Annotated in this window: 52 protein-coding genes (2 of these 52 only partly in view); 12 read left to right on the forward strand and 40 right to left on the reverse strand. The window is 45.3% G+C overall.

Translation table 11 applies throughout. The features are described 5' to 3' along the window. The 8 genes from ACFO4O_RS01070 to ACFO4O_RS01105 all read right to left on the reverse strand — a co-directional run. A protein-coding gene (locus tag ACFO4O_RS01070) for a hypothetical protein (RefSeq protein WP_382405395.1) crosses the window boundary here: on the reverse strand, nt 1-2433 show its 5' portion. It extends 15 nt beyond the left edge of the window; 2433 of the gene's 2448 nt are visible here — the first part of the coding sequence; the start codon lies at nt 2431-2433; its stop codon lies off the left edge, out of view. A gap of 20 nt (nt 2434-2453) precedes the next feature. Next, nucleotides 2454-3104, reverse strand: a complete 651-nt coding sequence (locus ACFO4O_RS01075) for a hypothetical protein (RefSeq protein WP_382405397.1) — start codon at nt 3102-3104, stop codon at nt 2454-2456. Nucleotides 3105-3106: 2 nt separating this feature from the next. Further along, nucleotides 3107-4243, reverse strand: a complete 1137-nt coding sequence (locus ACFO4O_RS01080; protein ID WP_382405398.1) for a DUF3570 domain-containing protein — start codon at nt 4241-4243, stop codon at nt 3107-3109. Next, nucleotides 4243-4509 (reverse strand): DUF4266 domain-containing protein, encoded by a 267-nt coding sequence (locus tag ACFO4O_RS01085; protein ID WP_382405399.1) that lies wholly within the window; start codon nt 4507-4509, stop codon nt 4243-4245. The genes ACFO4O_RS01080 and ACFO4O_RS01085 overlap by 1 nt, the downstream gene beginning before the upstream one ends. 3 nt (nt 4510-4512) lie before the next feature. Beyond that, nucleotides 4513-5076 carry a TlpA disulfide reductase family protein gene (locus ACFO4O_RS01090; RefSeq protein WP_382405400.1) on the reverse strand — a complete coding sequence of 188 codons (564 nt, stop codon included), beginning with the start codon at nt 5074-5076 and terminating at the stop codon, nt 4513-4515. Nucleotides 5077-5168: 92 nt separating this feature from the next. Further along, the gene (locus tag ACFO4O_RS01095; RefSeq protein ID WP_382405488.1) at nt 5169-5939 is read right to left on the reverse strand and encodes an outer membrane beta-barrel domain-containing protein; all 771 of its coding nucleotides are present in this window, start codon (nt 5937-5939) and stop codon (nt 5169-5171) included. Between the two features lie 13 nt (nt 5940-5952). Beyond that, complete coding sequence (locus ACFO4O_RS01100) at nt 5953-6726, reverse strand: SH3 domain-containing protein (protein ID WP_382405401.1); 774 nt, start codon at nt 6724-6726, stop codon at nt 5953-5955. Nucleotides 6727-6760: 34 nt separating this feature from the next. Further along, nucleotides 6761-9478, reverse strand: coding sequence for an HzsA-related protein (locus ACFO4O_RS01105; protein WP_382405402.1), 2718 nt, complete (start codon nt 9476-9478; stop codon nt 6761-6763). 910 nt (nt 9479-10388) lie between these two features. On the opposite strand from ACFO4O_RS01105, the gene ACFO4O_RS01110 reads away from it, so the two are divergent. From ACFO4O_RS01110 to ACFO4O_RS01120, 3 genes are read left to right on the forward strand one after another with little or no spacing between them, the layout of a single operon-like run. Then, nucleotides 10389-11561 (forward strand): hypothetical protein, encoded by a 1173-nt coding sequence (locus ACFO4O_RS01110; protein ID WP_465253830.1) that lies wholly within the window; start codon nt 10389-10391, stop codon nt 11559-11561. 2 nt (nt 11562-11563) lie between these two features. Continuing rightward, entirely contained in the window at nt 11564-14032 is a 2469-nt protein-coding gene (locus ACFO4O_RS01115; RefSeq protein ID WP_382405404.1) for a LamG domain-containing protein, read from the forward strand. 10 nt (nt 14033-14042) lie between these two features. Further along, nucleotides 14043-15695: a hypothetical protein gene (locus tag ACFO4O_RS01120; protein ID WP_382405406.1), complete on the forward strand. Its 1653-nt coding sequence runs from the start codon at nt 14043-14045 to the stop codon at nt 15693-15695. A 170-nt stretch (nt 15696-15865) separates the two neighbouring features. Here the strand turns inward: ACFO4O_RS01120 and ACFO4O_RS01125 are convergent, their stop codons facing one another. After that, nucleotides 15866-16288, reverse strand: a complete 423-nt coding sequence (locus ACFO4O_RS01125) for an aldehyde-activating protein (RefSeq protein ID WP_382405408.1) — start codon at nt 16286-16288, stop codon at nt 15866-15868. A gap of 986 nt (nt 16289-17274) precedes the next feature. Between ACFO4O_RS01125 and ACFO4O_RS01130 the strand changes: the two genes are divergently transcribed. Continuing rightward, nucleotides 17275-17445, forward strand: coding sequence for a PLDc N-terminal domain-containing protein (locus ACFO4O_RS01130; RefSeq protein WP_382405489.1), 171 nt, complete (start codon nt 17275-17277; stop codon nt 17443-17445). Between the two features lie 6 nt (nt 17446-17451). Continuing rightward, a complete protein-coding gene (locus ACFO4O_RS01135; RefSeq protein WP_382405409.1) occupies nt 17452-17691 on the forward strand; it encodes a PGPGW domain-containing protein in 240 nt (79 codons plus the stop codon). 1 nt (nt 17692) lies between these two features. Here the strand turns inward: ACFO4O_RS01135 and ACFO4O_RS01140 are convergent, their stop codons facing one another. The 3 genes from ACFO4O_RS01140 to acnA all read right to left on the reverse strand — a co-directional run bounded on the left by ACFO4O_RS01140 (nt 17693) and on the right by acnA (nt 21948). After that, nucleotides 17693-18697, reverse strand: coding sequence for an FAD:protein FMN transferase (locus ACFO4O_RS01140; protein WP_382405410.1), 1005 nt, complete (start codon nt 18695-18697; stop codon nt 17693-17695). Beyond that, a complete protein-coding gene (locus ACFO4O_RS01145) occupies nt 18666-19049 on the reverse strand; it encodes a GFA family protein (protein ID WP_382405411.1) in 384 nt (127 codons plus the stop codon). Before ACFO4O_RS01145 ends, ACFO4O_RS01140 begins: the two co-directional genes overlap by 32 nt. A gap of 166 nt (nt 19050-19215) precedes the next feature. Then, nucleotides 19216-21948, reverse strand: coding sequence for an aconitate hydratase AcnA (gene acnA, locus ACFO4O_RS01150; protein ID WP_382405412.1), 2733 nt, complete (start codon nt 21946-21948; stop codon nt 19216-19218). Nucleotides 21949-22233: 285 nt separating this feature from the next. On the opposite strand from acnA, the gene ACFO4O_RS01155 reads away from it, so the two are divergent. Together ACFO4O_RS01155 and ACFO4O_RS01160 are read left to right on the forward strand one after the other, a co-directional pair. After that, nucleotides 22234-23088: a substrate-binding periplasmic protein gene (locus tag ACFO4O_RS01155; RefSeq protein ID WP_382405414.1), complete on the forward strand. Its 855-nt coding sequence runs from the start codon at nt 22234-22236 to the stop codon at nt 23086-23088. A 102-nt stretch (nt 23089-23190) separates the two neighbouring features. After that, entirely contained in the window at nt 23191-24684 is a 1494-nt protein-coding gene (locus ACFO4O_RS01160) for a methyl-accepting chemotaxis protein (protein WP_382405415.1), read from the forward strand. Between the two features lie 146 nt (nt 24685-24830). Here ACFO4O_RS01160 and ACFO4O_RS01165 read toward each other — a convergent pair whose 3' ends face one another. From ACFO4O_RS01165 to mnmG, 13 genes are all read right to left on the reverse strand, one after another. After that, nucleotides 24831-25244 (reverse strand): F0F1 ATP synthase subunit epsilon, encoded by a 414-nt coding sequence (locus ACFO4O_RS01165; RefSeq protein ID WP_382405416.1) that lies wholly within the window; start codon nt 25242-25244, stop codon nt 24831-24833. Between the two features lie 61 nt (nt 25245-25305). Then, nucleotides 25306-26697 (reverse strand): F0F1 ATP synthase subunit beta, encoded by a 1392-nt coding sequence (gene atpD, locus ACFO4O_RS01170; protein ID WP_382405417.1) that lies wholly within the window; start codon nt 26695-26697, stop codon nt 25306-25308. Nucleotides 26698-26728: 31 nt separating this feature from the next. Further along, nucleotides 26729-27589 (reverse strand): F0F1 ATP synthase subunit gamma, encoded by an 861-nt coding sequence (atpG, locus tag ACFO4O_RS01175; protein ID WP_382405418.1) that lies wholly within the window; start codon nt 27587-27589, stop codon nt 26729-26731. Nucleotides 27590-27645: 56 nt separating this feature from the next. Further along, a complete protein-coding gene (atpA, locus tag ACFO4O_RS01180; RefSeq protein ID WP_382405420.1) occupies nt 27646-29187 on the reverse strand; it encodes a F0F1 ATP synthase subunit alpha in 1542 nt (513 codons plus the stop codon). A 13-nt stretch (nt 29188-29200) separates the two neighbouring features. Then, the gene (atpH, locus tag ACFO4O_RS01185; RefSeq protein WP_382405421.1) at nt 29201-29734 is read right to left on the reverse strand and encodes a F0F1 ATP synthase subunit delta; all 534 of its coding nucleotides are present in this window, start codon (nt 29732-29734) and stop codon (nt 29201-29203) included. An 11-nt stretch (nt 29735-29745) separates the two neighbouring features. Then, nucleotides 29746-30216 (reverse strand): F0F1 ATP synthase subunit B, encoded by a 471-nt coding sequence (gene atpF, locus ACFO4O_RS01190; protein WP_382405422.1) that lies wholly within the window; start codon nt 30214-30216, stop codon nt 29746-29748. 45 nt (nt 30217-30261) lie between these two features. Then, a complete protein-coding gene (gene atpE / locus ACFO4O_RS01195) occupies nt 30262-30501 on the reverse strand; it encodes a F0F1 ATP synthase subunit C (RefSeq protein WP_382405423.1) in 240 nt (79 codons plus the stop codon). Between the two features lie 50 nt (nt 30502-30551). Further along, nucleotides 30552-31385, reverse strand: coding sequence for a F0F1 ATP synthase subunit A (atpB, locus tag ACFO4O_RS01200; protein WP_382405425.1), 834 nt, complete (start codon nt 31383-31385; stop codon nt 30552-30554). 51 nt (nt 31386-31436) lie between these two features. Continuing rightward, nucleotides 31437-31820 carry an ATP synthase subunit I gene (locus tag ACFO4O_RS01205; RefSeq protein ID WP_382405426.1) on the reverse strand — a complete coding sequence of 128 codons (384 nt, stop codon included), beginning with the start codon at nt 31818-31820 and terminating at the stop codon, nt 31437-31439. 228 nt (nt 31821-32048) lie between these two features. After that, nucleotides 32049-32960, reverse strand: coding sequence for a ParB/RepB/Spo0J family partition protein (locus ACFO4O_RS01210; RefSeq protein WP_382405427.1), 912 nt, complete (start codon nt 32958-32960; stop codon nt 32049-32051). A gap of 21 nt (nt 32961-32981) precedes the next feature. Next, the gene (locus tag ACFO4O_RS01215; RefSeq protein WP_382405428.1) at nt 32982-33764 is read right to left on the reverse strand and encodes a ParA family protein; all 783 of its coding nucleotides are present in this window, start codon (nt 33762-33764) and stop codon (nt 32982-32984) included. 11 nt (nt 33765-33775) lie between these two features. After that, nucleotides 33776-34405 carry a 16S rRNA (guanine(527)-N(7))-methyltransferase RsmG gene (gene rsmG, locus ACFO4O_RS01220; protein WP_382405429.1) on the reverse strand — a complete coding sequence of 210 codons (630 nt, stop codon included), beginning with the start codon at nt 34403-34405 and terminating at the stop codon, nt 33776-33778. Continuing rightward, nucleotides 34405-36306 (reverse strand): tRNA uridine-5-carboxymethylaminomethyl(34) synthesis enzyme MnmG, encoded by a 1902-nt coding sequence (gene mnmG / locus ACFO4O_RS01225; RefSeq protein WP_382405430.1) that lies wholly within the window; start codon nt 36304-36306, stop codon nt 34405-34407. Before mnmG ends, rsmG begins: the two co-directional genes overlap by 1 nt. A gap of 631 nt (nt 36307-36937) precedes the next feature. Between mnmG and rhlP the strand changes: the two genes are divergently transcribed. Continuing rightward, on the forward strand, nt 36938-37789 hold the full coding sequence (gene rhlP / locus ACFO4O_RS01230) for a rhombotarget lipoprotein (protein ID WP_382405431.1): 852 nt from the start codon (nt 36938-36940) through the stop codon (nt 37787-37789). Here rhlP and ACFO4O_RS01235 read toward each other — a convergent pair. The 9 genes from ACFO4O_RS01235 to rpmH form a co-directional block, all read right to left on the reverse strand. Beyond that, on the reverse strand, nt 37776-38606 hold the full coding sequence (locus tag ACFO4O_RS01235) for a DnaA ATPase domain-containing protein (protein WP_382405433.1): 831 nt from the start codon (nt 38604-38606) through the stop codon (nt 37776-37778). The two genes, rhlP and ACFO4O_RS01235, sit on opposite strands and share 14 nt — an antisense overlap. Further along, nucleotides 38603-39253, reverse strand: coding sequence for a DnaT-like ssDNA-binding domain-containing protein (locus ACFO4O_RS01240; RefSeq protein WP_382405434.1), 651 nt, complete (start codon nt 39251-39253; stop codon nt 38603-38605). Before ACFO4O_RS01240 ends, ACFO4O_RS01235 begins: the two co-directional genes overlap by 4 nt. A 22-nt stretch (nt 39254-39275) precedes the next feature. After that, nucleotides 39276-39707, reverse strand: a complete 432-nt coding sequence (locus tag ACFO4O_RS01245) for a flavodoxin domain-containing protein (protein ID WP_382405435.1) — start codon at nt 39705-39707, stop codon at nt 39276-39278. Nucleotides 39708-39795: 88 nt separating this feature from the next. Further along, the gene (gene mnmE, locus ACFO4O_RS01250) at nt 39796-41184 is read right to left on the reverse strand and encodes a tRNA uridine-5-carboxymethylaminomethyl(34) synthesis GTPase MnmE (protein WP_382405436.1); all 1389 of its coding nucleotides are present in this window, start codon (nt 41182-41184) and stop codon (nt 39796-39798) included. Nucleotides 41185-41187: 3 nt separating this feature from the next. Next, nucleotides 41188-41670 (reverse strand): YajQ family cyclic di-GMP-binding protein, encoded by a 483-nt coding sequence (locus ACFO4O_RS01255; RefSeq protein WP_382405437.1) that lies wholly within the window; start codon nt 41668-41670, stop codon nt 41188-41190. A 146-nt stretch (nt 41671-41816) separates the two neighbouring features. Then, nucleotides 41817-43538, reverse strand: a complete 1722-nt coding sequence (yidC, locus tag ACFO4O_RS01260) for a membrane protein insertase YidC (RefSeq protein WP_382405439.1) — start codon at nt 43536-43538, stop codon at nt 41817-41819. Between the two features lie 21 nt (nt 43539-43559). Next, nucleotides 43560-43844, reverse strand: coding sequence for a membrane protein insertion efficiency factor YidD (yidD, locus tag ACFO4O_RS01265; protein WP_382405440.1), 285 nt, complete (start codon nt 43842-43844; stop codon nt 43560-43562). Beyond that, nucleotides 43835-44209: a ribonuclease P protein component gene (rnpA, locus tag ACFO4O_RS01270; protein ID WP_382405442.1), complete on the reverse strand. Its 375-nt coding sequence runs from the start codon at nt 44207-44209 to the stop codon at nt 43835-43837. The genes yidD and rnpA overlap by 10 nt, the downstream gene beginning before the upstream one ends. Further along, nucleotides 44210-44344: a 50S ribosomal protein L34 gene (gene rpmH / locus ACFO4O_RS01275; protein ID WP_382405443.1), complete on the reverse strand. Its 135-nt coding sequence runs from the start codon at nt 44342-44344 to the stop codon at nt 44210-44212. 561 nt (nt 44345-44905) lie between these two features. Between rpmH and dnaA the strand changes: the two genes are divergently transcribed. From dnaA to gyrB, 4 genes are read left to right on the forward strand one after another with little or no spacing between them, the layout of a single operon-like run. After that, complete coding sequence (gene dnaA, locus ACFO4O_RS01280) at nt 44906-46363, forward strand: chromosomal replication initiator protein DnaA (protein WP_382405444.1); 1458 nt, start codon at nt 44906-44908, stop codon at nt 46361-46363. Nucleotides 46364-46384: 21 nt separating this feature from the next. Further along, entirely contained in the window at nt 46385-47512 is a 1128-nt protein-coding gene (dnaN, locus tag ACFO4O_RS01285) for a DNA polymerase III subunit beta (RefSeq protein ID WP_382405445.1), read from the forward strand. Between the two features lie 13 nt (nt 47513-47525). Beyond that, nucleotides 47526-48620: a DNA replication/repair protein RecF gene (gene recF / locus ACFO4O_RS01290; RefSeq protein WP_382405446.1), complete on the forward strand. Its 1095-nt coding sequence runs from the start codon at nt 47526-47528 to the stop codon at nt 48618-48620. A 2-nt stretch (nt 48621-48622) separates the two neighbouring features. Then, complete coding sequence (gyrB, locus tag ACFO4O_RS01295) at nt 48623-51037, forward strand: DNA topoisomerase (ATP-hydrolyzing) subunit B (RefSeq protein ID WP_382405447.1); 2415 nt, start codon at nt 48623-48625, stop codon at nt 51035-51037. 125 nt (nt 51038-51162) lie between these two features. On the opposite strand, the gene ACFO4O_RS01300 is transcribed toward gyrB, so the two are convergent. From ACFO4O_RS01300 to yihI, 6 genes are all read right to left on the reverse strand, one after another. Continuing rightward, the gene (locus ACFO4O_RS01300; protein ID WP_382405448.1) at nt 51163-52980 is read right to left on the reverse strand and encodes a cation:proton antiporter; all 1818 of its coding nucleotides are present in this window, start codon (nt 52978-52980) and stop codon (nt 51163-51165) included. Between the two features lie 102 nt (nt 52981-53082). After that, the gene (locus ACFO4O_RS01305) at nt 53083-53529 is read right to left on the reverse strand and encodes an early set domain-containing protein (protein ID WP_382405450.1); all 447 of its coding nucleotides are present in this window, start codon (nt 53527-53529) and stop codon (nt 53083-53085) included. 45 nt (nt 53530-53574) lie between these two features. Then, a complete protein-coding gene (glyS, locus tag ACFO4O_RS01310; protein WP_382405490.1) occupies nt 53575-55662 on the reverse strand; it encodes a glycine--tRNA ligase subunit beta in 2088 nt (695 codons plus the stop codon). Between the two features lie 16 nt (nt 55663-55678). Beyond that, nucleotides 55679-56611, reverse strand: a complete 933-nt coding sequence (gene glyQ / locus ACFO4O_RS01315; protein ID WP_382405451.1) for a glycine--tRNA ligase subunit alpha — start codon at nt 56609-56611, stop codon at nt 55679-55681. Nucleotides 56612-56761: 150 nt separating this feature from the next. Beyond that, on the reverse strand, nt 56762-57205 hold the full coding sequence (locus tag ACFO4O_RS01320) for a DUF2489 domain-containing protein (RefSeq protein WP_382405452.1): 444 nt from the start codon (nt 57203-57205) through the stop codon (nt 56762-56764). Nucleotides 57206-57214: 9 nt separating this feature from the next. Beyond that, nucleotides 57215-57671, reverse strand: partial view of a Der GTPase-activating protein YihI gene (yihI, locus tag ACFO4O_RS01325; protein WP_382405453.1) — the 3' portion only. The gene runs 53 nt beyond the window's last position; 457 of the gene's 510 nt are visible here — the last part of the coding sequence; its start codon lies off the right edge, out of view; the stop codon is at nt 57215-57217.

The raw sequence follows: 57671 nt of genomic DNA on the forward strand, positions 1-57671 counted from the left end.
GGTGAGGTCTTGTAGGCGAATTTTTGCCAGCCTTGTATTAACCTGCTGCGTTTTTAGCTGCTCTATGCGCTGGTTAATAATACTCAATAAGTTTTGCTGGAGCTGGCTATTCGCCTCTGTGTATATGGCCCGCGCTGCGCTCTGCTGTTTAATGATGTTGAGCGCAAGCGCATTTATTTGTCTCTTTTGACGCGCAAACACCTGTGTATCTTGCTGGCGCGATACAAGTCGCTGATACGCCTGTTCAGCAACACTGAGCGCGTTTTTTGCCTCTGCTAAGTGCTCACCATGGGCCCACAGTTGAGTTACGGAGTTGTTCGCAAACTGCCAGTTCAAAATGCCCTGTAAGCGGGCAAAACGAGCTAGATCGCCCTCCTTTAATTCGCCGGCTTGTTGTAATCTAGATATTCTTCCTTGGGCATTTAATAAGCGCCGCAAGTGCCTGCTCTGTTCTTTGGAGGCAAGGTCTTGCATCATTTGCAGATTAAGCGCGTTATCTCCACTATATTCCCTGCTGTATTGCCCACTGTCTTGCACTGAATATTGTGCTGAGTATTGGCTCGCCTTTTCATTTAAATTCCGATAGCCCGACAGCTTTTGCTCAACTTGCGCTATCTGCGCTTTCGCTTGCTCAATTGCTAAAGCCGCACTCTCTAAACTTAAATCTTGCTGGCGTTGGGTGTAGCGCTGCTGACGAATACTTAACATTTGTTCAAGGGTGCGCAGCTGTTTTGCTTTCGCCTGCAAATTTAGCAGCGATTGCCGGGCCTCTTCGCGCACGCTGAGTAAAAAAGCCGCGTCAAAATCACTGCGTGCGCTTAAAAATACACGTTTTATGTCGAGCAAGTTTTCCGGCCATATGGGCGCTGGCATGCTCGCTGGCGAAACCGCATTGCTTGTATCGGTAACATTGTCACTGTCTTCTAAACCCAGCGCAGATGCTAGCTCCGCAATGGAGTTTACGCGGCGTATCTCCTTGTTTTTAAGCGAATCATCAGTATTGGTAACGTTGAGTTGCTCGGTATCCGAGTCGCTTAAACTGGCCCCTAGGGCATCAAAAAATTCGGTGTCGACTATGCGCGCTGAAAACCTATCGAGGTCACTTAAGGTGTTTTGAATTTGTTCGCTGGTGTCGTCTAGGGCAAAAAAGGCCTGATTAAAATCACCCTGCTGCTGATACGCGTAGGCTATGCCGTAGCTTGCTTGTAAACCATATAGGCCTGCTGATTGTTGGCGTAAGTATTGCCATACGCCAATTGCGTTTTGCCAACGGTTTTGCTGAGCCATCGCCCACCCTAGGGTAAGCAAGGCTTGCTCAGATTCGCCGCCCCGCTTGGAGATGGTGTTAATAACGCTAAGCGCATTGTCATCGTCTTGCTGACGCAATAGTGCATACGCTAAGCCTAAATTTATGCGGTCAAACAAAGCATCGACTTCTTTTTGCTCACTATTGAGCTTTTGTTCTTGCACTTTGCCTTGGGCTTGCTGGTTTGGGTCTGCTGAAAACCACGTCATTGGATTTGCCCAGGCAAAATCAAACCACGAATCTAGCGAACCTCTTGCCTGCTTAAGCCAAGAGTTTTGGCCTCTTTGATAGCTCAACAATGCTTGTTTTGCAGCAATAAAAGACGCTTCTGCTTGGGCGTAATCGCCCGCGTTAAAATGGAGTGAGGCATTATTAGCATGAATGTATGCAGGGTAAATGGTACTCATATTCAAACGTTTAAAACGCGACTGCCACGCCTGACCTTGCTGCATACGCGCAAACACCGTCAGATACACCAGCTCTTGAAACTGTTCAGGGCGAATAAACGGCGCTAGTTGAGCTTGCTCAATAACCTCAAATGCCCGTTCGCTTAAATGATACTGACGATTTTCAAAGCCCGCTTTCGCGAGCCAGTACCATGTATTGGCTTGCACATACTCGGAGGTGGTTTTTGACAGAAGGGCCAAAAGTAAACGTTGCGCTCGCTGATACAAACCCAGCTTTAACTGCGATGCCCCCTGCATTAATCGCAACCGGTCTTGATCATCTTGCGCCAACGCGCTAAATCCATGATTTTGGTCACCGGCCTCAATGAGCATCAGGCTAACATCGTAATGCTGCTGAAAATATTCAAATAATATGTGCTCATAATCGGCCTGTTGCTGGCCTAACATGTCCTGATTGGCTGACGTGAGTCTGTCCGGGGCTTGAGCGGACGCTTTTACGCCTTGCGCCTCAAGATATTGCTGTTCTATTGGGTTAATACGCTGCTCAATTGGCTCATCAACGACTTGTGCATTGGCGGGATTTGCTACACACATCAGCCCAAGCCAGCCACACAAAAACGCGCTGGCGAGCTTGTTTTCACGCTGCTTGCTCATGTTTACGGGCATGTTAACGCGCATTTTATCGCTCATCGTAAGGCGCTTGTTGTTGGGCCACTGCATTACACGCATCAAAGGTTCACTTACAGCGTCTTTGCACTAAAGGTAGGCTGCTGTTTGCGGGTGGAGTCAATCACTGAAAGCTCTATGGCAAGAGGCTCGTCAGTTTTTTCAAAACTTAAGGTGAGCCCTCGTTTATATTCACGCCCCTGAGGGCCTATACCAATAAAAAAGGCGGTTAGCTCATGTTCACCTTGACCAACATTGCCCACATACAAACGCTGCACGCCACCTCGATACAAAGCGTTAACTTGCCGTTCGGTATACAAGTATTGGGTGGCAGTATCATCATTAATTTTGACTTCAACCGAATCTAAAGCAAAGTATTCACCCACATCCATCGACAAATACACCGCCACTTGAGTAGACGCTGGAAACAAAAGGTCTTCTTCTAAAATAAATAAATCGCGGTTGAGATTAATCATTGCCTGTTTGAGGGTTTCTATTTCTTCGGCTAGTTGACTCTCAAGCGCTGGCGTGGTTTGAACACTCTCATTTTGCGCTTGGGCGGCCGCGCTATGAATACCTAGAGCCCAAATAAAGCAAAGGGCAGCGCCTGTAATAACCTTGTTATGTATGCGCAGGCGAGGCAAGTCGATGCCGTTTACAGTACATCGCACCTTTGAAAACAAAGAAGCATGTAAGCGGGCGGTAGTGTGTATAGTCGATGTCATAATTAGTACCAAATCGAGCCGTATAGCTTTACGACGCTGGCTGCAAAGCCAAATAAGGGTTCTTCGCCCACAGGGGCCTCGGCGGTCACGTCACGAAAATCTTCGTAGTCAAAATCCATGTAATCGTATTCAAAATTGATGCTGCTTTTTTTAATCAGTGCGCTTTGTGAAAATTGCCATTCGTAACTTAAACCAACACCTAGTGTCACGCCGCTGTAGGTGCTCATTTCTTTGTCTCGGGCCATAAAATTAAATTGATTTTGGCGATCAAATATATCCTGATAAAAATCAGCCGCTTCTTGTGTGTAGTAGCGAACGAATACGTCTAACAAAAAGCCCTTATAAGGATGCAAATAGCCAAACTTATAATTTTGCGCTTCAATGCCCCATGAATCGCTATACACTCGCGCATCTGCGTAAAGCGCGGCCCTGTAAGGTAGGTAGTAATTTGCGTTGATGGAATAGGCGTTAGATGAACGTGTGTTGGGATAAATTTCAGTCGCAAAACTAAAGCCTTGGCTTGAATTTGGGTCTAAAAACCGAATGCTTCGGTAGGGATTATTAAGATATCCCTCATCTGAAATATGCTCGGCGTTCAGACCAACAATTAAGCTTTTGGTGAGAACTTGAGTAAAGCCTAAGCCAAACTTCTGACGGTCTGCTTCTTCTGAAAACTCTTCATCGCCGCGGCGGCCTACTTCATCCCAGCCTTTAGAATATGACAGTGAAATCGTCGACAAATCACCAAAGAAGTCTTGGCTTATTCCGACATACACTGAATTGGCTTCAAAGTCGTTTTCGGAACTGTTGGTATAACTTACGCTTAGTAAGGTTTTTTCATGTAAAAAATCGCTACCTATGGTGGTTTCTTTGCGAGTTTCTTCATAAGGTGAGGCGGTAGCACGCACGTCTATTGATGCCCCCGAGACGGTATCAACATAGTAGTTTGCCGACACCGATACATGATTTCCCACTTTTTTTCGTAGCAGTACCGATGGACCATCTATCGTCACCCCATCGCCTTCGTAGCGATGATACATAATGTCGCTGCGATCTTGTGGCAGCACTGCAGCAGAGGCCTGCCATGCTAAAAAAAGCAGTGTAATTAGGGCAAACGCACGCAGAGCAAAAACGCGCATTAGTTACACCCGCACCCGCCGCCAGCACCACCATCTGCGCCGCGCGCGCCTTCGCGCGATTCATTCACATGCTTGGCGTAAGACATTGCAATGGGATTGCGGCCCATTGCCATAATTGGGTCAGCTAAATTACTTCGCTCATAGGGTTTTACCCACGGTTCAATATTCGCAATGTTCCACGTGGAATCATCGAAGGTCGACGCACAGCCGCCTAAGTTTAACGCAGCAATCAGCATTGCCGCTCGTTTGAGGTGTGTTATGCGCATATTCTATTCCTCTCGCATTAGCATTTTGATAGCTTTTTCATATTTGACCTCGTCGCCCTTGCGGTAACCCATGTGCAGCAAACGCTGCTTACCGTTTCGGTCGATAATAACCGTAGTAGGCATAGCGCTTACTCCGTAGAGCTCGCTGACTTCACCTTGAGTATCAAACAACACCGGAAAACTTACCTCTATGTCGTCTAGCAAAACGTCGGCCTTGCTTGGGTCGTCATCAACATTCACTGCCAAAATTTCAAAACCTAAGTCTTTATAGTTTTGATAAATGCTTTCCATTTCAGGAAGCTCTTCTCGGCATGGGCCACACCAAGAGGCCCAAAAGTTAAGCAACACGATGTTGCCGCGCTGCTCGGCCAGACGGATATTGCCGCTGTCTTTACTTCGCAATGTAAAATCAGGCGCATCATTATTGCCTTGCGCAAAGCTTGGTGCACAAAGGCTCAAAGCCAATATCACTGAGCTGATAATGCCCAAGAAGCATAGGGCCAATGGTTTGGTTTGTGGTGCAGCGCTTTTTTGCCCGCTCATTAATCGTTGTATTAACCCTGTCATTAGCTTCCTCGCTGTGTGCTGATGGTGAGTGCTGATGGTGATTGTTTGCGTTTTAAATCGAGTCATTTCATTTACTTTCATCAATGTTGCGCTTAAAAGAAAAATGAACTCGACAGCGTAAACGTAAGGTTGTGCACGTTCTTTTCTTCGCCAATGATATCGCTGTTAAACACGTGATCTCGCACATCTAAACGGACTGCGAAAAAGTCGGCAAACAGCACGCGATAACCTGCACCCGCCGACACTGTGAAGCGTTCATCGCCGCCAAATTCCGTGCTTCCCGCTCCCAAGGTAAGGTAAAAGTCGGTGTTAAAAACCCACTGCTCAGAGACAAAAAGCTCACCGTTGAAGTTGTAACCTAAAGATGCATCGTAATAGCGGTAGTCTCGCTGTTCGTCCGTTAAAAATGGCGCTCCGCCCGACAAAGACTCAAAGCTAGTTTGGCCACCTGTAGCGAGACCGTAGGTACCTTCAAGGAATAAATTTTCGTTAATGTGATAGGCCACGCGCGCTCCATATACCGCCGAGGATTCGAAGTCTTCAATGGAGATAACGCCCACAAACGCGGTGATTTCTACATTTTCAGAGTCAATATCAAACTCTTTTATGTCTCGACGCTCTACATTGGGGTCAATTTCAGACCCCTGATTATTGCTAGCACTTGGCAACTGGCTCAAGCCGCTTGTTTGCGACATGGCTGTTTGCGCAATTCCTATTTGGGTGAAAGCAAGAGGGCTTATTAACATGCTGACCATCGTCACACCGCACAAAATGGCTGCATGCTGCGTTCTTGGCTTGTCGCTTACTGTGTTGTTTTTTGAGTGACTTTTTGTGTCACTGTTTATAAAGCGCTGTCCTAACATCAACTTCATACTCCTAAAAAAAGACGCTAGCGCCCAACATCCACTGGTCTAGACGTTCTTGTTCGTCACGGTCGGTTAAGGCTAAAAGTGAGCGATATTCAAGCTTTACCAACATACTTTTTGCAAAGTAATAACGCAGACCTGCACCTATTTCATAATGGGACGATTTGCGTACCTCATCCCCACTTTGCACCAAATTCGCCCGCGGTTGGGTGCGGATCTCACCGGTGCCCAAAGCAAAGTAGGGACTCACGCGCCACGCGGGAAACAAAGTGTGTCGCATGCGCAGCGACCAAATCTTATTATCCGAAAAATCGCCTAGCGCTTGTGTATAGCTTGCTTCTACGCTGAGATTGCGAGTCCATACCCATGCGCCTGATACGGTCATGGCTGAGATACTGTCTAACACACCGCCAGCGATGGTTATTTCCCAATCTCGAATTTGATAATCGTCAAAACTACCCGAGGAGGCAAAAATTGCGCTGCCGTCTTCTAGTGCCGTAGACATCAAACTGCTTTGCTCTATCCAACCCTCTAGGGTATTGCCGCCGCTCACATAAGCGCGCACTTTATACCAGTTAGTGCGCGATTTAAGAATATCTATTCTCTCGCCCTTTTCGAGTACATGAAACACCGGATATGCCGATGCAGGGCCGGTATGCACATCTATATAAGGACTCGTCACCACGAGGCTTAGCTCGTCTGCCGCAAGTGCGGTGCTGTATACTAATCCAAAAAATACTGCCCCTAACCATAGGCATCGCTTGTTAAAAGTTACACTTTGCATTGCCCATATAGAACGTAAATACACCGTCACCTTGCTAATCCTCGGGAGCATCAAAAGGATTATTATAGTACTGCGCGCCCACATCTAACCACTCTGCAATGAGTTTTAACTCGGCGCCCGACAAATACCCCTGATGACTGCCGCCTTCAAAGGGAGCAAAAAACGCTTCGCTCGCCAGTGCTCCTTGCGTACGCATACTCGCACTCACGCCTACTGTTTGTGTCAAAATAATAGGGTTGCCGTCTGCATCGAGTATCAGGTCGCCATTCTCGTCTCGTGCAAAAACAGGATTGCCGTCTTGGTCTAAAACGGGCACTAAGCGGTCGAGTAAAGCGCCGTCAATCACCTCTTGTTCGTTATCGTTAAATAATAGCTCGCGATAGCTTGTTAAAAAATCGGCATTCTCAGGAGAAGGACTTGCACTTAAATCGAGCTGAGCTGCAGGTACTTGTGTCATGCCAGCGGCATCAACAGGCGTATGGCAGGCAACGCAGGTGTTATCTTGAAGCACGTTGCCGAGCTCGTCGGTAACCGTTCGAGCCACTGCAAATATTGGCGCTACATGGTCAGGATAATTGATTACCGCTCGGCAAATAGCGGTCCAGTTTTGCGCACACGCCTGTGTTATGGGTAAAGGACTCTCAAGGTCTGCATAGGCATATTCAAAAGAAGGCTCGGGCGCTTGCAGAACTGGATCAACCCACACATCTTCAAACACGATGTCGCTGGTTAAGCGCGCCAGGCCGTTAACGCGGCTAAGGGTTTGCGCCATAGTCTCGCCTAAATCGGCAAACAGCGCTGGATTTGTATCAGGAAAGGGAACCCCGGTATTCGGTGCACCGCTATTAATTGAGGCTGCTTGGGCGTCAATACGCCCATGTGGCTCTGTGCTATCGGATGAATGGCATCCAATGCAGTTTTTTTGCTCAGCGGGCATAAGTTGAAGCCAATTATTATGGCGCTCGCCGATACGCTTGCCTGTGGCGTCTACCACTGAAATGCTAAACGGAACGTTTGCGACAATGGCGACCTCAACCGAGCCGTCGGGCTGAATGGGTGTATAGCCAACTATTTCGCGCATGAGCTGATTGTTTGAACGCCCAAACGCACTGTTGTCGAAGTCTCTTACCTCATCGTCAGGTATCGACACGCTTTTTACCACACGTAGAAAACGTGCGGGGCGCATTGACGCTGGCGTTTGTGAAGGATTGCGCGTTGCCTCAAGACCAAATGGGCTTTCATCGGTGCCGTCAAAGTCGTATACGCTTTGAATGTGCAATACGCCAAACCCTTCGTCTAACAGTGCTTGGCGTGAGCGGTCAACACTCGACTCTGGGTTAGCAGGGAAGGGTCTCGACTCCATTGCCACCACCTCGCTAACGGCAAACATGTCTTGTCCTGTGGTTAGCGGAAGTTGAGTCTCTTCAGAATCTGCCCCCTTCTCAGTGGCAAGATCAGGGTCAAACATCCATAAGCCATAAACTGCAGGGGCTTGCTCAAACGCAGGGTCTAACACGTTTTCTTCAGTACAGGGTGCAATCGTGCGTTCGCTGTCTGGCGCAGCGTCCTCAGGCAAGGGTTGATATAATAAACACTGCGACCAGCTAAACAAAATTCTTCCACTTCCATCCCACAGGGGGTAAAGCGCGTTGATATACCCACCGCGTGAAATTTCGTCGAGCAAACTAATACTGTCAAACAACACAGTCTGCTGCGCGGTCTCAGTCATGCCCTGCATGCTGGCAATGGGTGTTTTGTTATCAACAAAATTATCAATATCGATGCTAACAAAGTTTGTACCAAATAACGGATTGGCAAAGGAGTTAATGCCTAGTAGCACCTGTCCGCTTGGCGTAACGCTGGTATTGGCATATTGCACATCGTCTAAACCTTCCACCGAATCATGGCTATGACGGCCGTACATGAGGGTTAAATCGCTGCCATCAGCGTTTATTTGATAAAGATTAATGCCTTTGTTCGAGGCGACCTGGTCCCATCGGCTAAACAAAATCTTGCCGTTTGGTAAAACAATGGGGTCGAGGTCGTGGCTTTGATTAAACGATATCTGCCTCAAATCGCTGCCGTCGCTGTCCATAATATGCAGCACCGAGGCAAAAACGTCTAAACCTTCTTCTAAACCTGCGTACTGGGGCTTACCTTCATCGAGCAGCCGCGCTTGATTGCCGCGCTGACGGGTAGAGCTAAAAACAATGCGCCCATCCGCCAAGTAAACCGGTCCGGTATCGTCTCCGGCCTCGGCGAGGGTATCTGAGGCTATGATGCGGCGCACTTCGTCGATGCTGCGGTCGTACTCGTAAATATTCCAAGTAGGCAATACGTCCATATCTTCTAATTCAGGAGCGCGGGCAGCAAAAATAATGCGAGTACCGGTATAGTCGTTTTCTAGGTCTTTAATGTCGATTGCAAGCGGGTTGCCGTCTTCATCTTCTAAAAGAGCATCATCGCCAAGCATCAAGGTAAGGATACGCGGGGTTAAATCTATCTCAGGCGCAGAGGCATTGGCGCGCGCTTTAATTTTTAAGCTTGCTCCGGCAATAAACTGAGCAGGCTCTCTTAAATCTCTTAATGGCTCACCTTCAGAAATGGCAATGTTTCGCTCGATAAAAGCAATAGGCACATCTATTACCACCGGATCGGGCTCTTGCTCTTCATTCGACACTACAGAACCGCCGCAAGCAGCGAGTGCGCTTAGCAGACTGAGTAATAATAATGAGCGGTAGAGCTTTCTCATGTTTAACCTATTCTTAAAATGCTAGCCGCTGCTAGGAAAATTGCCTAAGGATAGCACTATTAAGAATAACGCTTGCCCCTAAGACTTGGCTAGTGTCGCTATTCACCGACGAGCTGCACCACTGCCGACTCTTTGAACAAAACCTTTAAGAGATTGCCTGTTTATTCGACAAGTGCGCTAAATCGTAATATCGCGACTGCGAGAACTAGATTGACAGCGCAAGCGCAAATAAACAATTTGTTGACCTATATAAAAGCATGTAAAAAGATACTTGTAACAAAATGCTGTTAGGCGCAAATAAAGTTATAAAAAATCTATTTTTATAATTAAAAAGCCTACAACAATATTTTTATACCTAATTGCACGCAAAACGCAGGATTTTTGTTACTGTACACTAAATCATTTAAGCTATTGAAATTTATTTAATTTTTTTATTTAGATGCAACACTTTATGGCGAGGGAGCCGTGTACTGTCGATCATTTGCGACAAATATTACGCATTTCGCCGCTTTTGCAGTACACACTAGCTGTAAACCGTAGCAAAATCAAAAAGATATCGTATGGGCACGATTCTTGTTACTCTCATCTAATTGTATAAAGTGATTGAAGCGCGACTCATGAAGAGTATGGGTGATGACTAGGTAAATATTGCTTAGTAAGTATCGCTTAGTAAACCTTCTCGTAGAATACCATAACCAAAGGCGCGTTTATCATGCGTATAACAGAGTAAAACAGGAGTTCAGTTATGCAGCATAGCCACATCCACGAAGCGTATGGCAAGGTGTTGAGTCAAAGTACGCTGTGCCACAGCACTTTGCGCCAAGCTACCTTGCATAATAGCACCTTACGCAAGTCATTGTGTCAGCGCGCACTCGGTTTAGCAACATGGGCTAAACGCGCTTGTTTGGCTATGATGCTCGTGCTCCCTTTACAAAGTGCATACGCCGACGCGCTCACCCAAGCCAAACGTATGCACGACAGGATTGCAGGCATACCCGCCTCTCAAAGCACCCTAAATGAGATGGCGGCATTGATTGAACAAGGCAATGCAAAACAAGCAGCGTACATTGCCATGGCCTCCCCGAGCTTCTACAACGTAACTTTGAAAAACTGGATTACACCGTGGACCAATGAAGAGGCTGATGTATTTGCGCCGCTAAACGACTATACCGCCACCGTAATTGGCATAGTACGAGACGACATAGACTTTAGAGAAATTTTAACGGGAGATATCATCTACACCGCAAGCGGCATCTCGGGTATCCCTGCATACAGCACAAACAACAACGCGCATTACGAAAGCCTCGAAAACAACGGCGTGGATTTGTCGAGTGCGTTGACCCGCAGCACTCAATCGGCAGTGACCGGCATTCCAAGCGATGCAAGCGCTGGTGTAATGACTACACGGGCCGCTGCTAAATCATTTTTTAAAGACGGAACGAATCGCGCTATGCTGCGATTTACCCTAATGAATCACTTATGCACCGACCTTGAGCCACTCAAAGACACCAGTTTACCGCCCGACCGAATTCGACAAGACTTAAGCCGAAGCCCCGGCGGCGATAGCCGAATATTTGCCAACTCTTGCACCGGATGCCATAACGGTATGGACCCGCTAGCGCAAGCATTTGCCTATTATGAATATGATTACAATGTAGATGCTGATCCAGAAGGTGAAAACGGGCGCTTGTTGTATAACGCAGAAGGCCAGCTTGACCCAGAAACCAATTCCCGCGTTACGGCAAAACACCTTATTAACAGCAATAATTTTCCATTTGGCTATGTCATAGGCGATGACCGCTGGGATAACTATTGGCGAGAAGGCATTAATCAAACCTTGGGTTGGTCAGATGCGCTCACCGGCAGTGGATATGGTGCAAAAAGCATGGGCGAAGAGCTAGCCAACAGTGAAAAGTTTGCGAGCTGTCAGGTAAGCAAAGTGTTTGAAAATGTTTGCTTACGACGACCGCAAGACGCAAATGACCGCAGCGCAATTGCTAATATCACTTCTAACTTTGTTGCATCAGGCTATCTAATCAAAGAAGCCTTTGCCGACACCGCAACGTATTGCGCAGGAGAATAAGTATGTCCCATCCTCTAAGCAATACCGCAATTCGCTTAAGTTTACTTGCCAGTATTTTGTATTTAAGTGCCTGCGGTGGCGGCAGTGACGCCCAAGTGCAAGAAACGCCGGTACCACCTCCGAGCAACGCGCCCGACAGCGGCTATGATGGACCGCCACCTGCTACCACCGATGTGCAAGATTTTAAACTCAACGTGTGGGACAATTTGGCGACCCAAGACAAATGTGCGGCGTGTCATGTGCAAGGTGAGCAAAGCCCAGCCTTCGCCCGTAACGACGATATTAACGATGCCTATGCCATCACTAACACCTTGGTTGATAAAAACAATGTGGCGAATTCACTGTTAATTACGAAAGTGGCCGGCGGTCACAACTGCTGGCTTAGCAGCAACAGTGCTTGTGCAGATATTATGACAACATGGATAGAAGCATGGTTAGACAAAGACCAGTCGGCGACGGCGATTACGCTAGAGGCACCTGCGCCTCGGGCTGTGGGTGCTAATAAAAACTTCCCCGATTCACCCGCATTATTTGAAAGCACGGTATACCCGCTTTTGGAAACGTACTGCAGTGAATGCCACCAATCGAGCGCTTCCATTCCTATTTCACCCTATATTGGGTCGAGTGATGTGGCCGAAGCCTACTTAGCATCCATATCTAAAATTAATTTAGACCTTCCAAAAGACAGCCGCATGGTAGAACGAGTGCGCGACGAGTTTCACAATTGCTGGGATGATTGCGCCTCAGATGCAATAGCGCTCACCGATGCTATTGAGGCTATGAGCGAGTCCATTGAAGTCACTCAGTTAGACAGCAATTTAGTTGCTTCTAACGCAGTGGGTTTATTTGAAGGCACGCTAGCAAGTGGCGGCGGTAGATTTGAATCTAACCTTATTGCTAAGTGGGAATTTAAAACAGGCTCTGGCAACACCGCTTTTGACACAAGCGGCGTGTCTCCTGCCATCGATTTAACCCTATCGGGCAATTATAACTGGGTAGGCGGCTGGGGTATTCAGCTCAACGAAGGCAAAGCACAGGGCGCCACCAGCACTAGCAAAAAACTGCATGACTTAATTGTGTCGACGGGCGAATTCGCGATTGAGGTTTGGGTTGCGCCTGCTAATGTAACCCAAGAAGGGCCTGCACGCATCATCAGCTATTCAGGGGGCGACGACAGACGCAATTTCATGCTCGGTCAAACCCTATATAACTACAATGCGCTTGTGAGAAACGATAATACAGATAGCAATGGCGAACCGGCATTAAATACCGCAGATGCAGACGAAGACTTACAAGCCGCTTTGCAGCACGTCGTGCTCAATTATAGCGGTAGCGAGGGCCGAACCTTGTTTGTTAACGGCCAAGAGACCGGCGACAGCGATACCATAGAAGCCAGTTTACTGAATACGTGGGACGATACCTTTGCATTTGTGATTGGCAGTGAAGTTAGCGGTCGCTCTCCTTTTGCCGGCACAGTGCGCATGGTTGCGATTCATAACCGTGCACTTAGCAGCGAACAAGTTGCGAGCAATTTTGATGCGGGTATTGGCCAGAAGTTTTATCTGATGTTTGGCATTGGCGAGGTCATTAACCAAGCAGATACCTATGTGGTATTTGAGGTAAGTCAGTTTGATAGCTACAGTTATTTGTTTACCGAACCCTTTGTTGTGAGCCTTAATCAAAATGCGAATTTGGACGGCATTACCTTGCGCGGTATGCGCATTGGCATAAACGGGCGAGAAGAAAGAACCGGTCAAGTTTTCGCAACCTTAGATATGGCGGTAGATGGTGCAAGCAACAATGCGCTTGGCGGCAAACCTCTCTCTCCCCAAGGCACTATCATACCGGTGGAAAAAGGCCCTGAGCTCGATGAGTTTTTCTTAACCTTTGATGTATTAGGTGACGCCCAGTCTGTTCGCATAGCCCAAGAGGCACCAATAGCAACACCGGCGCAAGATATAGAGGCTCAGGCTCAAATTGGCGTGCGCAATTTCGATGAAATTAATGCCAGCATGGCTGCACTCACGGGAGTTAGCATTACCGAGCCTGGCGTTCAGGCATCGTATCAGCAGCTACGCCAGCAGCTCCCAAGTGTTAGCAACATCGACAGCTTTTTGACCTCAAACCAGATGGCCATTACGCAGCTCGCAATTAAGTACTGCGATGCCTTAGTTGAAGACAGCACGCTGCGCAGCAGCTTCTTCCCTAATATGGACTTTAATGCAAATGCAAACAACGGCTTTAACAGTGCCATGAAAGACGCCATTATTAATCCACTTAATCAAACTATGTTGGGCAATGGTGTGAGCACCCAGCCTGAGCAAAATGAGGTATACAATGAGGTTAGTCAGCTCATTGATAGACTCAGCTCTTGCGCAAATCAAAATACCTGTCAGGCCGACACCACAAAAACTGTGGTCAAAGCAAGTTGTGCTGCCCTTTTAGGCAGCGCCGTTGTGATATTACAATAGGAGCATGAGTATGAAAAAAACCTATAGCTTTACCTCAAAGCATACTCGCGTGGCGTCCTCAGTAAAACGCGCCTCGGTGCCCAGTGCCCATGGCAAAGACGACGCGCTTTATCATAACGACCATGGTAAGCCAATCACTCGCAGAGAGTTTATTGCGCAAGGTTTTTGCGCAGGTGCAAGCATTGTAGCGGGCGCGTCGGCTTTGAGCTTGTTCGCTAACCCACGCAAGGCACACGCCTCGCTATCGTCCGACCTAGAAGCTTTAAAACAAAGCTGCGGCATTGCCACTCAGGGCGCCGGCAAAATACCGTTTATCGTGTTTGATTTGGCCGGCGGTGCCAATATTGCTGGGTCGAATGTATTAGTGGGCGGGCGCGGTGGTCAGCTCGACTTTTTAAGCACCCAAGGCTATTCAAGACAGGGCTTACCGGGAGATATGGTGCCCTCCATTGCCAACCCAGATACCGGTTTGTCTGATTTTATTAACACCGAGCTAGGATTAGCCTTTCATGCAGACTCGGCGTTTTTGCGCGGTATTCAAGATAAGCTCGCCGTGACCAATCGCGCCAACGTTAATGGAGCGGTGATCCCCGCTCGCTCAGAAAACGACACTGGAAACAATCCACACAATCCGATGTATGGCATTAATCGCGCGGGTGCTGATGGCTCTTTGCTCACCCTCATTGGCTCACGCAACTCTGATTCTGGCGGCAACTCCATGGCGCCAGCCAATTTAATCGACGCGGCCAAACGACCGACTAAGGTAGACCGCCCTTCCGATGTCACTGGGCTAGTAGATACTGGCGATTTAGTTGGTTTGCTCAGCCAACAAGACTCGGTTGCAGTGATGGAATCCATTCAGCGTATTTCTGATATGAAGCTTGGTAAGGTTAACACGCAAATTAGCAGCGACGAGGTAATTAAAGACCTCGTACGCTGTGGATACGTAAAAAGCGCCGACATTACCGACCGCTTTGGCGACCCAAGCACGCTTAATCCTGAGGTAGACCCAACCATCGTTGGAGAAGACGGTATTTTTACTGCAGAAGAATTTACCTCAGACCGCGAGTTCCAAAAGACCGCTTCTGTGATGAAGCTTGTTATGAATGGCTTTGCGGGCGCAGGCACCATTACTATGGGCGGCTATGATTATCATGTGGGCAACCGCGCCACTGGCGAAATTCGTGACTTGCGTGCCGGTAGATGCATGGGCGCCTGTTTAGAATACGCTGCGCGGCTAGGCGTTCCGCTGATGATGTATGTATGTAGCGATGGCTCAGTATTCAGTAACGGCATGATTGATGATTCTGCCGACGGACGGGGCAAAGGCGTGTGGACAGGGGATAACTCATCCACCGCGGCGTCTTTCTTTTTGGTGTACAACCCTGGCGGCACACCGCAGCTTATTGGCGCAGACGCCAACGAACAGGCTATGCATCAACAGCTTGGATTTATGCGACGCGACGGCAGCGTTGAGACCGCTAGCACCCCCGCTGCAAACAACGTTAACTTACTAGTTGAAACGGTGGTGCTAAATTATTTAGCACTGCATGGAGAGCAGGGGAGACTTGCCGAGGTGATGCCATCAAACGGTTTAGGCAACAGTAACTTAATTGATTCGTTAACTGCGTTTGCGCCCATTGTAAACGGCAGGATTAGTTGAGCGTAATAAGTTAAAGGCTAACAGTTGAACGTTATCAGTTATACGCACTCAGTTTAACGTATCCAGCTAAGATAAATGGCCAAGCAGTCACTAGCCTATCAACATATAAAGTAGTTTAAAAAGTAGCGAAAAAGCCTCACGTTGAGGCTTTTTTATTGCTAATCCATGGTTTAATCGGGCTCGCTTATTTTGACTTTACTCCAATGCTTGGCCCAGCGCGCTTTCTTTTCATCTTTAGATAAGGCTTTAGGCGAGACGGGTGTGGGCGCAGACAGCAAATCAGCATCATGCAAACAGTCGGAGTTAATCGCGCCTTTATATTCACCATCAATATTGGCTACAACAGCCACGATTTGCTCACAGTTAGCGCAGCGTAGAAACTCAGCCTGTTGTGAACCTTGCCTTAAATGTTGCAGGCTAATGGTGCTGACAATCTCCAAAGTCCCTTGCGGGTCTGATACATACATCAGGTCGTGCTCAGAGCAAAAGTCACAGTCGCATGCCCGTGGCGAATAGTCTGACAAAGCTAAAGGCAGGTTCAGATATAGCTCTATTTGATTACAGTGGCAGGTACCCGGATATAGCTTTGACACAATCTAACCTCAATAAGATTTGAAGGCTGGGTTCCGATAATCTTGATGTTGAGCGCTCATATTTTATTAATATTCCTAACTGCCCACAGCATCAGCCCAACATTGATTTGCGCGGAAACTTTACCATTACGCTAACAAGATACCATCGCTTACAGGGCAGGCTAAATAAGAAAAACTCTGCCAATCCTCTATTTCACCTCGTATTTTGCTGACCTTGAGTGCCTGCAAATAACACTAGCAGCGAAAAGCTGCGCTTGGAACATTGTATCTAACAACGATAACGATACACGCGGGCGATTGACGAATATTTGGTTAAATTCACTACTATCTAAAATATACATCATCCACACAAAAAGCTAAGCCTCTGTAATTATGAAACAATTTCTATTGGCACTGCGTTTGCAAAACCTAGCGAACAAGATGGCTCTGTTTCCATGAAGTGTTGTTACATGTACTTAAAAGACACCGATGCCAGATTGACTTGTAGGGGGCTTAGCTTGAAAACGTCGAAATCATGGATGATTTCGCCGAGCGCCCATGGATGGGTTCACAGCGTTTTTCAAGCTAAGCCCCCTACAAGTGAATTATTTAGCCCCGTGTTATGCCTAGCAACACTTCATGGAAACAGAGCCCACAACTACCATCTGTGTAGTAAACGCCAAAGGGCATTTAAAACGAGAGGATGAATTAATGGAAATATCAGGGTCTGTTGATCTTTTCTGTATGATTTTGCGGCAGTTTGTGCGCTATTTAGGCAAAGACTCGTTATTGAAGTGTAGTCATCTACATAAAATAACGATGATGCAGCATAAATAGTGCACAAGCGCCGCCCGGAGGGTTCGCTCCATGTGCATCCCGCTCTTTGTTACGTGCTTTTAATGCAGAATAACTGCACCTGCAAGCACGTGCCGCGATCGGAAAGCACATGGAACGAACAAAATTCATACAGCAAAGATCAACAGACCCTAGTAAGTATGTTTTTGTTTATGTTGGGAGCAGTGGTTTGGTTAATTCCACTTATTGTTATTCTGTCTTCAAACCGTACTTCAGGCGGCGAAAAGGCTGCGTGGATATTGGCCGTAATATTCATCTCATGGTTTGCTTGGATTTTTTATTTCTTGCTCGCCCCACTTAAAGACGACCGAGTCAGGTATTAAGCGCGCATGAAACATATTCAATTAGCCAGAAAGCTGGCATTCACCCTTATTGGCGGCGCGTTTGTGCTGCTAGGCGCGATGTTTATAATAGTGCCCGGACCGTCGCTTCTGTTTATTGTGCCAGGCTTAATTTTACTGAGCTATGATTATCCTGTTGCTAAACAAATGCTACGCAAATGCATGAAACTAATGACAAAAAGCGCGGCGTGGATTGACGAAAAGCTGCGAGAACGAAAGTACCGATAGCTTATTGCTCTAAGCCTTTGGAGTAGTGCATGCGGCGCTGATTATCCATAACAATCGCTTCAAAGTCTGGTAGGGCGTTGATAAGACCGAGTCCTTCTTCAACGCCCATCACAAAAACCGCCGTCGACAGCGCGTCGTTATAAACTGATTCTGGACCAATAACAGATACTGACTGAACGTGGTAACTCGATTTTCCAGTTTTAGGGGATAGAATATGATGAAAGCGTTTTCCGTCCTCTTCAAAATAGCGTTCGTAGTCTCCTGAGGTCGACATAGCTGCGTCTTCTAGAGGAATTAACACCGCCTGCTTGCTTTTATCTCGTGGGTCGCGAATGCCTACTACCCACGGTTTCCCTAACCTGTCCCCTAGCAGTCGAGTATCGCCGCCGGCTGTGACCAATGCATGCTTGATGCCCATTGCCTCTAAAGCCTCAATCGCCTTGTCTACCGCATAACCTTTAGCAATACCACCTAGGTCAATTTTTACATCTGGGTGCGCAAAAAACACTGTTTGATTGGCTTCATTAAGCTCTACATGGCGGTAATTTATCGCCGATAACAATGAGCCAATCTGCGCGTCTTCTGGTCGCCGTTTTTGCCGATAGTCATACAAGTAGCCCACACTGGCAAAGGTAATATCAAATGCGCCAAGGGTAAGTTCTGAAAGCTGGGCTGAAAGACCTAATACATAAAACATTTCGTCACTTACTTTTACCGGCGCAAGTGATGCGGTGCGATTAAGTAAAGAGAGTTCGCTGCTGTCAATATAAGGACTCATTAGCTGATTAATGCGCTCCATTTCAATCATCACTTGGGAGAGCGCCCGTTGACGAAGCTCATCATTCTGATGGAAAACCTCTGCGCGAATATTTGTGCCCATGATCCCTTCACTTCGCTCCTGCCACTTCGCCTTCACAGTGTGAGACGTAATTGCTAGCACGAGCAGGGCTAATAATGGCCAAACAAGGCTGAGATTACTTGGATTTGTGCGCGAGTGTATGTGCATTTTGCTCCCAGTTTTGCCCATCAAAATCAACAATTCTTACCTTTGGCGGAAATTTATCCAAACAGTTCAAATTCACACTCACGCCATCGGGATTTGAGCGGGGCGTGTAAAAGGCTTTAATTCCGCATATCTTACAAAAGGTGTGCTTGGCCGCGCCTGTATTAAAAGTATAAGTGCTCAACACATCTTCACCCGAGAGTAATGTAAAGTCTCGTTTGGGAATGATCACGTGCAGTAAACCGCTTTTGGCACAGATAGAGCAATTACATCGCTCGCTTTCGACCTCATCTGGCAACTGCACTTCAAATTTAACCGCTGTACAGTGACAGCTTCCTGGGTACTTCTTCTTCATTTTTATCTTCCTAGCGTTGCCGTTTCGGCAATTGTCGTGCAATGACGCATTTCATAAGGCATGGCTTAGTGTGTGGCAAATAAAAAAGGCTTGCAAGCGAAGCGACCTCAATTATTTGAGCACTCCAGCATGCAAGCCTTTTAATCGCTTATTTCAAGCCCTGTTATTATGCTTTTGCCAGACCTCGCAGTACATAATGCAAAATACCGCCATGCTGATAGTATTCCCACTCACTGTTGGTATCTATTCGGACTTTTACCTCAAACTCCACGCTCTCACCATTTGCACGAGTTGCCGTTACTGTAATGCGTTTAGGGCGTTCCTCTAAGCTTGAAAAGCTGAAGCTCTCTTCGCCTGTAAGCTCGTAAGTCTCGGCACTTTCTTGCGGCATAAATTCAAGCGGTAACACACCAAAACCCACTAAGTTCGAGCGATGGATACGCTCATAGCTTGATGCAATTACTACGTTTATGCCCAGCAACTTGGTGCCCTTTGCCGCCCAATCACGCGATGAACCTGTGCCATATTCTTTGCCCGCCAATACAATCAGCGGCGTACCGCTTTGCTTATACTTCATTGCAGCATCGTAAATACTGCACGCCTCGTCATCTGGGAAGTAGGTGGTATAACCGCCTTCAGTGCCCGGCGCTAGCTGGTTTTTTAAGCGCACATTGGCAAACGTACCGCGCATCATCACTTCATGATTGCCCCTTCGAGAGCCTAAGGAATTGAAGTCTTTTTTCGTCACACCTTGTGCGACTAAATACTCTCCGGCAGGGGTGCTTTCACCGATGGCGCCTGCCGGTGATATATGGTCAGTGGTAATAGAGTCGCCCACCTTCACGATGCATCTGGCATCCACCACGCTGGGTATATCGGCCGCTTCGTTCGTCATGCCTTCAAAATAGGGAGGGTTTTTCACATAGGTCGACTCAGGCCAGCTGTAGGTTTCCCCCTCAGGCACCGACAAGGCGCGCCATTGCTCTGTACCTTCAAACACATCTTGATAGCGGCTTTGATACATATCAGCCGATAAGGATTTGAGTACCAAATCATTAATTTCATTTTGTGTTGGCCAAATGTCTTTCAAATACACCGCATTATTGTCGCTATCAAACCCTAGGGGCTCTTTGTCGATATCAATGGCCATACTGCCAGCTAATGCATAAGCGACTACCAGAGGTGGCGAGGCGAGATAATTAGCTCTTACGTCTTGGTGAATACGGCCCTCAAAATTTCGATTTCCCGAGAGTACCGAGCATGCGGTTAGCTTACCCTCGTTTATCGCTTTGCTGACAACTTCTGGCAGCGGGCCGGAATTTCCAATACACGTTGTACAACCAAAGCCCACTAAATCAAAACCTAACTCCTCTAGTGGGTCCATCAATCCTGCTTTTTCAAGATAGGCGGGCACAACTTGCGAGCCCGGTGCTAGGGAAGTTTTTACCCAAGGTTTTGGCTTTAATCCCTTAGCTAAGGCTTTTTGTGCGACCAAGCCTGCCGCTACCATCACCGCTGGGTTTGAGGTGTTTGTGCATGATGTGATCGCGGCGATAACAACATCGCCATGCTTGAGGGTGCAATCCTCACCGTTGATGGTGATGCTTACAGATTCCGACGCATTGTCTTTACCCACAGCTGTCGCACCACCCTCATCAGCAAAGCGCGACACAGTCTCGTCTTCGAGCTCTATGCCTAAAATCTGCATGTGTTTAACAAACTCGCCCTTAGCATCGCTTAATGAGATTCTGTCTTGAGGACGTTTCGGCCCAGCAATACTTGGTACCACATTACCCATATCGAGTTTTAAGGTGTCGCTGTACTGTGCTGGCTTTTCGCCCTGTTCGCGCCACATGCCTTGTGCTTTAGCATAGGCCTTAACAATGTCGATTTGCGCTGCATCTCGTCCACTTAATTCCATATAGCGCAGCGTTTCTTCATCAATAGGGAATATCCCGCAGGTAGCGCCGTATTCTGGTGCCATGTTGGCTATGGTAGCGCGATCTGCCAGAGGTAAATTGGCTAAACCATCGCCATAAAATTCCACAAATTTTCCAACAACACCCTTTTCTCTTAAGCGCTGAGTGACGGTGAGGACTAAGTCGGTTGCACTCGCCCCTTCTTTAAGCTTTCCGGTAAGTTCAAACCCAACAACTTCAGGTAGCAACATACTGATAGGTTGGCCAAGCATCGCAGCCTCAGCCTCAATGCCGCCTACTCCCCAGCCTAGTACGCCTAAACCATTGATCATGGTGGTATGAGAGTCGGTGCCAACAAGGGTGTCAGGATAAAGTGCAGCAGGCTCATCTGAGCTTTGCTCGCCCTGCATCACAACACTGGCCAAATACTCAAGATTCACTTGGTGCACAATACCTGTGCCAGGCGGAACAACTTTGAAGTTTGAAAACGCTTTCTGTCCCCAGCGCAAAAACTGATAGCGTTCTTGATTACGCTCAAATTCAACGCTTGTGTTTTTTTCTAAAGCGTCTGCCGTGCCGAAATGATCAACCATCACAGAATGGTCAATTACCAAATCTACCGGGACCTGTGGATTAATGGACTGCGCGTCGCCCCCTAGGGCAACAACTGCATCTCGCATGGCGGCTAAATCAACAATGGCAGGGACCCCAGTAAAATCTTGCAAAACGACTCGCGCCGGCGTGAAGGCAACCTGCTCTAATGGTTTAGCTTTTGGATCCCAAGCGCATATCGCCTCAATGTCTTGGGCACTTACATGTAAACTGTCTTCGTTTCGTAGTAAGTTCTCTAATAAAATTTTCATGCAGTAGGGGAGGCTTTGGATCTTATCCTGCTTGGGCAAGCGAGTAATATCAAAAATCGTATACTGCTTACTGGCAACGGTTAGTTGTCGCTTGGTATGAAAGCTGTTGTTACTCATGTTGTCTCCTTACACTTATGGCGAAAACGAATTCGCACTATGTTGAATTTTTATACGAAAGCGCAATGCTCATAGCTCACTTAACTTATGCGTTAGTATAGGCATAAATGCTTAGGCAACTCATTAACAGGGCGTTGATGCTGGACGTATGGGGCTAAATGTTTAAAAAATCACCACATATCAACTTCGTCGATGCCTTAAGTCGTCATTTTACCTAAAGATTTCACGCCCAAACGCGATAACCAAAAGATGGAAGTCGGAAAAATATTGGGAAAGGTAAAATACATGTTTAAAAACTCCCTTATTGGCCTCTCACTCGCTTCGTTATTGACTATTTGTTCACACGCTCACAGCGCAACATACAAGATCAGAAACTTAGACGGTGGGAAAGAAGAGATCGCAGCGAAAATTCTTAAGCTTGCCTTGAGTAAGGTAGAGCCCTCGGTCGAATTAGTACAACACGATGAAGTGATGACCGAAGGTCGTCTTATGCAGGCGATTGAAGAAAATGAGATTGATATTCTCTGGGCAGGGGCGGCAAAAGATAAAGAGGAGAGGATGCTCACGGTGCGCATACCCATATTAAAGGGACTGTTGGGACATCGCATATTTATTATTCGTAAAGAAGACAAAGCGCGTTTCGAAAGTATCAAAACACGGGCGGATTTAGACAAGTTTTTTGCCGGACAAGGCACATTTTGGGGCGATACTAAAGTCTTGCAGCATGCCAAGCTACCCACCGTTACGACTATCAAATACGAAAACCATTTTCCTATGTTAGAAGGTGGGCGCTTCGACTATTTTCCGCGGGCTGTGCATGAGCCGTGGACCGAGGTAGAAACTCACGCAGATTTAAATTTGATGGTTGACCAAACCGTGATGCTCATTTACCCCTACGCCATGTGGTTTTTTGTGAATAAAGACAATCAGGCATTGCACGACAAAATCTATAAGGGCTTTGAAATGGCCATAGCAGACGGCAGCTATGATGAGCTTTTCTTCTCTATCCCCATGATAAAAGAGGCTCTGGAAAATGCTAATTTAGCCGACAGAGTGGTGTTTAAGTTAGAGAATCCTTATATGCATCCTGATACCCCAACCGACAGAAAAGAGTTTTGGTTAAATATTAATGATTTATGAAGGCACGCACCCGACATCTGCTTTAAAGATTGCGCTTAATTTGAAGTTAGAAAAAGCGCTTGTGCCTGCCAACTACCGAATGCAAACCGTGGAAGTAAACTAATGAAGTCAATTCAACACAAATCTATGCTGATCATGTCAGCGGCCTCACTCGCAATCATGCTGATTGTTTTCTCTATTGGCTATGCCCTCGCATCGAACTATTTTGCAAATCAGCTAGAAGAAAATATTCAAGACTCCAAAGACTCGCTGAGCATCGTGTTAATGGAGCCGATATTTTCTTACGACACAGGCCTCAGTGAGAATATTGTGCAGTCTTTTGTCAAATACCCACACATCAAGGAAATTAGAATCTTTGATCATCGCGGCAAACCTATTGGGCAAGCCGCTGATTCTGATACCAAGGGCAGTGAAGACTATGTTCGAACCGACGCGGTTGATATTTTTTATGAAGGTAGTAAAAAAATCGGCTATCTTGAAATTGAATATCGCATGGACAGTAATCACGGTTTACTGAACGCTGCGAAGCTATTGGTTGGGCTCACTATTCTTGCGCTATTGGTCACGCTGTCTATTGCTAATTGGTTTGTACTTAAGACTTATGTAGTTAAACCCATCAACCTTGTGACCACAGCAATGCTTGACATAACCAAAGGCGGCGGCGACTTATCTCGCACGCTCACAATTAAACGTGATGATGAGGTTGGGCGGCTTGCTGATGTATTTAATGGGTTTATTCAGAATCTGCATGGCTTGGTAAGCAATATCGTACAATCAGCCGACCAACTTACCGAATGTTCAGTTGAAATTAAGCGAAATGCAGAATCGAACAATTCAGTGACCCAGCACCAAATCGCAGAAATTGAAAAGGTAGCCATTGCGCTTTCCGAATTGCAAAACGCGGCGGAGGAAGTTGCAACCAACGCTGGCATTACATCTGAAAAAACTGAAAGCTGCAATAAATTGGCAATAGGCGGGAACGATATTGTTAAGCATACCGCTAGTGAAATTCACTCGCTAAGTGCGGTGATTGGACAAACTTCAGATAAACTAGGACACCTCAAAGAGAAGAGCGACCTCATTAGCACTGTTTTAGAAGTGATTAAGGGCATAGCTGAACAAACCAATCTGTTAGCACTGAACGCGGCGATTGAAGCAGCCCGTGCGGGGGAACAAGGTAGAGGCTTTGCCGTTGTTGCAGATGAAGTAAGAGCGCTAGCCCAGCGTACGCAGGATTCCACCTCTGAAATTGAGACCATCATTACCGACTTACAAGTATCTTCTGAAGACGCGAATCAGTTAATGAATGATACCCGTCAGAATGTGGACAAAACGATGGAGAATTCGACAAGAGCGATTGATGCGCTCCAAGAGATTATCGAGAACGTCAAAACCATCAACGATATGAATACCCAAGTCGCATCGGCGACTCAGCAAGAAAAATTAGTGACACAGTCGGTCAGTAAAAATATTGAAGGTTTTAGAGAGATAACCGCATCGGTTGTGGACAACGCGGCGAATGTAAAAGCGCTCAGTGATACGCTCGACTCGCTAAGTCATGGCATAAAAAATGACTTATCGATGTTCAAACTATAAATTCGAAACAAGTCTCTAATGAACCTCAGGTCATGATAAGAAACAGCGTCCAGCACTGATGGTAGCTATAACTGAGGGTAACCATATAAACAAAAAACCAGCACGAGTGCTGGTTTTTTTATTTGTTCGGTAGTTGTGGGCTAGCTTTATTTACGTAGTTTCTTAATCAAGCGTAACTGCGCAATTGCTTCGGCAAGCTCAATGGCTGCTTCCGCATAGTCAAACTCACCACCACCATTTGCAATCTGCTGTTCAGCATGCTTTTTAGCTTCTAGCGCTGCTGATTCATCCAAGTCTTCGGCGCGCACAGCCGTGTCTGCTAACACTGTGATGGTGCTAGGCTGAACTTCCAATACACCGCCAGCAACATAAATGAGTTCTTCTTCACCATGTTCTTTTACGACGCGCACCATGCCTGGCAGAATGCCTGTGATAAGCGGGGCGTGACCAGGATAAATACCTAATTCACCTTCGCTACCAGTAACCTGAATGCGCTCGACCAGGCCAGAGAAAATCGCTGCCTCAGCACTTACTACATCCAAGTGAACGGTCATTGCCATGTTGGGTCTCCTAGATTGTGGGCTCACGTTTGTATTAACTAACGTGAGCCACTATCAGTATTTACTTCTTCGCTTTATTCGCTTTCTCAGCAGCTTCTTCGATTGAACCTACCATGTAGAATGCCTGCTCTGGTAGATGATCAAACTCACCTTCAAGAATGCCCTTAAAGCCTGCAATTGTGTCTTTAAGCGACACATACTTACCAGGAGAACCTGTAAATACTTCTGCTACGAAGAATGGTTGCGATAAGAAGCGCTGAATTTTACGGGCGCGTGATACCGTCAACTTATCTTCTTCAGATAGCTCGTCCATACCCAAAATTGCGATGATGTCTTTTAGCTCTTTATAACGCTGCAAGGTAGTTTGTACGCCCTGTGCAGTATCGTAGTGCTCCTGACCAACTACTAGAGGGTCAAGCTGACGCGAGGTTGAATCCAAAGGGTCTACCGCAGGGTAAATACCTAAAGACGCAATATCACGAGACAATACAACGGTTGCATCTAAGTGAGCAAAGGTTGTTGCAGGCGATGGGTCGGTCAAGTCATCCGCCGGTACGTATACCGCTTGAATTGATGTGATTGAACCGGTTTTGGTTGAAGTGATACGCTCTTGAAGCACACCCATTTCTTCAGCAAGTGTTGGCTGATAACCTACCGCCGATGGCATACGACCAAGCAAAGCAGATACTTCGGTACCGGCCAGTGTATAACGGTAGATATTATCTACGAAGAAAAGTACGTCACGACCTTCATCACGGAACTTCTCAGCCATCGTCAAACCCGTTAAGGCAACACGCAAACGGTTTCCTGGTGGCTCGTTCATTTGGCCGTATACTAACGATACCTTATCAAGTACGTTAGACTCGTTCATTTCGTGATAGAAATCGTTACCTTCACGAGTACGCTCACCAACACCGGCGAACACTGAATAACCGCTGTGCTCAATGGCGATGTTACGGATTAGTTCCATCATGTTTACGGTTTTACCAACACCAGCACCACCAAACAAACCTACTTTACCACCCTTTGCAAAGGGGCAAACCAAATCGATTACTTTGATGCCTGTCTCGAGTAATTCAACTGAACTTGATTGTTCTTCGTAGCTTGGCGCTTCGCGGTGAATCGACATACGCTCTTCTTCACCAATAGGGCCCGCTTCGTCGATAGGATTACCCAGAACGTCCATGATACGACCTAGGGTCGCAGTACCAACAGGTACTTGAATCGCTTCGCCTGTGTTATCTACTAAAAGATTACGACGTAAACCGTCGGTTGTGCCCATCGCAATTGAACGAACGACACCGCCACCTAACTGTTGCTGTACTTCCAATACTAGCCCTGCTAAGTCACCTTCGGCCACTTTCAGTGCGTCGTATACACGTGGCACTGATGCTTGTGGAAATTCAATGTCCACAACCGCGCCTATGATTTGGACGACCTTACCTTGACTCATAATTTGTCCTCTTAAACTTAAAATTCTTTGCCTAAACCGCTGCTGCGCCGCTTACAATTTCACTAATTTCTTGTGTAATTGCTGCTTGGCGCGCCTTGTTGTATACCAATTGTAGATCGTCGATTAAGTTGCCGGCGTTGTCGGTAGCGGCTTTCATGGCTACCATTCTGGCTGCTTGCTCTGAGGCAACGTTCTCTACTACTGCTTGGTACACTTGGGATTCGATATATCGCACCATTAGTTGATCCATAATCGCTTGTGGCTCTGGCTCGTATATATAATCCCAGCTATGTCTTGCTTCTGGTTCCTCTGATTTAGGCAAAGGTAATAACTGATTGATGACCGGTGTTTGCGTCATTGTGTTAACAAAATTATTGTAAACAATATAAATTTTGTCCAAATCGCCTTTGTCGTATTCGTTCAGAAGTGTTCGTACTACGCCCACTACATCTTTAACGCTTGGCTTATCACCAAGGCCCGATGCTGAGGCCATCACTTTGCCGCCGAAGCGACCAAAAAAACTGACTGCTTTTGAGCCTAACGCCGCAAAGTGTAAACCTACATTTTGCTTCTGATATTCTCTAATACGCTCTGATACTGCTTTGAATTCGTTGGTATTCAAACCGCCGCAAAGGCCGCGATCTGTAGAAATCACAATAAACCCGACGTTCTTGACCTCTCGCTCTTCCAAATATGGATGACGATATTCAAGATTACCGTTTGCAATATGACCGATCACTTTAAGCATATTTTGTGCATATGGACGACCAGAAGCCATTCGCTCCTGTGCGCGCTTCATTTTTGAAGCGGCAACCATCTCCATTGCACTGGTAATTTTTTGAGTATTTTTAATACTCCCAATCTTACCTTTTATCTCTTTTCCGCTTGCCATGACTAAAATCTCCGATTAATTACAACGCACCCCGCAACAAAGGCGGGGTAGATTGATTACCAGGTTTGAGTGGCCTTGAAGTTATCAAAGGCTTCTTTTAACTGGCTTTCAATATCGTCGTTGTAGTTACCCGTTTCATTGATAGTGTTCATCAATTCGCTCTTCTCAGATGTCATGAAAGAGTGAAGGGCAGCTTCAAAATCCAATATTTTGTTCAGTTCAACGTCTTTTAAGTAACCCTTTTCTGCAGCAAACAACGACAGAGCCGTTTCAGCAACCGATAGCGGCGCATATTGGTTTTGCTTCATTAATTCGGTTACGCGTTGACCATGCTCTAGCTGAGCACGGGTAGCTTCATCAAGGTCAGATGCAAACTGCGAAAACGCAGCAAGTTCGCGATACTGAGCAAGTGCCAAACGAATACCACCACCAAGTTTCTTGATGATTTTCGTTTGAGCAGCACCACCAACACGTGATACCGAAATACCTGCGTTAACAGCAGGACGGATACCGGCGTTGAATAAATCAGTCTCTAGGAAGATTTGACCATCGGTAATTGAGATTACGTTGGTCGGTACGAATGCTGATACGTCACCGGCTTGGGTCTCAATAATCGGAAGGGCAGTTAGTGACCCTGTTTTCCCTTTCACTTCGCCGTTTGTGTATTTCTCAACATAGGTCGCATTTACGCGAGCAGCACGCTCTAGAAGACGTGAATGCAAATAGAATACATCACCTGGGTAGGCTTCACGGCCTGGCGGACGACGAAGAAGTAGAGAAACTTGTCGATAAGCAACCGCTTGCTTTGACAAATCATCGTATACAATCAAGGCATCTTCGCCGCGGTCACGAAAGTATTCGCCCATCGTACAGCCAGAATAGGGTGCTAGATACTGAAGTGCAGCAGATTCTGATGCAGAGGCTGCAACAATTATCGTATGCGCCATTGCACCGTGCTCTTCTAATTTACGCACTACGTTGGCGATGGTAGAAGCTTTTTGACCGATAGCGACATATACGCATTTAACACCGGTGCCTTTTTGATTGATGATAGCGTCGATTGCTAAGGCAGTTTTACCGGTTTGACGGTCACCGATGATGAGCTCACGCTGGCCACGACCAACAGGTATCATCGAGTCGACTGACTTATAGCCTGTCTGTACTGGCTGGTCTACCGATTGACGTTCGATAACACCCGGTGCGATTTTCTCAACCGGTTCAAATAGCTCGGCTTCAATTGCGCCTTTACCGTCGATTGCTTCCCCAAGGGTGTTAACAACGCGGCCAAGTAGCTGTGGTCCCACTGGTACTTCAAGGATACGACCAGACGATTTAACTTTATCGCCCTCTTGAAGGTCAGAGTATGGACCCATAACAACTGCACCAACCGAGTCTCGCTCAAGGTTAAGTGCAATCGCATAGCGACCACCAGGTAGCTCAATCATTTCACCTTGCATTACGTCTGCAAGGCCGTTGATACGGATAATACCGTCGGTAACACCTACGATAGTTCCTTCATTTCTTACTTCACTTACTACTTCGAACTGGTCAATACGTTTCTTAATCAGTTCTGCAATTTCTGTAGAATTAAGTTGCATACTTATATTCCCGTTATGCTTGTAACGCGTCGTTAAGACGGTTCAACTGTGAATGTACGGAGCCATCTATCACGGTATCGCCTGCTTTGATAATCATGCCGGCAATAAGGCTTGGATCCACGCTACAATTAAGCTTTATTTTGCGATCGAATCGCTTCTCTAGGGCTGCACTAAGCATCGCCATCTGAGCATCGCTGAGGGCACTTGCTGAGCTAACATCTACATTAATTTGCTTTTCACGCTCTACTTTTAGCGCATTAAACATAGTAGATATTTCAGGCAATATAAGAAGTCGATTGTTGACCGCTAGAATTTTGATGAAGTTCTGACCGTGAGCATCGAGTTGTTCACCGCATATTTTGATAAACATCTCAGCAGCAGAAGACGAAGACTGCGCACCTGATAAAAAATGATGCATAAAATCGTTCTTAGCTACTTCTGCGGCAAACACTAACATGGCTTGCCACTGCTCTATTTCAGACTTCTCAACTGCGAAATCAAAAGCGGCATGGGCGTAAGGGCGAGCAACTGTAGTCAATTCAGACATGGCTCACTCTCCTATAGCTCTGCGACAAGTTTTTCAACAATGTCACTTTGCGCTTGTGCGTCTATTTCTCTCGCTAATATCTGCTGTGCACCGGCGATAGCTAAGGTTGCTACCTGCTTGCGCAAGTCTTCTTTTAGGCGATTTCTTTCCGCTTCAATTTCAGCATGGCCTTGAGCAATGATTTTCTCTCGCTCTGAATGGCCTCTGGTTGTTTCTTCTTCAACGAGTTGATTGGCACGACGCTTGGCCTGCTCAATGATTTTATTCGCTTCGTCTTTCGCTTCACGAATTTTATCACCGGCGCTAGCCTGTGCTAGCTCAAGGTCCTTTTCAGCGCGTTCAGATGCCGCTAAACCGTCAGCTATTTTTTTCTGTCTTTCTTCAATCGCTGCAATGATTGGTGGCCACACAAACTTCATGCAGAACACTACAAACACTGTAAACGCTATCAGTTGACCTATTAGAGTGGCGTTGAAATTCACGTCCGCTCCTCCTATTGGTTATTCGTTAAACTGAAGAAGGGTGTTTTAGTAAACACCACCTAAACCAGGAGCAACCACGAATAGAATGTAAAGAGCAACACCAACACCAATCATTGATATAGCATCAATCAGACCAGCCAAAATAAACATTTTAACTTGAAGTTGTGGAGCAAGTTCAGGTTGACGAGCAGATGATTCTAGGAATTTTCCACCCATGATACCGAAACCGATTGCAGTACCAAGTGCACCCATTCCGATGATTATTGCGATTGCGATGTAGATCATTGTTATCTCCGATTAAAGTAAATAGTAAAAATTAAAAGTAAAACTGTGGTTTAGTGCTCTTCACACGCCAAGCTTAAATACACGATAGTTAACATCATGAAGATAAAGGCTTGAAGAGGTAGCACTAAGATGTGAAAAACGGCCCAAGCAAAGTGCAGAGGCAACTGCACGTAACCAAGGGTCGCTATCAAAATAAATATCAACTCACTTGCGTAAAGGTTACCGAATAAACGTAACGAAAGTGATAAGGGACGCGCAAGCAGGGTGACCGACTCAATCACGAAGTTGAACGGAATAAACGCCCAGTGATTCAAAGGCTGCATTGTCAGTTCTTTAGTAAAACCTTTCACGCCTTTAATCTTAAGTGAGTAGAAGATAATAAGAATAAACACACCAATAGATAAAGCAAAGGTGGTGTTGATGTCAGTGGTAGGCACAATTTTCATATAGACATCTTTCGGGTCCATACCAAAACCATACTGACCAATGAGACCTGCTATCCACGGGAACAAATCAACCGGAATTAGGTCGGTTAGGTTCATCAGAAGTACCCATACAAATATAGTAAGGGCTAGAGGCGCTATAAGTTTGCTGGTGCCATGAAAAGAGCTTTTAACGTTGTCGTCTACAAACTCGACGATCATTTCGATAAATGCTTGAGTCTTGCTCGGAACACCGGTGGTGGCCTTTTTACCGACTCGCCAAAATAGAAACAGAAATGCGATACCGATAGCTGCAGACCAGCCGATAGTATCAATGTGCCATACCCAAAAACCCGCGTCTTCACATGCTTTGTTAAATACTATGCCTTCTTCTGAAGAACACATGCGAGCATTGGTTAAATGGTGATTAATGTATTCTTGCGTTGTTGCGTAAGATGCCATTGTTTAACCCAAATTGTAAAAATAAAAAATCTGTTTTTATATCACTACTGTTCACACGTCGTTGCGTAAATACACCATGGCTGTCCATTGACTCACCATAACTATCGTGTAAGCACCCAGAAGAAAAACCGGGTGTGCGTTAAACTGAGAAAACGCGATAGCAAAAATAACAGTAGTCAGGGCAAGTTTTATTTTCATACCTTGACCCATACTTTGGGCGACCACATCGTTTTTGGTCGCACCTGCATATCGGAACACCCAATACGCAAAAAAACTGTGCGGCATTATAAAAGCAATAACACCTACAAGTACTGATAAAGTCTCGGCAGGAGAAAAGAGGCCTGTTACGCCCACTAACACTACGCCAACACATAACTGAAAGATCACGCCCCGCGCCGCTAATTTTCTACCTGGCGATGCTAAATCGACTTTCATGTACTCTGCTTCCTCAACAAAAGCTTAACAAAACAGCTTTGCGAGCCGAAATAAAAGCGCTCGAAGTATACTGTGAATGCAAAAAAATTCAACCATAATGCCAAACTATTGAAGTTATTTTGCCCATTCGCACGCTCAATAATACTAATGGTTAATATCAAAATTTTTCGATGATAATCACAGGTACAGCTGTTTTGAACACATCATTATACTTACGAGTAGTCATGATTAACTATTTTCTTGCTGAATGTGAGCTAAGATTCCGTCTAGCTGGTCTAAATCGTCAAAGGCAATGACCATTTTCCCTTTCCCCTGTTTGTTGTGATCTATCTTAACTTTTGCGCCAAGTCGTTCGGTCAAAGAAGTTTCTAAACGCTGTACGTCTGGGTCTGCTTTGTGCTCTTTTGAATGTGCTGGTGGCTGTTCAGGCGTTTCTTGCGCTTTTTTCACTAAGCGTTCGGTTTCTCGTACCGTCAAGCCTTTATCTGCTACTTGGCCCGCGAGCTCAGACTGCGCTTGACCTGAAAGAGCGAGAAGTGCACGGGCGTGTCCCATGTCGATATCACCATGCTCAAGTAGTGTTTTGACTGAATCTTCAAGCCCATTGAGACGTAAGAGGTTCGTGACGGTCGTTCTGGATTTACCTACGGCTTCTGCCACCTGCTGATGCGTTAGCTTAAACTCAACCATTAGGCGGTCGAGAGCTTGCGCCTCTTCCATTGCATTTAAATCTTCACGCTGAATGTTTTCAATAAGCGCGATGGCAACAGCAGCCTCGTCAGGAATGTCTTTTACTAAACAAGGTACAAGCTCTAATTTAGCTAATTGCGCAGCACGCCACCGTCGCTCACCTGCGATAATTTCATATTGATCTTTAGCGATTAAGCGTACAACCAAGGGCTGAATAATGCCCTGAACCCTTATTGAAGCGGCAAGTTCTTCAAGCGCCGCGTCTGCCATATCTTTTCTGGGTTGATATTTGCCGGGCTGCAAAAATTCAATGGGCAGCTTTTGCAGTTCACTTTGCGCCTCATCGGCGACTGCTTGTGCGGGGTTATTTTCGTTGTATTTGTCAGTGTAGCTTTTACTGGTGGCCAGCAGCGCATCCAATCCTCTGCCCAGTCCTTTACTTTTCGCCATATCTACCTCAAATTCTCTTCGTTAGGATGCCGCTTGGGCTTGTTTGTGACGACGCAGTATTTCGCCAGCAAGGGCTAGATAAGCCTTTGCACCTGTGGATGATTTATCATAATAAATGGCCGGTGCTCCAAAACTAGGCGCCTCAGCCAATCTAACATTGCGCGGAATAACAGTACGATATACCTGTTCTCCAAAATGACGTTTCAATTGCTCACTGACGTCGTTAGCTAAGCGATTTCGAGGATCGTACATGGTTCGTAATACGCCTTCAATTTTTAAGTCTGGATTGACCACCGATGCCAGTTTCTGAATGGTGTCCATAAGCGCGGTCAATCCCTCAAGCGCATAATATTCGCACTGCATCGGCACTAATACCGAATCGGATGCGGCAAGGGCATTCACGGTTAATTGATTGAGAGATGGGGGACAATCGATAAAAATAAAATCATATTTATCTTTGATACCGGCAAGGGCATTTCTGAGCCGCACCTCTCTGGCGAACACTTCCATTAATTTAATTTCAGCTGCGGTAACGTCTGAATTTCCAGCAATTAAGTGAAATTTTCCAGTTGTCTCGGTGATGATAACTTCTTCAGGCGGTTTTTCTTCGATAAGAAGTTCATAACAGGTATTTTCAACTTCATACTTGTCGACGCCGCTACCCATCGTTGCGTTTCCTTGAGGGTCTAGGTCGATTAAAAGCACTTTACGTTTAGTCGCCGCCATCGACGCAGCAACATTCACTGCTGTCGTTGTTTTACCGACGCCGCCTTTTTGATTTGCAATGGAAATGACTCTCGCCAAAATCTGTCCCGTTATTGTTTGTGAATACTTACTATGTGTCTTTCGCCTGTCAATTCGGGCACTGATATTTTAACTGTGTTGACAATTTTAAAATCAGCCGGTACTTGAGCTAACTCATCTTGATGCAGTTGTCCCTTTAAGGCAAGAAATTCTCCATTATTGTCGACTAAATGCGCACACCAGTTCAGCATATCTGATAGCGAGGCAAAAGCACGACTTAATACCAAATCGAACGCCGGTTCGCTCGTTACATTTTCAACTCTTTCTTGTATCGCACACACGTTGCTAATATCAAGTTCGTAACACGCTTGTTTGATAAATCGGATGCGTTTACCTAATGAGTCAATTAGGGTGAATGATTTTTCAGGAAACAAAATGGCCAAAGGTACGCCGGGCAATCCGGGCCCCGTGCCCACATCAGCGATGTTGTTACCGTGAATATACGGTGCAACAACCAGTGAATCCATGATGTGCTTCACTAACATTTGTTCAGGCTCACGCACCGAACTTAAATTGTAGGCCTTATTCCACTTATCCATTAGCATGACAAAGCCGACTAATTTGTCTATTTGTGCTTGATTTGCACTCAAGGATGTCTGCTCGATGAGTTTGGTCAACTTGCTTGTTAAGTGCTCAGTCATCAGGCACTTTTTCGCTCATGTTTAAACAGCATGTCGTGTTTTTTAAGATAGACTAATAATAGCGATATCGCTGCCGGTGTAATGCCAGAAATCCGCGACGCTTTTCCGAGCGTTTCAGGACGAGCATCGCTCAGCTTCGCAACCACCTCGTTCGATAAACCCGAAATTTTCGAATAATCGAAGTCAATGGGAATTAGGGCGTTTTCATGGCGTTGAGACTTAGCTATATCTTCTAACTGGCGTGCAATATAACCTGCGTATTTAATCTGAATCTCAACCTGCTCTGCTGCTTTTAGATCATCAAGACCAGGACCAAGTTGTGCAACCTTCATTAGCGTTTCGTAATTAAGCTCTGGTCTACGAATAAGCTCTTCTAGAGAATGCTCTTTACTGATAGGCGTTTTTAACAAGTGATTGATATCATCAGCAGCAACATGTCCAGGGTGTATCCACGTACTAGCCAGTCTTTGTTTTTCACGTTCGACTTGTTCAATCTTTGCTTCAAATGCAGCCCAACGTTCATCGTCGACTAAACCTATGCTTCGGCCAATTTCTGTGAGGCGCAAATCGGCATTATCTTCGCGCAATAGAAGACGATACTCAGCACGGCTGGTAAACATGCGATAGGGCTCTTTCGTCCCCATTGTTGCTAAATCGTCGATTAACACACCCATGTAGGCTTGGTCGCGGCCTAATGAGAGCGCATCTTTTTGCTGCACTTGCAGCGCGGCATTTGCGCCCGCAATTAGGCCCTGTGCACCGGCCTCTTCATAACCTGTTGTGCCATTGATTTGTCCGGCAAAAAATAAGCCTTTTACAAACTTAGTTTCTAGCGTCTGTTTTAAGTCTCGCGGGTCAAAAAAGTCATATTCAATGGCGTAACCTGGACGAATAATATGTGCATTCTCAAAACCTTTAATCGAGCGTACTAAGGCCATTTGTACGTCAAAAGGTAAGCTGGTTGATATACCATTCGGATAGACTTCAACGCTATTTAGACCCTCGGGCTCAACAAAAATCTGGTGTGAATTTTTGTCAGCAAAGCGGGTGATCTTATCCTCGATTGATGGACAATAGCGCGGTCCTACGCCTTCTATTACGCCGGTATACATTGGTGAGCGGTCAAGACCTGAGCGAATAATGTCGTGTGTTTGTTCGTTGGTATGGGTAATGTAACAAGGGATTTGCTCTGGATGTTGCTCCACATTCCCCATAAACGAAAACACCGGTAGCGGAGTATCGCCAGCTTGCTTTTGCATAACAGAAAAATCGAGTGTACGCGCATCGAGCCTTGCTGGTGTGCCGGTTTTTAATCTATCCACTCTAAAAGGCATTGCACGAAGTTTATCTGCCAAAGCTATGGAAGGCGGGTCGCCAGCTCGTCCGCCTTTATAATTTTCAAGCCCTATGTGTATCGTTCCGCCAAGGAAAGTGCCAACGGTTAATACCACGGTTTTGGCGCGAAATTTTAAGCCCATTTGTGTTACTACACCCGTGACGCGTTCATTTTCAATTATTAGATCGTCGCACGATTGTTGAAATAGCGTAAGATTTTCTTGGTTTTCAAGCATATTACGCACGGCAGTGCGGTATAGCGTTCGGTCGGCCTGTGCACGCGTTGCTCTTACCGCCGGGCCTTTTGACGAGTTTAGCGTGCGAAATTGTATGCCGGCTAAATCGATAGCTTTGGCCATTACGCCACCCAGCGCGTCAATTTCTTTAACTAAATGACCTTTCCCAATGCCACCTATGGCGGGATTACAAGACATCTGTCCGAGTGTTTCAATGCTGTGAGTGAGTAATAGGGTGGAAGCACCCATGCGAGCAGACGCCATGGCCGCCTCAGTGCCAGCGTGACCTCCACCGATAACTATGACATCAAAATCTTGCTGATAGAACATGTACTCACCAAATAATTATATTGCTATTTCACAGCGTTGCCGCAAAAAAAGGGCGCATATTGTATATTAAGCACAATAAATTGAAAATGCTTATTTATTGGCCAGTAGGCGATTTACTAAGGCCTGCATGTTGTGAGAAGAATACATCAGAGTTTGTAGAAATCACTATTTTTTATTTTTAACCTTTTTTGTTGCTGTGGCCAAAAAATGCGCGACCTTAATATATATAGAGATACCTATTAAAGATGTTTATTATTACTACTATTAAGGCGCATGTTTTCTGTGGAAAAGTGAATTTTCACTATTATTTTCAATTGTTTGAAGCACATCTTTCTTATGTATAAGTGATCAATAAGTGATCAACAACTTGTCGGTAAAGCGGTGTTCTGTCCACAGGCAAAATTTTTCGAAAAACTGTCCAGATTTTATTCCTTGTCTGATCACAGAGTTGTACCTTACTTATCCACAGGGTCTTTTTTTAGTTAAGAAATTATTTTGTCTATTATGTGTTCAATTTTACTCGTGTATATTGCGTTTAATGTAAGTTCAGTCTACATATATGCTGTATATAAACACTGAGTAGCGCTTGCGCATCACTCTCACAAGCAAATTGTTACTATTAAGGAAGAGCATGAACAATCGAATTAAACTGATTAGCATTATTTTGCTGGTTGGCATACTACTCTCAGGCTGCAGTAGCTTTTTTAGTGAGGGAACAAACAAAGCAAGCCGTTCTAGCAGTTTAACTGATTTTCTCTATCCTGATGCAGCAAGCCGTGAGGCTATTGCGCCAGACATACCGGTTTTGACTTTACCAGTGAAAGTCGGCTTGGCCTTCGTTCCCTCAAAAAATTGGGCAGACAATGGTATTCATAGCAAAGACCAAATAGAGCTGTTAAATCAAGTGAAAAGCGCGTTTTTGCAATACGATTACATAGACCGAATCGAAATTATACCCAGCACCTATTTAAGCGGCAGCCAAGGTTTTACTGCACTTGAGCAGGTAGGGAGATTATACGATGTTGATGTAATGGCCTTGGTGTCTTACGACCAAGTGAATCAGACATTGGAAAATAACGCAGCAATATTGTACTGGACGATTGTAGGAATGTACGTTATTCCCGGCAACGAAAATAGTGTGCAAACCTTTGTCGATACTGCGGTGTTTGATATTAAAAGCCGCAAAATGTTATTTAGGGCACCCGGTATTAGTAAGTTGGAACAACGCAGCACGGCAGTGGGCGTCAATAGCGCAATATCTGAAAAATCGATAGAAGGTTTTCAACTTGCTGTTGCCGATATGAATCAGAACTTAGACGCTGAATTAGCTGCGTTTAAAACGCGAATAAAAGAAGAAAATATAGCAAAAGTGCAAACCCGTGAGGGATATACCGGCAGTGGCGGTACAACGAGTTTGCTATTTATTTTGTGTTTATGGATGTGCGTTTGCGGTCGGCGTATTGAGGCAATTAAATTTCATTAGGACGATAAGCACTACCCTGTTGATTTGATGGCTCAGCTTGGCCTTGGCTTATAGCCTCACGCCGGCTCGGCCCTTGAAAGCGCACTTTATAAGTTTCGTATTCTTTCATTGATTCAAAGCAGTAACGACCTAATGCCTTTTCTAATTCGGCAAGGTTGTGGTTGGTGATTAATATGCAATTTTTATTGTTTGCCGCACGCTGGCGAAGCAGATTACCCAACCAACTCTGCGCACTCTTTTTAAGCACAGTTTCGTTAACACACACTTCATCGAGGATGAGCAAATCAACGTCGTGAAGCTGTTTGTTTATTTCTCTAAACTGCTGCGATGCGTTGTCATTTGCCTGATAGTCATAGGAAAAAAAGCGCATTTCTAATAATGTCTGTAACTGACGATACAGCACGGTTGTTTCAAACTGTTGGATGAGTTGATGTGCAATGGCACCAGCGATGTGTGATTTGCCGCGACCATAATCGCCGTAAAATAGCATCATGTGGGCATTACTATTGCGCCAACCAGCATCTTTATGCGCGGCAATAAACGAACGCGCGATGCTTATTGCTTCGATAACATCGGGTGCATCTTCTTGCAGCGTGTCAAAGGTCCAGTGTTTATTCAGTTCTGACTGACCATAAAGCGCCTCTACACGCTTTTGTTTACTTTGCTGTTGTAACTTACCAATCTCTTGATTGGCAAGCGTGTCGTAATGGGCTCGCTGTTTTTTATAATCGTAAGGCTGGGCTTCTTTATTGAGTTTATCCACATCCTTGCCGAGCGCTCTGCCAATGTCGTTTAATCTATCTTGAAGACTTTTCATGATTGCTCACTGTATTTTTTAACAAGTTTTTTCACGTTATCGTCAAACTCTATTCCGGCCTGTGTTTCTACCCACTGATGACCCACCTTACTTTTTTCGCCGCTTATGGGTTTGCGTATGCGTCGATGTTTTAAATGTAACACAAACTTTTGCGTCCACTGATAAGGCGTATGTTGGGACTCGGGTCTGCCTAGCCAGTAAGCAATAAACTCCCCAAGTTCTTCAGCGTCAAAATGTAAGTCAATCACACCAACTAATGCACAAATTTGTTCGAATAAATGATTATCTGGCCGCCAAGATACGCTTATTTTTTGATGTTGTGCATGTAAATCAGAGTCTTGTAAGTCTTTACCTGCTTTATTTAATAACAGCGTAACGCGGTGGCGATTTAAACTTTTTTGAAAGTCATGTTCACCTTGAATGTCAATCAGGCCCGCATGGTGTAATTCTTCAAACAAAGCGCTAATTTCACGCCCAAGACTAATACGCTTGTCGGTGCTGTTGAGCAGTGCCAATATATCTTTGTTATGTATGGTTATTTTACTGTCGTCAGACTGGCTCTGCGGGAGCAAGTAAAGGCAATAGAGCACTCTCGCTTCATTTGAAACGGCTTGGCTTAATGCGGCAAGTTCCAAGCTGTTTAACATGGGAGGTGGTCAACAATAGATATCATAGTGTTTCAAGCACTTTATCAAGATAGAGTAAAGCCTCATCCTCAGGCACAGGATGATGCAATACATCGATGTGAATAGGCTGTGATATACACACCGCGCCGGTTTTTTTAAAGGTTTCTTCCATTGTAATGGCACCTTGGCAGAATGTGTCGTAGCTGCTGTCGCCGAGACCAATCACAATAAAGCGTGAGTCAGGCAAGGTTTGTTGACTGAGAGCCGCTTCAAAAGACTGAATATTGTCAGGTAAATCGCCAGCACCGTGGGTTGAGGTCACAACAATTAATAGATTTGAAAAATCAACTTCATCAACACTCGGTTGAAAGTGAACGTTAACATGATGACCAAGCGCCACTAGTTTTTCTTCCAGAGAGTCTGCTACATATTCACTGGCACCTAGTACAGACCCTACAATGATTTCAAAATTCACATGCGCTCCAAGAGTGTTGTTAATAATGTGTCGCTTTTGCGTTTGTAGAGTAGGCGGTAGCTGGCAATTGAACCACGCTCGCCATTATTTATTTGCCTATACAAAATGATGAGAATATTTTACCTAGTAAGTCGTCTGAGGTAAATTCACCGGTAATTTCATTTAAATAATCTTGCGCAATTCTTAGCTCCTCGGCCAGCAATTCGCCTGCCATATATCCCTCTAATTGCGCTTTACCTTGTTGAATATGAGCATCTGCGTTTAAAAGTGCTGTGATGTGTCGCTGCCGAGCAATAACTTGATCCTCACCTGCTTGGTCAAAGCCCATGCAGTCTTTCAGATGTGCTTTGAGCGCTTCTATACCTAAACCTTCTCGGGCAGAAATGCGAATAACCGGGTCAGACTTACTATTATCGATACCGGGGCTTTCATTGGTTAAGTCGCATTTATTGCGAATGACGCTAAGACCCATATCTTTGGGTAATTTAGCGTAAAATTCAGGCCATAAATCCTGCGCTTGTGCATCGCTCTCGGTTTGTGCGTCTACCATAAACAAAATGCGGTCGGCCTTTTGAATTTCTTGCCACGCGCGTTCGATGCCGATTTTCTCAACGGCATCATTGCTCTCTCGAAGACCGGCAGTATCGATGATATGTAAGGGCATGCCGTCAATATGGATATGTTCTTTAAGTACATCTCGGGTAGTACCGGCAATGTCAGTGACAATCGCCGAATCTTTGCCAGACAGGGCGTTCATTAAACTTGATTTACCGGCATTTGGCTTGCCAACTATCACAACATGCATGCCGTCACGGAGTAGCGAACCTTGTTTGGCTTGTTTTTTTACCTGATTCAGTTGAGCAACAATGTCATTGAGATGGCTTTGCACTTTGCCGTCTGCTAAAAAATCAATTTCTTCTTCAGGAAAATCGATAGCCGCCTCTACATACATTCGAAGATGTATGACTTCGTCAACTAGGCGCTTGATATGTTTTGAAAACTCACCCTGAAGACTTTTGACTGCGCTTTTTGCCGCTTGAATAGAGGAAGCATTGATCAGGTCAGCAATGGCTTCTGCCTGCGTTAAGTCCATCTTATCGTTTAAAAAAGCCTGTTCGCTAAATTCACCCGGCCGGGCAAGCCGAACGAGTTTTGTCGCTAAGCAAGCCTCTAACAACAATTGCATAACAACTTGGCCGCCGTGCCCTTGCAGTTCGAGCACATCTTCACCGGTGAACGAGTGAGGATTATTAAAAAATAAGGCCAGCCCCTCATCAATAATATTCCCGCGGCTATCTTTAAATGGCTGATACACAGCGTGGCGAGGAGGGGGACATTGTCCGAGTATCGCTTCGGCAACAGCTTTGCTGTTAGGGCCAGATACTCGAATAATGCCAACGCTACCGCGACCAGGCGCAGTGGCCTGAGCAACAATTGTGTCGGTATGCGTTGAGGGTAAAGCAGTGCTCGTATTCAAATGTTAGTCACGAAAGTTGGTAAATTGTAAAGGTAGCGGCAAGTCTTCTGCTTTAAGCATCGCCATTGCACTTTGTAGGTCATCACGTTTTTTGCCGGTCACGCGGACTTGGTCGCCTTGAATTGACGCCTGTACTTTCAGTTTTTTTTCTTTTATTAGCTTGACGATGCGCTTGGCAAGTTCTTGGTCAATGCCTTGTTTGAACTCAATGACCTGTTTGTATGTTTTTCCGGTGTGATCGAAGGGATTGACCTTCATCGCCCGAGTATCTACGTTTCGCTTTGAGCAGCTTGTACGCAGCATGTCTTGTAATTGCTGTAGCTGAAAGTCGCCTTCTGCCGACATTACAACGCTTTCATTCTTATATTCAAAGGATGCTTCAACCCCTCTGAAATCGAAACGAGTTGATAATTCTCGGCTTGCATTCTCCACAGCGTGTTTTACGTCAACGTTATTTAGTTCTGAAACAATATCAAATGAGGGCATGAGTCACTCCACGATGTTTAGATGTTTATTAGTTAAGAAGCATACGCTTTTCATCTCTTAATCAATATTATAAACGTTTTACGCAGAAAAAAGCCCGTATTCACGGGCTTTTTGTTCGTTCGTTTTAAATAGTAGTAATCGATAGATTAGGATTTACGCTCTGGTTTCGCGCTAATACCGCGTTTTTCCATCGACGCATATATAATTTTCGCTTGTACCAGAGTCACTAAGTTACTTATTAGCCAGTAAAGGACTAATCCTGCTGGGAAGAAGAAGAAGAAAATACTCATTGCCACAGGCATGTACTGCAGAAGCTTTTGTTGCAGTGGGTCTTGTATCGTCATCGGCTGCAACTTTTGCAGTAAATACATGCTTGCGCCGGTAAGAATAGGCAAAACAAAGAAAGGATCTGGCACAGAAAGGTCGGTTATCCAGAAGATAAAGTCAGCATGGCGCAGCTCCACACTTTCTAGTAACACCCAGTACAAGGCTAAGAAAATTGGCATTTGCAGAAGGAGTGGGAAGCACCCGCCCATAGGGTTAACTTTTTCTTTCTTGTACATTTCCATCATGGCCTGAGACATTTTTTGTCTGTCTTCACCATAACGGTCTTTTAACTGCTGCATTTTCGGCGCTAGGTTACGCATTTTAGCCATGGACTCGTACTGCTTTTTGGTCAGCCAATACATCGCACCTTTAACAATAAGCGTGATGATAATTATTGAAAGCCCCCAATTGATAACAAACGATTGGATGAGTTTTAATAATGCAAATAGAGGTTGAGCAAGCCACCATAAAATACCGTAATCTACCGTGAGGTCTAATCCCTTAGCTAGCTTGGCCAGTACCGCTTGGTCTTTTGGCCCAACATACAGTTGTGATGAAACCATGGCCGAATCACCACTGTTTACAACAAAACTTTCACCGGTATAACCAATAATCGCGCTGTTTTGAACGATGCGTGAATACAGCGTGTTGGTTTGCGTTTGGGGAGGTACCCACGCAGACACAAAATAATGTTCTAGCATGCCAGTCCAACCGCCGACCGTAGCGGTGCGCATTGGCTCATCTTCAATATCGCCAAAAGGGAGCTTTTCGTAGCTATCGTCTTGCGTTCCGAATGCTGCGCCTCTGAATGTAGGCATAAACATAGAGCCGCCGCTCTGCTCGTTGAGTGTTTGTTTAAGCTGGGCAAACTGCTGCATCTGTAGTGTATTAGCAGTATTGTTGACTACCTCGTATTCAACTAAGGCAGTGTGGCTGTTGCTATCAAAAATAAATGTTTTGGTAACGCCTAGACCGTTAGCAGAGCGCCATGTTAGCGGAATACGAAGTTGAGACTGTCCATCCATTACATATTCTGCTGCACTCGCCTCATAACGTGGACGACCGCCGGTACCGTCAGGTCCGTCTTTGCCAACCAATCCGCTTTGAGCAACGTACAGCGTTGCATCTTTGGGGCTAAGCAGTTGATAAGAGTCGTCGGAGCCTTGCGTTACTGGATACTGTATTAAGTCAGCTTGGACGACATCTCCACCCACCAAATCAATGGTGAGATGCAGAGTGTCGGTAACCACATCGATATAACGACTACTATTTGTGTTAGTTACAACAGGGGCTACTGGTGTGGTGTCTTGAATGTCAGTTGGGACATCGAGTGCTGAGCCAGCAGACGACTCAATTTCTCCCACGGTAGAATCGCTAGCAGAGGGAATGCCAATATTAGCTTGTGCATCAAGGGTTTGAGTAGAGCTAGTGTTTGCAGGTGCTTGCGGTGGCTGTGGTCCGTAGGCTTCCTGATATTCTATCCAGAGTAAAAAGCTTACCAGTAATAAGCCTATAATTAGGATACTTCTTTGCGATTCCATAAATCTCTCATTTATACAATGTTAGTCGTGTTGATTATTGTGGTGCGTTGCTTTTGGTACCATATCAATGCCGCCTGGATGCAGGGGATGGCACTTAACGATACGCTTTATGGCTAACATACTTCCTTTAGCTAAGCCGTGTGTTTTTAGCGCTTCTTGAGCATAACATGAACAACTGGGGAAAAACCTGCAATTTTGTCCAAGTATGGGTGAAATTAACAGTTGATATGAACGTATTAACCCTATTAACGGCAAGGCCAATATAGGCGTTCGTTGCTTAGATTGTTCAGCAGTTTCTATTGGCATCTTTTTATCAATCGCCCCCATAGCCGCTCGAGCTGTGCGTGAATACTCGCGTTGTCGAGTTTACCTAAACCCTGTTTGCCGACAACAATAATATCAACATTTGGTAGCGTATGGGCATGTAATCTAAAGCTTTCGCGAATACATCGTTTAATGCGGTTACGCTGGACGGCTAGTTTTACTTTCTTTTTGGCAACAGTAATGCCAAGTCGAGGGTGACTAATATCGTTGTGACGTGCAAGAAGGGTAATACTGGGGGAGACTGCGGGTATTGCTTTTTCAAAAACAAAAGCAAACTGCCGAGGAGCCAATAATCTTGACTCTCTCGGGAAAGTGTTCTGCGGATTGTTCACTGTGGCAGTGAACAATTACGCTGATAAACTCTTTCTGCCTTTTGCTCTACGGTTAGCTAGTACTTTACGACCGTTTTTAGTGGCCATGCGAGCACGAAAACCGTGAGAACGCTTACGCTTTAAATTACTTGGTTGAAAAGTTCTTTTCATGACCTGTTCTCGTTTCAGTGTTTAGATAGTTTTTTTATCGAGTAAGCAGTTGCTGCTCGGAAAAACTACCCTTGATTAATTGGACGCGGAATATTAGTGATCAAGCCCGCTAAAGTCAAGGCTTTGTGTATAAAAAACCACGCTTTTTCGAAAGCAGGCGATTAATCATAAACACACTCTAGATAATTCGCTTTGTTTGAGACTAATTTGCACACTTGATTAATTTATATCCACAGGGATTTTCTAATTACAATTACTTATCCACATTTTTTCAGGAATGCAAGGGGTCAATGCCATTTTATTTATATAATGTAAGGATCTATTGCTTGAAGGCCTCATTAAATAAGGGTTGATAAAGGTGGCAGTGCGCATCCTTATAGAAGGTATGATTCCTATAACTTTAAATAATATGTAGTTAATTCAAGTTTATATGCCGGATTTCGTCACTAGTTGAGCGAAACTTCGAAAGAATATCATTTTGCCTGTGGATAAATACCAAGAGATCCCCTAATATTTACCGCCCCATTTTTAACGTGCATAGTGTGCAAAGCGGAGAATGTCTTGTCTGTCAGTTGGGAAAAATGTTTAGAAGTACTCAAGCACGAATTGTCCAGTGAGCAATTTAATACCTGGCTTAAACCTCTTAGGTCTGAGTACATGGGGGACGCACTTTATTTATTTGCTGCCAATCAATTTGTGCTGTCTTGGGTAAAAGATAAGTATTACGAACTGATTATTTCTACACTCTCTCAGCTTTATGGCCCTGATGCTCCGCAATTAATTCTGCAAGAGAAGAAATTAGCGCCGGTTGCTCACAATCCAATGAAGTCGGCCTTGCAAGCTCAGGCAAAATCTCATGCTCAAGCAGAGGCACTTGCTCAGGGAAAAAACAATCAAGCGTCACCAAGTCTTTCTATTAATGCGCACATTGGGGATGAGTCGGCACAGGTGTTTGCTAAGCCAAATCAGTCGGTCCCCTTACCAAAGTTGAATAATCATAAAAGTAACGTAAAGCCTGAATATACCTTTGATAATTTTGTAGAAGGTAAGTCTAATCAGCTGGCTAGAGCGGCGGCGATTCAAGTCGCGCAAAATCCAGGGCATTCTTATAATCCGCTTTTCTTATACGGTGGGACTGGGTTAGGTAAGACGCATCTTATTCATGCGGTAGGCAATGGCATTGTTGCAAATAAGCCAGATGCAAAAATTGTATACATGCACTCTGAGCGATTTGTGCAAGACATGGTAAAGGCGCTGCAAAATAATGCGATAGAGGATTTTAAACGCTTTTATCGTTCGGTAGACGCCTTGTTAATTGACGATATTCAGTTTTTTGCTAAAAAGGACCGTTCGCAAGAAGAGTTTTTCCATACCTTCAATGCACTGTTAGAGGGTAATCAACAAATTATTTTGACCTCTGATCGCTACCCAAAAGAGATTGATGGTGTGGAAGATAGATTAAAATCACGCTTTGGTTGGGGCCTCACCGTGGTCATTGAGCCACCGGAGCTTGAAACGCGAGTGGCGATTTTAATGCGTAAGGCAAATGAAAACAGAATTGAGCTGCCAAACGAAGTTGCTTTTTTTATCGCCAAACGTCTTCGGTCAAATGTTAGGGAGCTCGAAGGAGCGTTGAATAGGGTAATTGCCAATGCTAACTTTACAGGCAGGCCAATAACAATTGATTTTGTACGAGATGCATTGCGAGATTTACTTGCCTTGCAAGATAAGTTAGTTACTATTGATAACATTATAAAAACAGTTGCTGATTACTACAAAATCAAAGTTTCAGATATACTGTCAAAAAGAAGAACAAGAAGTGTGGCTAGGCCTCGGCAAATTGCTATGGCGCTCTCTAAAGAGCTAACTAACCAAAGCCTGCCAGAAATAGGCAACGCGTTTGGTGGAAAAGACCACACCACAGTACTGCATGCGGTCCGAAAAGTGACCGAGCTGAGAGCTGAAAATCACGACGTCAAGGAAGATTATAAAAACTTGATTCGTACACTATCGTCCTAAGCATATAATTGAGAATAACAAATGAATTTTACGATTAGCCGCGAAAACTTCTTGCAGCCACTACAATTAGTATCTGGGGCCGTAGAGCGTCGTCATACACTGCCAATTTTGGCAAACCTGTTGTTAAAGGTGGACGACGGTAAGCTATGGATGACAGGAACAGATTTAGAAGTTGAGCTTATTGCTAATGTGGTGCTTTCGGGTTCAAGTTCTGATGGACAGATTACGGTTCCCGCAAAAAAGGTATTGGATATTGTTAGGGGCTTACCTGAAGATGTCACGATTATCTTTGAAGTATCTGAAAACAAAGCAGTTTTACGCTCAGGCCGGGCACGTTATTCACTTTCTACACTGTCTGCGGACGATTACCCTAATTTAGAAGATTGGGAAGGTGAAAGCGAGTTCGAAATTAGCCAGCAAACTTTGAAGCACTTGATAGACTCAGTTCAATTTTCGATGGCGCAGCAGGATGTTCGTTACTACTTGAACGGGATGAGTCTTGAGACGAGCGAAAATGAAATTCGCTCGGTGGCAACAGATGGCCATAGACTTGCTATGGCGGTGCATGAATACGAAGGCGGTCAACTACCGGTTAAGCAGGTTATTATTCCACGCAAAGGCGTAATGGAAATTGCACGACTTATAGATGAAAGCGACGCTAATATTAAAGTGCAGTTGGGCTCAAATCATATTCGTATATTTAGCACATCGTTTATTTTTACGAGCAAACTCGTTGATGGACGCTTCCCTGACTATAATCGCGTCGTCCCTAAAAACACCGATAAGGGTTTGGTGGTAAATCGTGAATCAATCAAAAGTGCGTTTTCCCGCGCGATGATTTTGACCAATGAGAAGTTTAAGGGTGTACGACTGAATCTTGATTCAGGCGAGTTAAAGATCACGGCGACTAATCCAGAGCAGGAACAAGCCGAAGAGATTATCGACGTAGATTACGAGGGTGAGTCATTAGAGATTGGCTTTAACGTGGCTTACCTAATTGATGCTCTAAACGCAATTGATTCACACTCGGTTATCTTTAAGCTCTCTGATTCAAACGCCAGCGCATTAGTGCACGGTATGAAGAAAAGTGGAGAAGAGTTTGTAGAAGATGAGTCGTCTCAATATGTCATCATGCCAATGAGACTTTAGTTAAACACTATTTATGCACATTACTCAGTTGCGGTTAAATCACTTCCGCAACTTCACAGAGACCCGCATTAATCCTTCTGCTTCATTCAATATGATCTATGGTTTGAATGGAGCAGGCAAATCCAGCATTTTAGAAGCAATCCATCTCCTTGGTTATGGGCGTTCTTTTCGCACGAACAAAGCCAACACGATAATTCAAACTGACGCATTGTCTGCAACCAGTTTTTGTAAATTCCAAGCGCAGGACGGGGAGCAGGTACTAGGTGCCAGTCGTTCAAAGGCAGACGGATTCGTGTTTAATATCAACGCTGAAAAGACGCGGCGGATTTCCGATATTGCAAAGATTTTACCCATCCAAATATTTACGCCGCAAAGCAGTGACCTAATTTTGGGCGCACCCATGCTGAGAAGGCGTTTTATAGATTGGTTAGTGTTTCACGTGGAACAATCGTTTATTCAGTCGAGTAAGGCATTTAGCAGCGCGCTAGAGCAACGAAATGCCTTGTTGAAAATGTCCTTCGGTAAGCCAGTTTCTTGGTTTTCACAGCAGGATGTATGGTCTACTATCATCACAAAACACGGCGAAATAATCAGTCAGCATCGTAAGCACTATTTAAATGCCTTAAATGGGCAATTAAAGGCCTTATATCGCGAATTTAAACCTGATGTAGAAATCGAATTAAGGTATAATCTTGGCTGGGATTCTGGTTGTCGTTTAGAAGAGGCAATTGATGGTCGGCTAGACAAAGACATTGCCCGTGGTAATACCTCGTCAGGACCGCACAAAGCTGATATTCAGTTTCTTGTTAATGGCAAATCCGCATCAGAATATTTGTCGCGCGGTCAGCTAAGAGTGCTGGTGTCGCTTTTGTTGGTAGCCCAAGTACGTCTTTTGAAACAATGTACTGGCAAAAGCTGTATTTTTTTAGTTGATGATATTGCCGCGGAACTAGACGTAGGTACCAGAGAGTTTTTCCTAGACACCATAGTGGCTGAAAACGCTCAGGTATTCGTTACTGCAATTGAGAAGCAACAGCTCTCTTTTGCTGAAAAGTATAACAATAAAAAAGTGTTCCACGTGAAACATGATCACGTGAATGAGGAGTAAAGATGTCAGAAAACAATTATGACTCGTCGAGTATTAAAGTACTAAAAGGCCTTGATGCAGTTCGCAAAAGACCTGGAATGTATATTGGCGATACCGACGATGGTACAGGATTGCATCACATGGTGTTTGAGGTCGTCGATAACTCAATCGATGAAGCCTTGGCCGGTCACTGCAATGACATCATTATAAAAATCCATTCAGACAACTCTGTCTCGGTAAGTGACGATGGTCGCGGCATTCCGACCGAGATCCACGAAGAAGAGGGCGTTTCAGCCGCAGAGGTCATTATGACCGTGCTGCATGCTGGCGGTAAGTTCGATGATAACTCTTATAAAGTATCAGGCGGGTTACATGGCGTCGGCGTCTCGGTAGTAAACGCGCTTTCACGTAAGCTCAAAATGTCAATTCGTCGTGGCGGCAAAATATACGAACAAGAATATACCATGGGCGTGCCAAATGCTCCCTTGTCTCCAGTAGGCGATACCGACAAGACGGGTACTACAATTCGTTTTTGGCCGAGTGAAGAAACCTTTACCAATGTAGAATTCCATTACGACATTCTTGCTAAACGTATCCGCGAACTCTCTTTCTTGAACTCGGGTGTATCGATTATCCTTGAAGATGAGCGAGACGGACGCAAAGATAAGTTTCACTACGAAGGCGGTATTCGGGCCTTTGTACAATACTTAAATAAAAACAAAAACTCTATCCATCCAAATGCCTTTTATTTTAGCATCGAGCGTGAAGACGGCATTGCCGTTGAAGTAGCGATGCAGTGGAATGATAGCTTCCAAGAAAACGTTTTTTGTTTCACCAATAACATTCCTCAGCGTGATGGCGGAACCCATTTAGCAGGATTCAGAGGCGCTTTAACGCGCACACTGAATAACTATATGGAAAAAGAAGGTTACAACAAAAAGAACAAAACAAATGCGAGTGGAGACGATGCACGCGAGGGGCTTACTGCTATTATCTCGGTAAAAGTACCCGATCCGAAATTCTCATCGCAAACAAAAGATAAGCTTGTGTCGTCTGAAGTAAAAACAGCAGTTGAAGGCACCATGGGCGAAGAGTTGTCAGACTTTCTTATTGAAAACCCTGGCGACAGCAAAATAATCGTAAATAAAATTATAGATGCTGCTCGCGCAAGAGAAGCTGCGCGCAAAGCGCGGGACATGACGCGTAGAAAGGGCGCGCTAGATTTAGCGGGCTTGCCCGGCAAGTTGGCAGACTGTCAAGAAAAGGATCCTGCACTATCTGAGCTGTACATAGTGGAAGGGGACTCGGCAGGCGGTTCTGCCAAACAGGGTCGTAATCGTAAAAACCAAGCCATCTTACCTCTGAAGGGTAAAATTCTAAACGTCGAGAAAGCGCGTTTTGACAAAATGCTGTCTTCACAAGAGGTCGCTACGCTTATCACTGCCCTAGGTTGCGGCATTGGTCGCGACGAATACAATCCTGATAAGTTGAGATACCACAGCATCATCATCATGACTGACGCTGACGTGGATGGTTCACATATCAGAACCCTGCTTCTAACATTCTTCTATCGTCAGATGCCAGAGATGATTGAACGTGGCCATATATTTATTGCACAACCGCCTTTGTATAAAATTAAAAAGGGCAAGCAGGAGCAATATTTAAAAGATGAACCGGCCTTAACCGACCACTTAACTAACATTGCCGTTGACGGTGCTAGTTTATTTGTAAGTGATTCGGCACCGGCTATTCAAGGTATTGCGCTTGAGAATATGGTTCGCTTATACCAAAGCACATTTTCGATGATCGGCCGCATGAGTCGAAGAATGCCGGAGTCAATCCTCAAGCAATTAGTTTATTCGAATGTTCTTGATCAGAACATGCTTGATGATAAATCTAAGCTTAATCTTTTAGGTGAAGAGTTGATTGAAAAGCTCAGTAACGCGGAAGACGATGGGCAAAGCTTTTTATATGAAATTAGGCTGGATGAATCGGGCAAGAATGAGCTCGTGATCATTATGAAACGTCACGGAATTGACTATGAATATCATATAAATCAAGAGTTTATGTCTTCTCCTGAGTATCAAAAAATGATGTCTCTTAATCAAACCATCAATAATTTGATGGAAGAGGGCGCTTATATCAAACGCGGAGAAAAAGTGCTCCCTGTTGATAGCTTCGAGCAGGCGCTAGATTGGTTAATGAGCGAGGCCAAACGTGGTCAATATATTCAGCGTTATAAGGGACTGGGTGAAATGAATCCAGAACAACTGTGGGAAACCACAATGGACCCGAATTCGCGCAGGATGTTGCAAGTGACCATTGAAGACGCAATAGGCGCCGACCAACTGTTTACGACCTTAATGGGCGACCAAGTTGAGCCGCGAAGAGAGTTTATTGAAACCAACGCGTTGAATGTTGAGAACTTGGACGTTTAAAACGTTTGCGATAAAGCCCGTTTACAATGACAAAAATAAAAATCCCCTCATGCAAGGGGATTTTTTTGCCTGTAATGTCATAAAGTAGAACACTACATCGATTATGCAAATTTAATGCATGTCATCTATGCGGGGCTCACCTCTTCTTTTACATTTGTAGGCGCTTGCAGTACCAAACTGATAATTTTCCAACCAGACTTTGGCGTGAGTTCCTTATTACCTGAGAACACGCCTACCTTTCCTTCATACAAATACAACAAAGGCACAAGTTCATTCTCATACTTAGCTAGATAATTTTCAAAGCTAAACTCATCGGTCAACGCTGTGGTCTTTATCTTCGCCCCGCGCTTCATCGCGCTCGCTAGATAGCTATAGGTTACATAAGAATCGAATAGCGCCAGTTTTTTCGCATAAGATTCCGACACCTGATGACTTGTCATTCCTTCGGTCTCTCTGGTGTTTAAACCAAGTACCGTGGCTTCTTTGCCCAACTCATGTTCAAAATGCATCATTACCAACGGGTTGAGCTGCTTGTATGGCGAAAGTATCAGCGCTGAACCGATACCGGTTAAATCCAAATGACGCTGTGCATGCTCAGACATTGGGTTACCAAAATAGGTTTTAGTATTGGCCATGCGAGCCTCTTTAACAGTATCCCAGTTAGTATCGGCTAAAATCACTGGAATATCGTTTTGCTGCAGCTCAGCGGCGAGTTCACGCGAAAACTGGCTGCCGCCAAATAAAAATAAGCCGTTTGGTTCTGGAGATCGCAAGCCTAACAGCGAGGCAACTTTTGCAGACGTTAAGCTTTGTATTACCACAGTGGCAATAATGATAATAAAGACCATGGGCACCAATACTTCCGCCTGAGGATAACCCTCGGCCTCTAATTTGAGTGCGAACAGGGCGCTTACTGCCGCGGCAACAATACCCCGAGGCGCAATCCAGCTAAGCAGCAGCTTTTCTTTTAGGTTCAGTTGCGTGCCTATCGCAGAAACAAATACCGATGCCGGACGTGCAATAAACAGCACAACCAACACAACGATGACTGCGCCTAAGCCAACGGCCTGTATCGCGCTAAAGTCCATGCGTGTGGCTAATAAAATGAAAAGGCCTGAAATTAACAGCACGCTCAGGGTTTCTTTGAATTCTAGAATGTCTGACACATCGACGTTTTTCATATTCGCCAATATCATGCCGGCAATGGTGACGGTTAACAGACCAGACTCATGGGCCAATGCATTAGAAAACGCGAAGGCACCTAATACAATGGTGAGGGTCGCGGTGTTTTGTAAATAATGGGGGATTAAATTGTGGCGAAGGCACAGGCCCAAGCAATATCCAGATAACACGCCTAAGACCAAACCAGACAAAATAGTTTGGCCAAAGGCAAGGAATGTGTGGGTGAGGGCGTCTTGCTGCGTCAGTATAAATTCAAACACTAATACCGCACACAGAGCTCCAATTGGGTCAATAATAATGCCTTCCCAGCGCAGAATGTTGCCTATTTTGCTCGAAGGGCGAACAGTTCGAAGCATGGGCACAATGACCGTTGGTCCTGTTACGGTCACAATCGCCCCTAAAAGAGCCGCTAGGCCAAGTGGGATATCGAGAAAATAGTATGCTGCAGGGGTGACGGTTGCCCACGTAACAAACACCCCAGATGTACATAAATTCCTCACCATGTTTCCATGGCCACTGATATCGCTAAATTTCAGCGTAAGCGAGCCTTCGAATAAAATAATGGCCACTGCCAATGAGACAATAGGAAACAGTAAATCACCGAATAGGGCATCAGCGGTGAATGTGCCAGTAACCGGACCAACTATGATGCCGGCAATGAGCAAAAACAAAATGGCTGGCAGCTTCACCTTGTGTGCTAAAAACTGACATGCAATTGAAAGAAGGCCAACGGCAACAAGCGCAATAGTGGGATCTATCAAAGTATTATCCTTATAAGTCTATCCGTAATCGGACTACCTTAGGATATTACGCACCATATGATAAATAGGTCAATCGATGAATGATAAAGCAGTGCGCTGATTTTATTGGACGACACTTACTGTTAACTCAGGGTACTGATTGTTTGAAATATCTAATTCAAAACGGTATTTGCCCGTTTCGGCTGGGATAAACTGAAGGTTGAGGGAGTCATTAAAACAATAGAGCTCTACCTCATTGTTTAACTGCATTAGAGGGCCAGATGCTGGGAGTCCACAGTTAAATGCAGGCGACCAAGTACTGTCGGCGACTTTAAAATCATAGGGCTGGCCATCGGCAATAAGGTCAAGCTCAACGACCATCGTGTTAGCATCGAGCTCTCTAAACTTAAACGCATCGGTAGCTTCCCACCAATTAAACACGCCGCGCAAATATACGTCACTATAGTCTTTATCGGGTACAGAATTAAACAGCTGTGAGTTTCCAGACGAACTACATGCACCTAAGAGACCAACGACTGTAAGCAAACTAAGAGTGTGTAATTTAGACATAGGCGTATACTTCATAACCTTATAATTCACTCAACCGCTAGTGTGTTAGATGTTGAGAACTGATATATCTGCTACTGATAAAAACAAGCGGCGCACATTGGCAATCAAGCAAATTCGGTTGTGCTTCACGGCTTCATCATCTGCCATAATCATAACCTTGTCAAAAAATGCGTCTAGAGGCTCCTTGAGCGCACTCAATTCTACCAAGGCCTGTGAATGGTCAAGCTCGTTCGTACTGCCGCTTAAACTGGCCTGTGTGAGCGTATAGGCAGAAAACAGCACTTTCTCCTCTGTTTGCTCCAATAAAGCCTCATCAATAGGCTGAATATCGTCAAAAGAAATTGCGTTCTTGTTTAAAATATTGGCAACCCGTTTATTAGCTGCAACGAGGCTGCTGGCGTTTTGAGAGCGCGCAAACTCTGATACAGCTAACACACGTTTGTTAATATCACTGAACGAGCCTGAGGTTTGCACCGCCATAACGGAGTTGACAATATCGGCGCTGATCCCTTGGTCGGCATAAAAAGGTTTGCATCGGTCAAACAAGAAGGCACTTACCTGCTCGCTTGTTTCTTTGTTAGTTAAGAGCTGAGCAAATTGCTCGGTGACGCTTTCCACCAAACTTTGGATATTCAGGTCCACGTCAAAGGTCACTAGCATGCGCAAGATACCAATTGCGCTTCGGCGCAGAGCAAATGGGTCTTTGTCACCTTTAGGTATAAGGTTGACGCCAAATATGCCCACTAGCGTGTCTAATTTCTCGGCCAAAGATAATAGCAATCCTACTTGGCTTTGAGGTAAGGTGTCATTGGCAAACCGAGGTAGATATTGCTCTTCAATGGCAACAGCAACCTCATCGGCTTCACCATCGTGCTGTGCATAATGTCTACCCATAATGCCCTGTACGGAAGTAAACTCCATTACCATATTGCTGACTAGGTCTGCTTTTGCTAAATACGCAGCACGTTTCGCATAAGAAAGTGTTGCATCATCGACATGCATTAACTTACCAATGATCTGGGTAATGTTAGCAACGCGTTTGCTTTTATCAGCAATACTGCCCAAGGACTTTTGAAACAAGATATCGTTAAGTTTTTCTGCTTTTTCAGCCAGCGTCGTTTTCTTATCACTTTCGAAGAAAAACTCAGCGTCGGCTAAACGAGGTCGAATCACCTTCTCATTGCCAGCAATCACCTGTGACGGGTCTTTACTTTCAATATTACATACAAACAAAAATGTTTCGCTTAGCTCACCGTTTTCACTCAGCAAAGGCACATACTTCTGGTCGTCCTTCATCGTATAAATGAGAGCTTCTTTGGGCACTTGTAAAAAACGTGCTTCAAATTTAGCTTCGAGCACGACAGGCCACTCCACCAGCGATGATATTTCTTCCAGCAGCGTTTGATCATAATCTGCGCGCAAACCTAGTGCGCTAGATTGCGCCTGCAGCTGTTGCTCAATTGCACGCATTCGTTTTTCATAATCGGCAATCACATATTGGCTGTGTAGTTGCGCCTCATAGCTATCGGCATCGCTTAAGGTAAAGCGGTGGTCGCCATGAAACCGGTGCCCAGAACATTGGTTTGACGCGGCGATGTTTAAAACGGTTGCTGGCAGTATTTCGCTTCCATACATTAGGCATAGCGTATGCACAGGGCGAATAAATTCGGCATCACTTGTGCCCCAGCGCATAGCCTTTGGAATAGGAAGCTGCTTGAGCGCTTTATTTATAACGTCTTCTATCACATCGTCCAAGCGTAGACCAGGCACACGGGCTTTATGCAATAACCATTCACCTTTGTCGGTGACGAGACGCTGGGCCTGCGAGACGTCTATACCATTGGCTCTTGCCCAACCTGCGGCAGCCTTAGTTGGCTCGCCGTTGGCATCAAATGCGGCACTAACCGCAGGTCCGCGCTTTTCAAGCTCTTTGTCGGCCTGTACACGTTGGCATTTAGTTAGTCTGAGGGCGAGTCGTCGCGGTGCACCATAAGCAAATACTTCCTCAAATGAAAAGTCCCGCTTTGACAATTCATCTACTATGCCGGCTTTAAAGCTTTCGGTTAGCAATTTCAACGATTTAGGGGGGAGCTCTTCGGTGCCAAGCTCAATAAGAAGCGTGTGTAATGCCATATTGTCAGTCATTGCCTTATTTCGCTCCCTGCGCTGCTTGTGCTTGCTCAGCATTTTTACACAGCGGAAAGCCTAGTGTTTCACGTGAATCAAAATACATTTGCGCAACTGCTTTTGACAATGTGCGCACGCGCAAGATATATCCTTGTCGTTCAGTTACAGAAATCGCATGTCTAGCATCGAGCAGGTTAAACGCATGAGATGCTTTCATTACTTGCTCGTAAGCAGGTAAGGGGAGTTGCGCGTCGATAAGTTTTTCGCAGGCCTTTTCACATTGCTCAAAGCTTTCAAACAAAAAGGGCACATCAGCATGCTCAAAGTTAAATGCCGACTGTTCTTTTTCATTCTGTAAAAAGACATCGCCATAGGTGACATTACCAAAGGGACCCTTTGTCCACACTAAATCGTAAATGCTGTCTACACCCTGCATATACATGGCTAAGCGCTCAAGGCCATAGGTAATTTCGCCAGTAACCGGTGTGCATTCAAGCCCACCAACCTGTTGAAAATACGTAAATTGAGTAACTTCCATGCCGTTTAACCACACTTCCCAGCCCAAACCCCATGCTCCTAGCGTGGGAGACTCCCAGTTGTCCTCAACAAAGCGAACATCGTGGACTAGCGTGTCAAAGCCGAGCGCCTCAAGTGAGCCTAAATACAGCTCTTGAATATTGGCTGGGGAAGGTTTAAGCATCACTTGAAACTGATAGTAGTGTTGCAAGCGATTAGGGTTTTCGCCATAGCGTCCGTCAGTGGGTCTGCGGCAAGGCTGCACATAGGCGCTGTTCATCGGCTCCGGTCCTAACGACCGTAAAAAAGTCATAGGGTGGAAGGTGCCTGCACCTACTTCCATATCTAAGGGTTGGATGATCACGCAACCTTGTTGTGCCCAATAGTCTTGCAGGGCAAGGATGAGTCCTTGAAATGTGTCGAGATCGTATTTGTGCATATCAGACCGCTTGCTTCGCTCTAAGGCATTAAATAAAGGGCGGTAGTATACCTTGCTTTGGCGGCTATTTGTAACCCTTGGAGCACTTACAAATGCGATAGATAGTACAATTTTATGTATTTTTACCCAAGCGACCGTAGCGTTTTACGCTTAAGGTGCGTTAAATACCTTAAGCGCTTCGGTTTCTTTGAGGATTGCGCTTTCTGCCTCACTTTCGAACTGTTCGCGCTCTTTGTCTTGCGCGCGGCGCTCGGCCTTCGGCAGCGAGTTGCGTTCTTCGTGGGTGGGGTAGTGTTTTACTTTTCCAAACAAGCCGTGAACGGCAGGGTACTCATCCGCATAGTTAGGGAGGGGATCAAGCGGCAGTGCTTCGAGTAAGCGGCAAATACGAATGACGCCTTCTGACAAGTCGCACTGCTGTTGCTGCATGGCAAATGCAATAGTTTGGATGCTACTTGTAATGGAGTCTATTCGCTTTTGCCTAGCGGCTTGTTGCCGTTTATTTTGGGTTTGTAATAAAAAAAGCAGACGTCCTGCATAGATACTTAAACCCACTATTACCAATGCGCCAAGGGCGACTAATATCCACTCCATTATGACCTTCTAATCTTTGAAATCGTCTAGTCTTATTGCATCTAACTTTGCAAAGGGATCAGTCTCTTGCTCAGATTCCTCATCGTCAATGTCAATACCGAGCATCTCGCATAGCACTTTGTGACGGGCAAGTGTCTCATTCACATACACTTGTTCTAATTTTGTCAGCGTTTTAGTCTCTTGCTTTGCCAAGAGCTTTTCGAGGCGAGGGTCTTGCTCTATTGCGTCTAACTCTTGCTGGGGTGTGCTAAATTTCTTAACGCTTTTTTCTGCTTTGCTAGAGCCTCCTTTTAGATACTTGTTTAAGTCGACCGATTTTTTACTACCGTGACGTGGGTCTTGTGTTCCTTTACCACTGTTTTGCGATGATTTTGTCTCGCCGATATGCTGACGGCTTCCCGCTTTGTTACCAAGATTATTGGTCGATTTACCTAATTGTGGTTTTTTAGGCTTTTTTGGGGCTTCG

Source organism: Glaciecola siphonariae (genome assembly GCF_042652645.1).
Taxonomy (GTDB): Bacteria; Pseudomonadota; Gammaproteobacteria; order Enterobacterales; family Alteromonadaceae; genus Glaciecola; species Glaciecola siphonariae.

Excerpts from the sequence above, each read along its gene's own strand:
- ACFO4O_RS01075 (WP_382405397.1), bottom strand. The coding sequence starts at position 3,104 with ATGACATCGACTATACACACTACCGCCCGCTTACATGCTTCTTTGTTT.
- ACFO4O_RS01080 (WP_382405398.1), bottom strand. The coding sequence starts at position 4,243 with ATGCGCGTTTTTGCTCTGCGTGCGTTTGCCCTAATTACACTGCTTTTT.
- ACFO4O_RS01085 (WP_382405399.1), bottom strand. The coding sequence starts at position 4,509 with ATGCGCATAACACACCTCAAACGAGCGGCAATGCTGATTGCTGCGTTA.
- ACFO4O_RS01090 (WP_382405400.1), bottom strand. The coding sequence starts at position 5,076 with ATGACAGGGTTAATACAACGATTAATGAGCGGGCAAAAAAGCGCTGCA.
- ACFO4O_RS01095 (WP_382405488.1), bottom strand. The coding sequence starts at position 5,939 with ATGTTAGGACAGCGCTTTATAAACAGTGACACAAAAAGTCACTCAAAA.
- ACFO4O_RS01100 (WP_382405401.1), bottom strand. The coding sequence starts at position 6,726 with ATGCAAAGTGTAACTTTTAACAAGCGATGCCTATGGTTAGGGGCAGTA.
- ACFO4O_RS01105 (WP_382405402.1), bottom strand. The coding sequence starts at position 9,478 with ATGAGAAAGCTCTACCGCTCATTATTATTACTCAGTCTGCTAAGCGCA.
- ACFO4O_RS01110 (WP_465253830.1), top strand. The coding sequence starts at position 10,389 with ATGATGCTCGTGCTCCCTTTACAAAGTGCATACGCCGACGCGCTCACC.
- ACFO4O_RS01115 (WP_382405404.1), top strand. The coding sequence starts at position 11,564 with ATGTCCCATCCTCTAAGCAATACCGCAATTCGCTTAAGTTTACTTGCC.
- ACFO4O_RS01120 (WP_382405406.1), top strand. The coding sequence starts at position 14,043 with ATGAAAAAAACCTATAGCTTTACCTCAAAGCATACTCGCGTGGCGTCC.
- ACFO4O_RS01130 (WP_382405489.1), top strand. The coding sequence starts at position 17,275 with ATGTTGGGAGCAGTGGTTTGGTTAATTCCACTTATTGTTATTCTGTCT.
- ACFO4O_RS01135 (WP_382405409.1), top strand. The coding sequence starts at position 17,452 with ATGAAACATATTCAATTAGCCAGAAAGCTGGCATTCACCCTTATTGGC.
- ACFO4O_RS01140 (WP_382405410.1), bottom strand. The coding sequence starts at position 18,697 with ATGCACATACACTCGCGCACAAATCCAAGTAATCTCAGCCTTGTTTGG.
- ACFO4O_RS01145 (WP_382405411.1), bottom strand. The coding sequence starts at position 19,049 with ATGAAGAAGAAGTACCCAGGAAGCTGTCACTGTACAGCGGTTAAATTT.
- acnA (WP_382405412.1), bottom strand. The coding sequence starts at position 21,948 with ATGAGTAACAACAGCTTTCATACCAAGCGACAACTAACCGTTGCCAGT.
- ACFO4O_RS01155 (WP_382405414.1), top strand. The coding sequence starts at position 22,234 with ATGTTTAAAAACTCCCTTATTGGCCTCTCACTCGCTTCGTTATTGACT.
- ACFO4O_RS01160 (WP_382405415.1), top strand. The coding sequence starts at position 23,191 with ATGAAGTCAATTCAACACAAATCTATGCTGATCATGTCAGCGGCCTCA.
- ACFO4O_RS01165 (WP_382405416.1), bottom strand. The coding sequence starts at position 25,244 with ATGGCAATGACCGTTCACTTGGATGTAGTAAGTGCTGAGGCAGCGATT.
- atpD (WP_382405417.1), bottom strand. The coding sequence starts at position 26,697 with ATGAGTCAAGGTAAGGTCGTCCAAATCATAGGCGCGGTTGTGGACATT.
- atpG (WP_382405418.1), bottom strand. The coding sequence starts at position 27,589 with ATGGCAAGCGGAAAAGAGATAAAAGGTAAGATTGGGAGTATTAAAAAT.
- atpA (WP_382405420.1), bottom strand. The coding sequence starts at position 29,187 with ATGCAACTTAATTCTACAGAAATTGCAGAACTGATTAAGAAACGTATT.
- atpH (WP_382405421.1), bottom strand. The coding sequence starts at position 29,734 with ATGTCTGAATTGACTACAGTTGCTCGCCCTTACGCCCATGCCGCTTTT.
- atpE (WP_382405423.1), bottom strand. The coding sequence starts at position 30,501 with ATGATCTACATCGCAATCGCAATAATCATCGGAATGGGTGCACTTGGT.
- atpB (WP_382405425.1), bottom strand. The coding sequence starts at position 31,385 with ATGGCATCTTACGCAACAACGCAAGAATACATTAATCACCATTTAACC.
- ACFO4O_RS01205 (WP_382405426.1), bottom strand. The coding sequence starts at position 31,820 with ATGAAAGTCGATTTAGCATCGCCAGGTAGAAAATTAGCGGCGCGGGGC.
- ACFO4O_RS01210 (WP_382405427.1), bottom strand. The coding sequence starts at position 32,960 with ATGGCGAAAAGTAAAGGACTGGGCAGAGGATTGGATGCGCTGCTGGCC.
- rsmG (WP_382405429.1), bottom strand. The coding sequence starts at position 34,405 with ATGACTGAGCACTTAACAAGCAAGTTGACCAAACTCATCGAGCAGACA.
- mnmG (WP_382405430.1), bottom strand. The coding sequence starts at position 36,306 with ATGTTCTATCAGCAAGATTTTGATGTCATAGTTATCGGTGGAGGTCAC.
- rhlP (WP_382405431.1), top strand. The coding sequence starts at position 36,938 with ATGAACAATCGAATTAAACTGATTAGCATTATTTTGCTGGTTGGCATA.
- ACFO4O_RS01235 (WP_382405433.1), bottom strand. The coding sequence starts at position 38,606 with ATGAAAAGTCTTCAAGATAGATTAAACGACATTGGCAGAGCGCTCGGC.
- ACFO4O_RS01240 (WP_382405434.1), bottom strand. The coding sequence starts at position 39,253 with ATGTTAAACAGCTTGGAACTTGCCGCATTAAGCCAAGCCGTTTCAAAT.
- ACFO4O_RS01255 (WP_382405437.1), bottom strand. The coding sequence starts at position 41,670 with ATGCCCTCATTTGATATTGTTTCAGAACTAAATAACGTTGACGTAAAA.
- yidC (WP_382405439.1), bottom strand. The coding sequence starts at position 43,538 with ATGGAATCGCAAAGAAGTATCCTAATTATAGGCTTATTACTGGTAAGC.
- yidD (WP_382405440.1), bottom strand. The coding sequence starts at position 43,844 with ATGCCAATAGAAACTGCTGAACAATCTAAGCAACGAACGCCTATATTG.
- rpmH (WP_382405443.1), bottom strand. The coding sequence starts at position 44,344 with ATGAAAAGAACTTTTCAACCAAGTAATTTAAAGCGTAAGCGTTCTCAC.
- dnaN (WP_382405445.1), top strand. The coding sequence starts at position 46,385 with ATGAATTTTACGATTAGCCGCGAAAACTTCTTGCAGCCACTACAATTA.
- recF (WP_382405446.1), top strand. The coding sequence starts at position 47,526 with ATGCACATTACTCAGTTGCGGTTAAATCACTTCCGCAACTTCACAGAG.
- gyrB (WP_382405447.1), top strand. The coding sequence starts at position 48,623 with ATGTCAGAAAACAATTATGACTCGTCGAGTATTAAAGTACTAAAAGGC.
- ACFO4O_RS01305 (WP_382405450.1), bottom strand. The coding sequence starts at position 53,529 with ATGTCTAAATTACACACTCTTAGTTTGCTTACAGTCGTTGGTCTCTTA.
- glyS (WP_382405490.1), bottom strand. The coding sequence starts at position 55,662 with ATGGCATTACACACGCTTCTTATTGAGCTTGGCACCGAAGAGCTCCCC.
- glyQ (WP_382405451.1), bottom strand. The coding sequence starts at position 56,611 with ATGCACAAATACGATCTCGACACATTTCAAGGACTCATCCTTGCCCTG.
- ACFO4O_RS01320 (WP_382405452.1), bottom strand. The coding sequence starts at position 57,205 with ATGGAGTGGATATTAGTCGCCCTTGGCGCATTGGTAATAGTGGGTTTA.